A 56,756-nucleotide genomic window follows, 5' to 3' on the forward strand; every position below is an offset into this window, starting at 1 on the left:
GTTTCCTGCGCACCCTGCACCAGACCTTCTGCGCTCAGGCCAAACAGCCCGGTGACCATCACACCCACCAACGCGGAGATCGCGGTGGTGAACAGCAATACGCCAATGGTCAGCACGCTGATCTTGCCGAGTGAAGAGGCATTATGCAGGCGCGCGACAGCGCTCAGGATTGACGCAAACACCAGCGGCATCACAATCATCTGCAGCAACTGGACATAACCGTTGCCGACAATGTTGAACCAGCTAATTGAATCCTTCACCACCGGGCTGTTTTCGCCATAAATGGTTTGCAGCGCCAGACCGAACAGCACGCCAATCACTAAGCCAGTCAGCACGCGTTTCGACAGGCTCCAGCTTTGGTTGCCAATACGATTCAACAGAATCAGCAACGCAACGAAGGCGATGATATTAATAATGAGGGGAAAATCCATACTCGACTCCAGAGGTGTGCCGCGCAGCACGTTTGGCTGGCACGGAAAACAGTAAGTTCCCGTCAGGGAATGTCAGGAATGTTACCAGTTCAGGAAAGTGCAGGCTTATACTCAAAAGGAATGGTTTATAACTTTATTGATTGATTTGCCTGGTTATTGACCACTTTGGCCATTAACTAGCCGACCGACACCATTTTGCAGCGTATTAAACAGTTGCTCGGGCCAACCGTTGGCACCAAAAGAGGGCATACCTGCGGGAAACCACAATGCATATCCGACCAATGCGAGACAAAGTGCGCGCTCTAGTTGATTGCCTTTCTGGCTATTGAGCAGCGGCAAACGGAAACGCCAGCGGCACGGCCACAGCAAGGGGACGCCTGCGGGGGTCAACATGTCGGCGACGATGTGACTGAGATAACCCAGCGTCATCCCCTGTAAAACATCAGCAGGCAGGAACCAGTCCGCCGGAACGTTAATCTGGAATAGCCACAGGCTTATCGCCACCGCCAGCAAACTGTGGGTAAATCCACGATGACCAAAGGCGCGCGCAATGGGTTGTGAGATCCATTTCAGGCGCTGGCCTAACACAGATTTAGGATGGTCAATATCAGGCAGCAGACAGGTCAGCAGTGCAGCAGGCACGAGATGCCACCAGTCGGCGCTGGCCATGACTGGCGTCAGCTCCGCACGCTTAGCAAAAATCGCGCTGGCAATGGCAAAAATGATATGGCCTTCGGCCGTCATGATGAAACCTGGCTGCAAAAACTGTCGATGCATCCAGTATAGGGATTTATCCAGTGAAATAGAACGGTGACGCTGTAACGAAGCGTTAATATTTTTCGCTTTCCCGCGTCATAATGACGCGGGAAAAGAACAGGTTAGCGTGCTAACCATCCACCATCGACGGCCAGTGTGTAGCCGTGCACATAATCTGCAGCGTCAGAAGCCAGAAACACGATCGGACCCATCATGTCATCCGGAACACCCCAGCGTCCGGCAGGGATGCGCCCAAGGATCTCTTCGTTGCGCGACTCATCATTACGCAGTTGTTCGGTATTATTGGTCGCCATATAGCCAGGAGCGATGGCATTCACGTTAATGCCGTGTTTCGCCCACTCATTTGCCATTAGCCGCGTTAAACCCATCACCGCGCTTTTCGACGCAGTGTAAGAGGGCACGCGAATGCCGCCCTGAAAGGAGAGCATTGAGGCGATATTAATAATTTTGCCGCCGTTGCCCTGAGCGATAAACTGACGCGCCACCTGCTGAGACAGGAAGAACAGGCTTTTGCTGTTGATGTTCATCACATCGTCCCAGTCCTGCTCGCTGAAGTTGAGTGCATCTTCACGGCGGATGATGCCCGCGTTATTCACCAGAATATCGATACGTCCGGCCTGAGCCACGGCTTGTTCAACAATCTGCGGCACCCCTTTCGGCTGAGTCAAATCGGCCTGAATCGACCAAAAGCGGCGCCCCAGGGCTTCAACTTTAGACTGTGTATCGGCAGGACCGGCACGATTAACGCCAATGATGTCACAGCCGGCTTGCGCCAACCCTAAGGCCATCCCCTGACCTAAACCGGTATTACAGCCGGTGACCAGCGCAATTTTGCCTTCAAGATTAAATGCGTTAAGGATCATCTTTCGCTCCTGTTAGCGCAGCGCGCTGATGCTGACGTGGTCCATGTCATCGAACACCTGATTTTCGCCCACCATGCCCCAGATAAAGGTATAGCGCTGTGTGCCCACTCCGGCATGAATTGACCAGCTTGGTGAAATCACCGCCTGCTCGTTGTGCACCAGCAAATGGCGCGTTTCCTGCGGCTGGCCCATCATGTGGAAAACGGCGCTGTCATCTGCCATATCAAAGTAAAAGTACACTTCCATACGACGTTCATGGGTGTGGCACGGCATGGTGTTCCAGAGATTGCCGTCATCAAGACGCGTGAGTCCCATGGTGAGCTGGCAGGTGGGTAACACATCCGGCACAATAAATTTATTAATGGTGCGACGGTTTGAGGTCGCGGCATCCCCTAACGTGGCTTTGACTGCATCCTGCAGGGTGATCTTTTTATCCGGATAACGGGTATGTGCGGGTGCGCTGTTGTAGTAAAACTTCGCTGGAAGGTTGGCGTTGCTGCTGCGGAAAACCACGCTTTTGGCTCCCTGGCCAACATACAGCGCCTCCTGATGGCCCACCTCCCAGGTTTTGCCATCGACGTCAATCAAGCCCGGCCCGCCAATATTGATCACGCCCAGTTCGCGGCGTTCGAGAAAATAGCTCACGCCCAGTTGTTTGCCGACTTCTTCACCGATCGTCACCGACTGCTGGATTGGCATGACACCACCAATGATGATGCGATCAATGTGGCTGTAAGTGAGGGTGTAATGGTCTGCCTCAAAAATTTTCTCGATCAAAAATTCGCGACGTAAGCCGGCGGTGTCCAGATTTTTTGCATGCTCAGTATGAATGCTTTGACGAACGTCCATCTCAGACCTCTCAAAGTTGAAGGAAGTGTCCCGAAGCGGGTCTTTGGGCATCTTAGGCAGGATGAGATGTGAATTCAATAAAAATGAAACGTTGTTTTATTTAATTGTGTGGGTGATCAAATACGCGCAGTTATTGGCGTAGTGGGTGTCAGGAACAATGCAAAGCGTTGCCCACAGATGGGCAACGAGAATGGAGGGGCTGAGTCCTGGCCCGGCACAGGTGTATCAGAATTAATTGAACAAATGCTCAGCTTTCAACTCGGCCAAACTCGCCAGCTTCACATTGGCCAGCGCCCAACGCGAATCATCCGCGTACTCGGCTGCTGGCACCACAATCGAACGCATGCGCGCGGCTTTGGTGGCGATCATGCCATTGAACGAATCTTCCAGAGTCACACAGTTAAGCGGATCCACCGCCAACTTCGTCGCCGCATCCAGATAGACCTGTGGATGAGGTTTGCTGTACGGCAGGCTTTCGGCTGAAGCAATGGCGTCGAAGTATTTGCGCAGGTCGAACATCTCCAGCACGCGCTCCAGCATAAACAGCGGTGAGGCAGAGGCGAGGGCGATTTTTAATCCCTGCTGCTGGCAAAGTTGCAATGCCGGTTCAACGCCGGGCAGTAATGGACGCGTCTCCTCAACCAATGCCAGTGCGCGAGCAATGATACGTTGCGTCACTTCCGCCTGATCCGGGCCGTTCCACGGCAAAGCTTCAAACCACATACGGACGGTTTGATCGATGCGCAAACCCAGCGTATCGGGCAGTTCATGGCGGCGGGTAATATCCACACCCAGACTCGCAAACACATCCAGTTCTGCCTGATCCCACAAGGGTTCAGAGTCGATCAGCAATCCGTCCATATCAAAAATAGCGGCCAACACCGGGCGACGATAAGACATACAACAGCTCCGTTTGAAATTTGCCCTACCTTATCATGCGCAGCCGGGAAATCCGACTCACGGCAGGTTACGCATTTTTCAGGAAAAAAAGCCGCAGTGCAGGTAGACTTAGGGCAAAACTATTGTATGTGAAGGGAGACACCATGACTTACCAACAGGCTGGCCGCATCGCCATCCTTAAGCGAGTGGCTGGCTGGGTAATTTTTATTCCGGCGCTGCTATCCACCATTATCTCAATTCTCGGCTTCATGTTTAAACACAGTGAAAAGCAGCCGGGCATTGATGCAGTGATGCTTGATTTTGTCCATGTCATGGTCGACATGATCAAGTTCAATACGCCGTTTTTGAACCTGTTTTGGCAAAACTCACCGGTACCGGAGTTTCATGGCGGTGCCAATATTGGCTTCTGGGTCATCTACATCCTGATTTTCGTCGGCATTGCGCTGCAGGCGTCAGGCGCGCGCATGTGGCGTCAGTCGCGTCACATCAAGGAAGGTATTGAAGATCAGTTGATTCTTGAACAAGCCAAAGGAGCTGAAGGGCGCACACGTGCTCAGCTGGAAGAGAAGATCCATGTCCCGCGACATACTATTTTGCTGCAAATTTTCCCGCTCTATATCCTGCCAATTGTGATTGCTATTGCGGGTTATTTTGTCCTGAAATTACTGGGCATGCTGTAAGGCGTCAGGCCGGCCTGGCCTGACGTTGTCCCAATGCATCTTCATTTAACAACTGGTCAATCGCGAATTGTGCGGCGTTTGTCCAGTTACCGGCAAACACGTTGGCGCGGTTGAGCAAATAGTAGAGCTGATACACGGGCTGTCGCTGCGAAAACCCTTCCGCCAGCGGCCACACCGAGTGATATCCCTCGTAAATCTGGCGTGGCAATTCGACGTAGTAATTCAACATCGCGAGATCGCACTCCCTGTCGCCCCAATAGCAGGCGGGGTCAAACAGCCATGGCCCACTGCTGCTATCCGCGCAGTTAGCAGGCCATAAATCGCCGTGAAGTAGAGAAGGCTGAGGATGATGATTGGCCAGCGCGCGTTGCACGCAATCGACGATCAATTCGGTATTGCCGTATTGCACCCCTTTTTCAGCGGCCAGTTGCAGTTGCCAGCCAATACGCTGTTCAGCAAAGAACACCGACCAGCGTCGTAGCCAACTGTTGGGCTGGGGGGAGGTGGTGATGTTGTTATCGTAATCGAGTCCAAACTGCGGTTGCTCGCTCCATTGATGGAGGTGAGCCAACTGCTGGCCAAGCTGGAAGGCGCTCTGTTCGTTCAGCGCCTCTGGCTGGATATATTCCAGCAGCAAAAAGCTGCTGTCGCGGTCATTCCCGACGCCATATACTTTTGGCACCCGGACCGTCTGTGTCCGCGCCAGCAAGCCCAGCTGGTCCGCTTCCCAGCTAAACAGAGTGAGCATATCGCGCGTATTACATTTAACGAAAACGTCGAGATCGCCGTAGCGGAGGCGCCAGGCAGGATGCACATCGCCACCAGGGAGTTCGTAACGTTCAGTGATTTCAGCTTCACCGGCGTGTTCGCTTAACAGACGACTAATGGCTGACCACATTGGGTAATCCTCTTTATTCGCTGCGTAAGTTTGATTGTAGCGCTCAAAACTTCAGCAAAACCAGTGGTGAGGCGATTATTTGTGGCGCGTCAGGGTTTTGACTGTAGAAATTCGGACAGCGTGGTGATCTTCACCTCCGCTTTACGATGCAGGGCAACATCCGCCAGCCCGGCGGCGTGTTCTGCGATCTCATGTTGTTCCAATGCACTGATGATGCCAAAACTGTTGGTTCCCAACTCATGCGAATGACCTTCATCATCATGCAAGGTCGTGGTGTAACCGCCGCTGACCATCACGCTGTTAAGGGATTGCAGATCGCCTAAGCTCTCATCGGAATAGCTTAGCGTGACAATGTAACGTTTAAGGTCGTGGTCACTCATCATTCACCTCATTGTAATGGAACAGATTTCAGCGTAGACCAGCGCTGCGGATAGAGCGAATTCTGCGCAATTCAGATGGGAAAAGGGAGCGTAAATCTGCGTCAACTGGCTTCAGAAAATTCTTGTATCAATTGGGCTGCTATTTGGTTAATTGCCTCTTATAATGCGCAGCGGAAATGGGAAAGCTCCTATTAACCATGCGGTTCCAGCGCGGAACCTGGCATTTCTGGCATCTTCATACTTTTTTACAAAACTTACCGTAAATTGCATTGATTGGCCGGGAAAACTCTTCAGACTCACTCTTTTTTAAACTGCCGTACGGGTCACATTTAATGAAAGCCTTTAATAAGCTGTCCGCTGTTGTATTGCTCTCTGCTGGAGCATTTTGTCACCAGGCATTTGCTGATAACACCGTTTTTACCTCTATGGATGACCCTTCAACGGCAAAAAAACCGTTTGAAGGCAGCGCGTCAGCCGGTTATTTGGCACAGACAGGGAATACCACCAGTTCATCATTGAGCGCCTCAACCAATATGACGTGGTATCAGACCAACACCGCTTACAGCTTATGGGGCAACGCCGCGAACAACTCATCCAACGATGAGCGTTCCTCAGAGACTTACAACATCGGTGGTCGTACTCGTTACAATATGAACAGTGCGGACTATCTGTTCGGTCAGGCGAGCTGGTTGAGCGACCGTTTCAACGGTTATGATTCGCGCGATGTTCTGACTGCCGGTTATGGTCGCCAGTTGCTGAACGGTCCTGTGCACTCGCTGCGAGCTGAATTCGGTCCCGGTGTCCGTTACGATGATTTCCATGAAGGTGGTCACGAAACCAAGGCGCTGGGATACGGTGCTGTGAGCTACCAGTGGCAACTGACTGACACGACCAAATTCATCCAGGGTGTTTCCGTGTTGAGCAGCTTCGGTGAAGATACAACGCTGAACTCCGAAACCGGCTTGCAGGTGGCCATCAACGAACACTTCGCGTTGAAGCTGGCTTACAACGTGACCTGGAATAATAATCCGCCAGAGTCTGCGCCGGATCGTACCGACACCAAAACCACCATCCAGCTTTCTTACGCGATGTAAGCGAGCCGTGATGAAAAAACCGTTGCCGGCTAGCGCCGCGCAGCGGTTTTTTTTTATCTGTCGATGGCTTAGCGCATTTTTCGCGGGTTTAGATCGCGGCAGAAAGCTGCTATTATCTCCGGCGCTTTACATTCCTGGCGTCATTCCGACAACGTGGGTCTGACATTACGCCGGGTTACTCAAACAGAACTCAATGTTGCATGTAGGCTTTCGTGTGGCTTACCACTGCAATTAAGGATATGAAATGCCAGTAATTACTCTTCCTGATGGCAGCCAGCGCGTATTTGACCGTCCGGTCAGCGTGATGGACATCGCTCTGGATATTGGACCGGGCCTGGCGAAAGCCTGTATTGCCGGTCGTGTTAATGGCGAGCTGGTGGACGCGGTTGATCCGATCACCGAAGATGCTCAGGTGGCAATTATCACCGCCAAAGATGAAGCCGGTCTGGAAATTATTCGTCACTCTTGTGCGCACCTGTTAGGGCATGCGATTAAACAACTGTGGCCGAATACCAAAATGGCGATTGGTCCGGTGATCGATAACGGCTTCTATTATGACGTCGATTTGGATCACACCCTGACGCAGGAAGATCTTGAGCTGCTGGAAAAGCGTATGCACCAGCTGGCTGAGACTAATTACGATGTGGTGAAGAAGAAGGTGAGCTGGCAGGAAGCACGTGATGTGTTTGCTGAGCGTGGCGAAAGCTACAAAACCACCATTCTTGACGAAAACATCAGCCACGATGATCAACCTGGTTTGTATCATCATGAAGAATACATCGACATGTGCCGCGGTCCGCACGTGCCGAACATGCGTTTCTGCCATCACTTCAAACTGCAGAAAATCTCCGGTGCTTACTGGCGCGGCAACAGCGACAACAAAATGCTGCAGCGTATTTACGGTACAGCGTGGGGCGACAAGAAGCAGCTGGCTGCCTATCTGCAGCGTTTGGAAGAAGCGGCGAAGCGCGATCACCGTAAAATCGGTAAGCAGCTCGACCTGTACCATATGCAGGAAGAAGCGCCAGGTATGGTGTTCTGGCACAACGACGGTTGGACCATCTTCCGTGAACTGGAAGTGTTCGTCCGTACCAAGCTGAAAGAGTACGATTACCAGGAAGTGAAAGGTCCGTTTATGATGGACCGTGTGCTGTGGGAAAAAACCGGCCACTGGGAAAACTACAAAGAAGCGATGTTCACCACCTCTTCAGAGAACCGTGAATATTGCATCAAGCCAATGAACTGCCCTGGCCACGTTCAGATCTTTAATCAGGGTCTGAAATCCTACCGTGACCTGCCGCTGCGTATGGCTGAATTTGGTAGCTGCCACCGTAATGAGCCATCAGGCGCATTGCACGGCCTGATGCGCGTCCGTGGTTTTACCCAGGATGATGCGCACGTCTTCTGTACCGAAGATCAGGTTCGTGATGAAGTGAACAGCTGTATTCGTATGGTGTACGACATGTACAGCACCTTCGGTTTTGAAAAAATCGTGGTGAAACTGTCGACCCGTCCGGAGAAACGTATCGGTACCGATGAAATGTGGGACCGTGCGGAAGTGGATTTAGCAGAAGCGCTGAAGGAGAACGAAATTCCGTTCGAATATCAGCCAGGAGAGGGTGCCTTCTACGGCCCGAAAATTGAGTTTACCCTGTACGATTGCCTCGACCGCGCATGGCAGTGCGGCACCGTTCAGCTAGACTTCTCCCTGCCAAAACGTTTGGACGCCACTTATGTGGGCGAAAACAACGATCGTCAGACGCCGGTAATGATTCACCGTGCGATTCTCGGTTCAATGGAGCGCTTTATCGGCATCCTGACCGAAGAGTTCGCGGGCTTCTTCCCGAGCTGGCTGGCCCCCGTGCAGGCTGTGGTGATGAATATTACCGACAGTCAGGCAGAATATGTCAGTGAATTGACAAAGAAATTGCAGAAAGCTGGCATTCGTGTCAAAGCAGACTTGAGAAACGAGAAGATAGGCTTTAAAATCCGCGAGCACACATTACGTCGCGTCCCTTATATGCTGGTTTGCGGTGAGAAAGAGGTGGAAGCAGGCAAAGTTGCCGTGCGCACCCGCCGTGGTAAAGACCTTGGGAGCATGGACGTAGATGTGTTTGTTGAGAAGCTGCAACAAGAGATTCGCAGCCGACATCTTCACCAATTAGAGGAATAAGGTTATTAAAGGCGGAAAACGAGTACAACCGACGCGTCCGAACCGTATCAACGGCGAAATCCGTGCTACCGAAGTGCGCTTAACTGGCGTAGACGGCGAGCAACTTGGCATTGTGACATTGCGCGAAGCAATTGAGAAAGCCGAAGAAGCTGGCGTAGATTTAGTTGAAATCAGCCCGAACGCCGAACCGCCGGTTTGCCGTATTATGGATTACGGCAAGTTCCTTTATGAAAAGAGTAAATCTTCTAAGGAACAGAAGAAGAAGCAGAAAGTTATCCAGGTTAAGGAAATTAAATTCCGTCCTGGTACCGATGATGGCGACTATCAGGTCAAACTACGCAACCTGATTCGCTTTCTGGAAGAGGGCGATAAAGCCAAAATCACGCTGCGTTTCCGTGGTCGTGAAATGGCGCACCAGCAGATCGGTATGGAAGTGCTTAACCGCGTCCGTAAAGACCTGTGTGAAGATCTGGATCTGGCCATTGTCGAGTCCTTCCCGACTAAGATCGAAGGCCGCCAGATGATCATGGTGCTCGCACCGAAGAAGAAACAGTAGGCCTTCAAGTAATAATTCCGCGCAGCGTTCGCGCTGTGCGGAATCTTATTCGCCTGTCTGATTCATTTTATTAACAATGCGAAGTGGATATTTGTAAAAATGCCAAAGATTAAAACTGTCCGTGGCGCGGCTAAGCGCTTCAAGAAGACCGCTTCTGGCGGCTTCAAGCGTAAGCACGCGAACCTGCGTCATATTCTGACTAAGAAGTCTACCAAGCGTAAACGTCACCTGCGTCCGAAAGGCATGGTGTCTAAAGGCGATCTGGGTCTGGTTGTTGCCTGCCTGCCGTACGCATAAGTAAACTTTTTATAAATCTGCCTGAACACTTTGCGTACTGCAGGGAATAGGGCATCACAGAATATGATATAGGAGAGCTCACATGGCTCGCGTAAAACGTGGTGTAATTGCTCGCGCACGTCACAAGAAAATCTTAAAACAAGCTAAAGGCTACTACGGTGCACGTTCACGTGTTTACCGCGTTGCTTTCCAGGCTGTTATCAAAGCTGGTCAGTATGCTTACCGTGACCGTCGTCAACGTAAGCGTCAGTTCCGTCAGCTGTGGATCGCGCGTATTAACGCTGCGGCCCGTCAGAACGGTATCTCTTACAGCCGTTTCATCAATGGCCTGAAAAAAGCCTCTATTGAAATCGACCGTAAGATTCTGGCTGACATCGCTGTATTCGACAAAGTGACCTTCACGGCACTGGTCGAAAAAGCAAAATCAGCTCTGGCGTAAGTCAGATGAAAAAGGGAGCTTGCTCCCTTTTTTATTGCCTGCAACTCACGCAAAAGATTGACATTTTAACCGCTGGGCTTTTCAATAGTGCGGTTTCTATCAAGACAAGGTAACGCAAGCATGCACGCTGCTATTTTCCGTTTCTTTTTTTACTTTAGCGCCTGACAATCGGGGGCTTTTGCGCATAAGAAAAGAAACGAAAAATCGCGCTGAAAGCCTCCCTCGTGGAGGCTTTTTTGTTTCTGGCGACACTTAATCGGATCTCACGGTCCTTACAAGAACTGACCAGCCCGGCTGGAAGAAGAGGAAATCATGTCCCAACTCGCAGACCTGGTGGCCCGTGCCACGGCCGCTATCGACGAGGCGTCGGATATCGCCGCCCTGGACGCCGTGCGCGTCGAATTCTTGGGTAAGAAAGGGCATCTGACGCTGCAAATGACCACCCTGCGTGAACTGCCAGCGGAAGACCGTCCGGCAGCAGGCGCGGTGATTAACGAAGCGAAGCAGCAGGTGCAGGATCGTCTTAACGCACGTAAAGACACCCTGGAAAGCGCTGAGCTGAATGCGCGCCTCGCCGCAGAGACCATTGATGTCTCGCTGCCTGGTCGTCGCGTTGAGAACGGCGGTTTGCACCCGGTGACCCGCACCATCGATCGTATCGAAAACTTCTTCGGCGAGTTGGGCTTTGCGGTGGTCACTGGTCCGGAAATCGAAGATGACTATCATAACTTCGACGCACTCAACATTCCTGGCCACCATCCGGCGCGTGCTGACCACGATACCTTCTGGTTCGATGCCACCCGTCTGCTGCGTACCCAGACGTCTGGCGTGCAGATCCGCACCATGAAAAACCAGCAGCCGCCGATCCGCATCATCGCGCCAGGTCGCGTGTATCGTAACGACTACGATCAAACCCACACCCCAATGTTCCATCAGATGGAAGGTTTGATCGTCGATAAAGACATCAGCTTCACCAACCTGAAAGGCACGCTGCATGATTTCCTGAACAACTTCTTTGAAGAAGACCTGCAGATTCGCTTCCGTCCTTCTTACTTCCCGTTCACCGAACCCTCCGCGGAAGTGGATGTGATGGGTAAAAACGGCAAGTGGCTGGAAGTGCTGGGCTGCGGCATGGTGCATCCGAACGTACTGCGCAATGTGGGCATTGACCCGGAAGTCTACTCTGGCTTCGCTTTCGGCATGGGAATGGAGCGTCTCACCATGCTGCGTTATGGCGTGAACGATCTGCGCGCCTTCTTCGAAAATGATTTACGTTTCCTCAAACAATTTAAATAAGGGCAGGTTATCCAATGAAATTCAGTGAACTCTGGTTACGCGAATGGGTAAATCCAGCCCTGGACAGCGCTGCGCTGTCTGAGCAAATCACCATGGCCGGCCTGGAAGTGGACGGCGTGGATCCTGTCGCCGGTGCGTTCAATGGCGTGGTCGTGGGTGAAGTGGTGGAGTGCGGCCAGCATCCGAACGCAGACAAACTGCGCGTGACCAAAATCAACGTGGGCGGCGAGCGCCTGCTGGATATCGTCTGTGGCGCGCCAAACTGCCGCCAGGGCTTGAAAGTCGCCGTGGCGACCGTAGGCGCGGTGCTGCCGGGCGATTTCAAAATCAAAGCGGCGAAATTGCGTGGTGAGCCTTCCGAAGGCATGCTGTGCTCGTTCTCTGAGCTGGGTATTTCCGACGATCACAGCGGCATTATTGAACTGCCTGCTGATGCGCCTATTGGCACTGACATCCGCAGCTATCTGCAGCTGGATGACAACACCATCGAAATCAGCGTAACGCCAAACCGTGCCGATTGCCTCGGTATTATTGGTATTGCGCGCGATGTGGCGGTAGTCAACGGTCTGCCGCTCACCGAGCCAACGATTGAGCCGGTTAAAGCGACCATTACTGATACCTTCCCGATTCGCGTAGATGCCACCGATGCTTGCCCACGTTATCTGGGCCGCGTAGTAAAAGGCATCAATGTGAAAGCGGCAACGCCACTGTGGATGCGTGAAAAACTGCGTCGCTGCGGCATCCGTTCTATCGACCCGGTGGTGGACATCACCAACTACGTTCTGCTGGAACTCGGTCAGCCGATGCACGCCTTTGACCTCGACCGCATTGACGGCGGCATCGTGGTGCGCATGGCGGAAGAGGGTGAAGTCCTGACCTTACTGGATGGCACCGAAGCGAAACTCGGCAGCGACACGCTGGTGATTGCTGACCATCAGAAAGCGCTGGCGATGGGCGGCATTTTTGGTGGTGAGCACTCTGGTGTGAACGAAGAAACCCAAAATGTGCTGTTCGAGTGTGCTTTCTTTGAACCGCTGGCGATCACCGGCCGTGCTCGTCGTCAGGGCCTGCATACCGACGCGTCGCATCGTTACGAGCGTGGCGTTGATCCGGCACTGCAATTCAAAGCCATTGAACGCGCAACCCAGTTGCTGCTGGACATTTGCGGCGGTGAAGCGGGTCCGGTTATCGATCAAACTGACGCCAGCAAACTGCATGAGCGCGCCACCATTACGCTGCGTCGCGAAAAACTCGACCGCCTGATTGGTCACGTGATCGCCGATGAGCAGGTCACCGATATCCTGACGCGTCTCGGTTGCGAAGTGACCGTGGGCAATGGCGAGTGGACAGCCGTTGCACCAAGCTGGCGTTTCGATATGGCGATTGAAGAAGATCTGGTTGAGGAAGTGGCTCGCGTATACGGCTACAACAACATTCCAGACGTGCCGGTGAAAGCCAGCCTGATTATGACGAAGCATCGCGAAGCGGATCTGTCGCTGAAGCGTGCGCGTAACCTGCTCGTCGATAAAGGCTATCAGGAAGCGATTACCTACAGCTTCGTTGATCCGAAAGTGCAGCAGCTGCTGCATCCGGGTGAAGAAGCGCTGATCCTGCCAAGCCCGATTTCCAGCGATATGTCGGCAATGCGCTTGTCACTGTGGACCGGTCTGCTTGGTGCGGTTGTTTATAACCAGAACCGTCAGCAAGGCCGTGTGCGCCTGTTTGAGAGCGGTTTGCGCTTTGTTCCTGATACGCAGGCCGATCTCGGTATCCGCCAGGATCTTATGCTGGCGGGCGTTCTGAGCGGTAATCGCTATGAAGAGCATTGGGATCTGGCGCGTCAGACAGTTGACTTCTATGATTTAAAAGGCGATTTAGAATCGTTACTGGATTTGACCGGTAAACTCGATGAGATTTCTTTCCGTGCAGAAGTCAATCCGGCGCTGCATCCGGGACAGAGCGCGGCAATTTGTTTACGCGGCGAACGAATCGGATTTATCGGAGTGGTTCATCCGGAGTTGGAACGTAAGCTGGATCTCAACGGCCGCACCTTAGTGTTTGAACTGCTTTGGAATAAGGTCGCAGACCGCGTCCTGCCTGACGCGCGCGAGATTTCACGCTTCCCGGCGAACCGTCGTGATATCGCTGTGGTAGTGGCTGAAAACGTGCCTGCAGCAGATATCATCGCGGAGTGTAAGAAAGTTGGCGTAAATCAGGTAGTTGGCGTAAACTTGTTTGACGTGTACCGTGGTAAGGGCGTGAACGAGGGCGAAAAGAGCCTCGCGATTAGCCTGATTTTGCAGGATACCAGCCGGACACTCGAAGAAGAGGAGATTGCCGCGACCGTTGCCAAATGCGTTGCGGCATTAAAAGAGCGATTCCAGGCAACCTTGAGGGATTGAACCTATGGCGCTTACAAAAGCTGAAATGTCAGAGTACCTGTTTGAAAAACTCGGGTTGAGCAAACGCGATGCCAAAGAGTTGGTTGAGCTCTTCTTTGAAGAAGTTCGCCGCGCGTTAGAAAACGGAGAACAGGTTAAACTGTCCGGATTTGGTAATTTTGATCTGCGTGACAAAAATCAACGTCCGGGCCGTAACCCGAAGACGGGGGAAGATATTCCTATCACTGCCCGCCGAGTGGTGACCTTCCGTCCGGGACAGAAGTTGAAAAGTCGCGTTGAGAACGCGACACCGAAGGACGCTGACTAATTTCAGTATGACAAAAAGGCCGCTTAGCGGCCTTTTTTATTGGCTGTAAAATGGCCGTTCTGCGCAATCTTTCCATAATGTCAGGATTTCGTAAGTATCCGGAAAATAGGATGAAAATCGGCACTGGCTGATAGTGACTGCGGCAATCCATTTGTTATAACAGCGCCATCACATAACAAGGGGTATTGCTGATGAAAAAGACAGCACTTTTACTGGGCATCCTGTTAGGCATGCCGCTGCTGGCTAACGCCAATGTTTCCGTTAACATCAACACACCGGGTGTTTCTATTCATATCGGTGATCAAGATAAACGTGGCTACTACTGGGATGGCTACGACTGGCGTGCGCCAACCTGGTGGAAACAGCACCACAATCAACGCATCGGCACCAAAGGCCCGCACGGTTACTGGAACGGTAACGGCTGGCAGCCACAGCACCCGGGCAATGCGCCGCACCACGATAACAAACCGCAGCCGCGAGACCAGCATCATGACTCGCGTGATAGCCACGACAAGCGTGATAATCACGGTCAACCGATCCCGCCTCATCAGTAAGCGTTGCTTAGCGGCACCCACTCGGTGCCGCTTTCTTTTTGCCACAATCCCACTACAATCAAATCTCTGTTTTCTCTGCCAATCTTATCTATGACTCTGTTGGACCAGCTTGCCCGTCAGGCCGATCGTCGTAGCCAGCGCTGGCTGATGCTGCTCGGTGCCATTCTGCTGCTGCTGTTTATTCTCAGCCTGTGCGCCGGAGACATCTGGATATCGCCAACCCAATGGTTTTCCTCTAACGGTGAACTCTTCGTCTGGCAGTTGCGCTTACCGCGGACGCTGGCGGTGCTGCTGGTGGGCGCTGCGCTGGCGGTGTGTGGTGTGGTGATGCAGGCGCTGTTCAACAATCCGCTGGCAGAACCCGGCCTGCTTGGCGTATCCAATGGCGCGGGCATTGGGTTAGTGTTGGGTGTCATGCTGGGCAATGGCTCATTATGGAGCCTGACGCTGGCGGCGATGGCGGGCGCATTATTGATCACGCTGATCCTGCTGCACTTTGCCCATCGTCAGCTTTCAGCCAGCCGCTTATTGCTCACGGGAGTTGCGCTCGGCATTATCTGTAGCGCAGTGATGACATGGGCCGTGTACTTTAGCACCAGCCTCGATCTACGGCAGTTAATGTACTGGATGATGGGCGGCTTTGGCGGTATTGACTGGCGCTATGGCTGGATGATGCTGGCGCTGTTGCCGGTCACTCTGCTGCTGACAGCCACCGCTTGGACGCTGAATTTACTTTCACTGGGGGAAACCTCGGCGCGTCAGCTAGGCCTGCCGTTATTGTTATGGCGTAACCTGTTAGTGTTGGCGATGGGCTGGCTGGTTGGCGCCAGCGTGGCGATGGCCGGTGCCATCGGGTTTGTCGGATTGGTCATCCCTCATCTGTTACGCTTAAGCGGTTTTAGCGATCACCGATACCTGCTGCCCGCCTCGGCGCTGGCAGGGGCTGCGGTGCTCCTCGGGGCAGATATTATCGCCCGACTGGTGCTGACGTCGGCAGAGTTGCCGATTGGCGTGGTCACCGCCACCCTCGGCGCACCGCTGTTTATCGTGCTATTAGTGAAATCTTCGCGCTAGCAATGGCTGGCATCTTGGTCTCAACAACAGGAATCGACAATGAGCATTTATCAGACAGAACTGGTTACCCTGGACGGCGAAAAAACGACGCTGGCACAGTATCAGGACAACGTACTGCTGGTGGTCAACGTGGCGTCAAAATGTGGGCTGACGGCGCAGTATGAGCAGCTTGAGTCACTGCAGAAAGCCTGGCAGGACAAAAACTTTAGCGTGCTGGGTTTCCCCTGCAATCAGTTTCTGGAGCAGGAGCCGGGCAGCAACGAAGAGATCAAAACCTTCTGCAGCACCACTTATGGTGTGACTTTCCCGATGTTCGATAAAACCGATGTGAACGGTGCCAATCGTCATCCGCTGTATGCGCAGTTAACGGCGGCACAGCCTGAAGCCGAACGTCCTGAAGGCAGCGGTTTCCTCGAGCGTATGGTGAGCAAAGGACGTACACCAAAAGCCGAGGGCGACATTTTGTGGAACTTCGAAAAATTCCTCATCAACAAAGGGGGTAAGGTGATTGCGCGTTTCTCTCCGGATATGACGCCTGATGATCCGATCATCCTGAAACGCGTTGAGCAGGCGCTGGCAGAGTAAATGCTGTTGCAGTGTCAGGGAGTCAGCGTCGCGGGACGTCTGGCTCCGGTTGATCTCAGCGTCAATGCAGGTGAATGGATACATTTGGTAGGCCCGAATGGCGCGGGAAAAAGTACTTTACTCTGTGCGCTGTCGGGATTATTGCCGGCTCAAGGCGTGATTCAGCTTGCAGGAACGTCGTTGAGCCGCTTAAGCGGGGCTGCACTGGCTCAATGGCGTGCCTGGTTACCGCAACAACAGGCCGCGTTAGGGACCATGCCCGTCTGGCACTATCTGCGTCTGCATTTCTCTTCGGCGTCGCCGCAGGTAGATGTCACACTCAATGATGTGCTGACGCAACTCAGTATACACGACAAATTAACCCGTCAACTGACGCAGCTCTCTGGTGGCGAATGGCAGCGTGTGCGGCTGGCGGCAGTAGTGATGCAAATCCATCCGGCGAGCAATCCTCACGGCAAGCTTTTAATTCTGGATGAGCCGATGACGGCATTGGATGTCGCGCAGCAGCGAGCCGTGGATAAATTGCTGCTCCAGCTGTGCCACGCCGGTATTGCGGTGATTGCCAGCGGCCATGATCTTAACCACAGTCTGCGCCATGCCGACCGCGTAGGATTGATGCATCAGGGGGAAGTGGTGATGCAGGGACGTGCGCGGGACGTCTTAACCGCCGCCAATCTCTCTCCGTTGTACCAAACCGAGTTTCAACAATTTGATACACCGCAAGGCCCTCTGCTGTTTATTCCCTGAATAACATTGCCTGTTAAGCAGATTTGCCGCTAAAGTGTCATCCGGGCGACGGATTTAGGGACATTCTGATGCGAATAACGGTATTTCTTCTGATGCTGCTGCTGGTTGGGTGTAGTAGCCATCACGCGCCGCCGCCGAATGGCCGCCTTTCTGATTCCATCACCGTGATTGCTCAACTCAACGATCAGTTAGGTCGCTGGCGTGGCACGCCTTATCGCTACGGCGGGTTAAGTCGAGGCGGTGTGGATTGCTCTGGTTTTGTTTATCTGACCTTCCGCGATAAATTCGATATGCAACTGCCGCGTTCTACCGTTGACCAGACGGATATTGGCACTCGCATTGATAAACGCGATTTGCTGCCCGGTGATCTGGTCTTCTTCAAAACGGGCAGCGGAGAGAATGGCCTGCATGTGGGTATTTATGATACCGATAACACCTTCATCCACGCTTCTACCAGCCAGGGCGTGATTCGCTCTTCACTGGATAATGTCTATTGGCGCAAGGTATTTTGGCAGGCACGTCGTATCTGAATGATTACCATACCAGTGCTGAATGACCTATTCTCTTCATGGTTTTTCAGCCGGTTTATTATTGAATTCCCCTCAAATTTAACTCTCATTTAAAATGGCACTTTACCTGTGCTCGCATAAATACTAAAAATAAGACTGAATTTATTTAATGAGTATGGACAACCACCTCGGCTATTTGGCTTAAGTTTTATTTATGGCTTAAAACGGTTTAATCAGGCACAAAATTGCGTCTCTTCTAACGTTTGGTCCTATTGCCTGACCGTTTTCATTGATATACGATGCGCCAATTGCCACTGCTTCTGGCTGCTAAAATGAAAGTCCATTTATCTGCCGACTATCAGTCGGAAACCTGGTTCTATCCAGTTTATACACTGGCGGGCCAGCTGACTGCGGTCGAGCTGGTGACGCAATTCGTCCACGACAGCGCACCTATTACGCTGCCGCAGGATTTGCTGTTGCCGCAATTAGACGATGCGCAGCAATTACGGTTAATGCAGAGCCAGCTTTCTTTACTGGAAAAGTACCGTGACTTTTTTGAGCTACATCAAATTACCGCTTTGGTTCGTATTGATGATTCGATGGCGTTAACGCTGCTTGAAAGTGAATTTCTGTTAAGGAAATTTAAACAACTTCCTTTTATTATTCTCGATATTAGCGAAACGTTTCCGCAATTAGCGCGCGGAAAAGCGCAGCCACTTCTGGCAACATTACAGCAGGAATTCCGTTTATCACTTTCCCAATTTGGTGCAGGTAAAGCACCTGCAACCGCAGTTTACGATAATCTCTTTAGTGTACTGAAACTGGATAAAACCTTTATACAAGGCCTGGCTAAACGTGCATCTTTTACACCATTTATCCAAACGGTCATCGATAATTTCTCAGATTATGCCGATCAGCTCATAATATGTGGTGTTGACGATAACCTCATGCTGGAGAAAGTCAGCACGCTGAGCGGAGCTCAACTGCAAGGCAATTTGTTCCCGGTTGTCAAAGCGGAACGGTTAGGTGATCTTATTTATCCTGATGTGACTTCGCACACCCCTTCACAGCAGTAGTCCTTTCAACTGTCATCCGCTGACGCCCAGCGTTACACTGAACCCTATTCTTTAAACTCACTGTTGGTGCTTTTTGTGTGCACCTTCTGGAGTGGTGATGCAATTTATTAATAGCTGGCAGCAAGAGCTGCCGGGATGCTATACGGCGCTGATGCCAACGCCGTTGGAAGGCGGGCGTCTGTTCTATCATAACGCGCCGCTGGCGGCAGAAATGGAACTGGATGCCGGGCTCTTCACTGGGCAGGGGCACGGCGTCTGGAGTGGTCGTGAGCTATTGCCAGGTATGGCCCCGCTGGCGCAGGTTTACAGCGGACATCAATTTGGTGTGTGGGCCGGCCAACTGGGCGATGGGCGGGGCATTCTGCTGGGTGAACAGCAACTGACGAACGGACGTAAACTCGACTGGCATTTGAAAGGGGCGGGATTGACACCCTATTCGCGTATGGGTGATGGCCGGGCGGTGATTCGTTCCAGCGTGCGTGAGTTCCTGGCTTCGGAAGCGCTGCACCATTTGGGGATTCCCACCACTCGCGCGCTGGCTCTGGCGATTGGCGATGAGCCAGTGCTGCGTGAAACGCAGGAACGCGGGGCAATGCTGATGCGCATCGCTGAGAGTCATCTGCGTTTTGGTCACTTTGAACATTTTTACTATGGCGGCGAGCAGGATAAGGTCCGGCAACTGGCAGATTACGCCATTCATCATCACTGGCCAGAATTAAGCGATGACGCTGACCGCTATGTGCTGTGGTTTACCGATATCGTGAAACGCACTGCCAGCCTGATCGCCCACTGGCAGAGCGTGGGCTTTGCGCATGGCGTGATGAACACCGACAACATGTCGATCCTCGGACTGACGCTGGATTATGGTCCCTATGGCTTCCTTGATGATTACCAACCCGGATTCATCTGCAATCACAGCGATTATCAGGGGCGTTATTCCTTTGAGAATCAGCCGATGATTGGTTTGTGGAACCTCAATCGTCTGGCGCATGCATTGTCAGGGTTGATGAGCACGGATCAGTTAAAACAGGCGCTCAGCCATTATGAAACGGAACTTATGCGGGTCTGGGGTGAGAAGATGCGCGCTAAACTGGGCCTTCTGACCGCTGATGCCAATGACAACGCGATTCTGACGCAACTGCTGTCGCTGATGACACAAGAGCGAAGCGATTACACGTTGACCTTTCGCTTACTGAGTGAGACGCAGCAGCATCAACAGCGTTCGCCGCTGCGTGATGAATTTATCGACCGCGAGGCGTTTGACCACTGGTACGACGGCTATCGTCAACGTCTGCTGCAGGATGAGGCATCAGATGAACAACGCCAGCAGGTCATGAAGGCGGCCAACCCAGCGCTGGTGTTGCGCAATTATCTGGCACAGCAGGTGATTGAAGAAGTCGAGCAGGGTGAGAAGGCGGCGCTGGAGCGGCTCCATCTGGCTTTACAACAGCCATTTGATGATGCGGCCGTCAGCGCAGAGTTACGCCAACGGCCGCCAGAGTGGGGCAAAACGCTGGAGGTGAGTTGCTCCAGCTAAGGTGATTAAAAACGGCTGTCGACCGCGGCAGCCAGTTTCTCCAGCACTTCGGCGCTATCTTCCCAGCTCAGGCAGGGATCGGTAATGGACTGACCGTAGTTTAACGGCTCGCCGCTCACCACTTTCTGATTACCTTCCTGCAGGAAACTCTCAATCATCACACCCGCCACCGCACGTGATCCCGCACGAATTTGTGCTGCCACATCATCCGCAACATCGCGCTGGCGACGATGCTGTTTCAGGCAGTTACCATGACTGAAGTCGATGATCAGCTGTTCCGGCAAATTGAAATCACGCAGATTTGCGGCCGCGGCCGCGACATCTTCGGCGTGGTAGTTAGGTTGACGACCACCGCGCAGAATCACATGACCATGCGGATTGCCGCTGGTCTGGTAAATCGTCATTTGACCGTGTTTATCCGGAGACAGGAACATATGACTGACGCGTGACGCGCGAATCGCATCCACTGCGATTTGCACATTGCCGTCTGTACCGTTTTTGAATCCGACCGGGCACGACAGCGCCGATGCCATTTCACGGTGGATCTGACTCTCAGTGGTGCGTGCACCAATGGCGCCCCAGCTGATCAGGTCAGCAATAAACTGGCCGATCACCATATCAAGAAACTCGGTGGCGGTCGGCATACCAGTGGCGTTGATATTCAGCAACAGTTTACGAGCAATGGCGATGCCGCGATTAACGTCGAAACTGCCATCCAGATCCGGATCTGAGATCAATCCTTTCCAGCCGACCACCGTGCGCGGTTTTTCGAAGTAAGCGCGCATCACGATTTCCAGACGATCCTGGTAACGTTCGCGTAACACGTTGAGGCGTTCGGCATAGTCCAGCGCGGCTTTAGGGTCGTGTAGCGAGCACGGGCCGATAATCACCAACAGGCGTGGATCTTCACCGGTCAAAATGCGTGCAATACGCTGGCGCGCAGCGGTGACGGTGGCCGCCACCTCCGGTGAAATGGGGTGTTCTTGCGCAAGCACAGCGGGCGTTAGCAGGCTGCCGATGCGCGCGGTACGCAGTTCATCAGTCTTGTTCATTGAGATTCTCAAAATCTGTTCTTCGCAACGGTGAAATACCGGGAAGTGATGGTGGTCACAATAAACCAATAGGCCGCGAATTCAACCCGCTAAAAAGAAAGGTGAGTGAAACATGACGGAAGCCAGGCTTTACGGCCTGGCGTACAGATCAATACATGCTGCGGCGCAGACCCATAATGTCGAGGATTTTGGTGGCAATCTCCTCTACCGAATAGTTGGTACTGTTAAGGTAACGAATCTGATGCGTGCGGAAGAGCGCTTCCACTTCCCCCACTTCCAGGCGGCACTGGCGCATCGAGGCATAACGGGTATTCTCTGCACGCTCCTGCCGAATCGCCGCCAGACGTTCAGGATCGATGGTTAATCCAAACAGCTTATGTTGATGGGCGCGTAACGCCGGCGGCAATTTCAGGTTATCCATGTCATCGGCGATAAAGGGATAGTTTGCCGCACGCACACCAAACTGCATCGCCAGATAGAGGCTGGTGGGTGTTTTGCCACAGCGAGAGACGCCGAGCAAAATGACCTGTGCATCCTCCAGACCACGCAGTGAGATACCATCATCGTGCGCAAGCGTGTAATCAATCGCGGCAATACGCGCATCATATTTGCCGAGATTGCTCGCCGTCAGACCATGGGTTCGGTGCGCCACTGGCATTGAAGATACGCCAAGCTCACTTTGCAGCGGACCCACCAATGCCTGCACGATGTCCTGGCAAAAGCCTTCGCTTTCCAGAATGATTTCACGCACATCCGGGGTGACGATAGAAAAGAACACAATCGGACGTACGCCGCTTTGCTGATACAGCGCGTTAATCTGCGCCTTCACCGCCTGAGCTCGCTGAACATTCTCAACAAAGGGCAGGGTCACGCTGTTGATATTCACGGGGAATTGCGACAGCACGGCATGCCCCAATACCTCCGCGGTAATGGCGGTACCGTCTGAAATGTAGAACACACTGCGCTCAGTGCTCATAGGCGAAATCCCCTCTTATTTACTTTTGCGTAACAATGTCATTGCCGATGTTTCATTTTAATTAAAAATAAAATGAAATATCCATATCGTGAGTGCTTTCTGCTGGAATTTTATTTTTGTGATGAACAATATTAGATGAAATGCTGTTTTGAAAACGGCTATTTCCCCGCAATTTTTATCACAAGGTAAAAATAAAGTCTGAATCTGTTGCGCAACAAAAAGCAATGGCTAACCCTCTGAAAAGGGGAAAAATATCGTTGCGGCAAAGTGTCGGCGTTAAATAAGCCTGTTGCGCAACTTTGATGCCAGCGGGAACTAGTCCGAATTTGCGTTTCTTTTTCTGCTTTAACGATTCAACACTTAGTCTTTATTTATTGATTGTGCCAGGCTGTTTTGGCGAATAGCAAAATGTTCCATGTGCTCCAATCATTTAAATGAAGGATAATCTCAATGTCCAATCAAGACCAACAGTCGCTAGTGCTCTGGTACAACCAGCTTGGCATGCATGATGTTGATCGGGTGGGGGGCAAGAATGCTTCCCTGGGAGAAATGATTACTAACTTGTCGTCACTGGGCGTCTCCGTGCCTAACGGCTATGCCACGACATCTTACGCCTTTAATCTGTTTCTCGATCAAAGCGGACTGAACCAGCGCATTTATGATTTGCTGGACAAAACGGATATTGATGATGTTGAAGAACTGGCTAAGGCCGGTAAACAAATTCGTCAATGGGTTGTGGACACGCCATTCCTGCCTGAGCTGGAAGAGGCGATGCGTACTGCCTATGAGCAACTCTCCTCTGATGATGCCGACGCTTCCTTTGCGGTGCGCTCATCCGCCACCGCTGAGGACATGCCCGATGCCTCGTTCGCGGGGCAACAGGAGACCTTCCTTAACGTGCAGGGCTTTGATGCGGTGCTGGTGGCCGTGAAGCACGTGTACGCTTCTTTATTTAACGATCGTGCGATCTCTTACCGCGTGCACCAGGGCTACGACCATCGTGGCGTTGCCCTGTCAGCGGGTATTCAGCGCATGGTGCGATCCGATCTCGCGTCTTCTGGCGTGATGTTTACCATTGATACCGAATCCGGTTTCGACCAGGTGGTCTTTATCACCTCGGCGTTCGGTCTTGGTGAGATGGTGGTGCAAGGTGCGGTGAACCCGGATGAATTCTACGTGCACAAACCCACACTGGCAGCCAATCGCCCGGCTATCGTGCGTCGCACTATGGGTTCCAAAAAGATCCGCATGGTGTATGCCGATTCTCAGGAGCACGGTGAGCAGGTGCGCATTGAAGATGTCGATCAGGAGCAGCGTGACCGTTTTAGCCTGACCGATGACGAAGTGCAGGATCTGGCGCGCCAGGCGGTGTTGATTGAGCAGCACTACAAGCGCCCAATGGATATCGAGTGGGCGAAAGATGGTCACACCGGCAAATTGTTCATTGTGCAGGCGCGTCCGGAAACCGTGCGCTCTAACGGTCAGGTGATGGAGCGCTATAACCTGCAAGGGAAAGGCAAGGTGCTGGTCGAAGGCCGTGCCATCGGCCATCGCATTGGCGCGGGTGAAGTGAAAGTGATTCATGACATTAGCGAAATGCATCGCATCGAGAAAGGTGACGTGCTGGTCACCGACATGACCGACCCGGATTGGGAACCGATCATGAAGAAGGCCTCCGCGATTGTGACCAACCGTGGTGGCCGTACCTGCCATGCGGCGATCATCGCACGTGAGCTGGGCATTCCTGCCGTCGTTGGCTGTGGCGATGCCACCGATTACCTGAAAGATGGGCATAAGGTGACCGTTTCCTGTGCTGAAGGCGACACCGGTTATGTGTATCAGGATCTGCTGGACTTTGAAGTGACCAGTTCGCAAGTGGATACCATGCCGGACCTGCCACTGAAAATCATGATGAACGTCGGTAACCCGGATCGCGCCTTTGACTTCGCCTGTCTGCCAAATGAAGGTGTTGGTCTGGCGCGTCTGGAGTTCATCATCAACCGTATGATCGGAGTGCACCCGAAAGCGCTGCTGGAGTTTGACCAGCAGACGCCAGAATTGCAGCAGCAGATTCGTCAAATGATGAAGGGCTTCGATGATCCGGTTGAGTTTTACATTGCGCGTCTGACCGAAGGCATCGCCACCCTGGGCGCGGCCTTTGCGCCGAAGCGCGTGATTGTGCGTCTCTCTGATTTTAAATCGAACGAATACGCCAATCTGGTGGGCGGCGAGCGTTACGAGCCAGAAGAAGAGAACCCGATGCTGGGCTTCCGTGGCGCGGGGCGCTATGTGGCAGACAGCTTCCGCGACTGCTTCGCGCTGGAGTGTGAAGCCGTGAAACGTGTGCGTAATGAAATGGGTCTGACTAACGTCGAGATTATGATTCCATTTGTGCGCACTGTTGACCAGGCGGCTGCCGTGGTGGAAGAACTGGGCAAGCAAGGTCTGAAGCGCGGTGAGAACGGCTTGAAGGTGATCATGATGTGTGAGATCCCGTCAAACGCCTTGCTGGCTGAACAGTTCCTGCAGTATTTCGACGGCTTCTCTATCGGTTCGAACGACATGACACAGCTGGCGTTGGGTCTGGACCGCGATTCTGGCGTGGTGTCTGCACTGTTTGATGAGCGCAACGAAGCGGTGAAGGCGCTGCTGTCGATGTCGATTCAGGCCGCCAAGAAACAAGGCAAATATGTTGGAATTTGTGGCCAGGGTCCTTCAGATCATGAAGACTTCGCTGCGTGGTTGATGGAGCAGGGTATTGATAGCCTGTCATTGAACCCAGATACCGTGGTGCAAACCTGGTTAAATCTGGCGGAATTGGATGCGGCTAAGCAGTAATCAGACATCAATTAGGGCGCGTTCGGGGTAAATCTGAAGCGTCCCTGATGAAATCATTAAGGCCAGCGTTGCTGGCCTTTTTTTTATCCATAAAAAATACAAAAAAAAAGCCCATCACAGGGGATGGGCAAAGACTACACACAGCAATTCTTCACTTTACTCAGGGGAAAAAGGTTGTTTAAAAATCAGTGGTTTGATCTCAAACATAGGATTCATGTTATTCATCAGGCTTGCTGGCGTCTTTAAGAATCCTCTTATTAGTTTAAAGCTGATAATCTTTTCTGAGCTTTTTTAACGGTTGCGCCTGATGATTCAGTTCGAAAAATAATCATTCCGTTAGCGAAATCCACCTAAAGCGCCTAAATCTGCGTTTTTTCTTAAAAATCGCTTATGAAAAATAAAGGGTGGTGTAGGCAATTATGTGACAGCGATTAAGTTGCTTTCAGCGCAGTAGGTAAGGCAAATCAGACGTGGGAGAAGAAGGCGGTGCATTTATCTGCACCGCTCGCGGAAAAGGTCAGCTTTAAGGTTGCTCTTCCTCATGTTCGGCAAGAGCTTCGATGGCCGTTTGCGGGTCATCATCCGGGGCAGGTGCTTCATGCATCCACACGGAAACCAAACGATAAGATACCGCTAGCACCACCGGGCCAATAAACAGTCCGATCATGCCAAAGGCGATCAATCCCCCGATAACTCCGGAAAGGATCAGAATCATCGGCAGATCCGCACCCATGCGAATCAGCATCGGACGCAACACGCTATCGAGCGTACCGACTACACAACTCCACACCAGTAATATCGTGCCCCAGGTGGTATCGCCACTCCAGTAGAGCCAGATGATAGCCGGTACTAGCACCACCAAGGGCCCCAACTGCACCAGGCACGTCAGAATCATTAGCACGGTGAGCAAGGTGGCATAAGGGATGCCGGAAATCGCCAGGCCAATGCCGCCCAGCACACCCTGCACCAGCGCCGTCACCACCACACCCAGCGCCACGGCACGAATCGCTTGCCCAGCCAGCAGCACCGCCGCATCGCCGCGACGTCCGCCCATGCGATAAGCAAAGTGGCGAATGCCGTGGCCGACCTGCTCACCGCGCCAATAGAGCAATACGCTAAATAGCAGCATGACGGCGAGGTGGATCATAAAGCGGCCGAAGTGGCCGGCCTGCGCCACAAAGAAGCCGGTGGTGCGGCCAATGTAAGGTTGTAGCTGATTTAAAATCGCCGTCCCGCCGCCATCGACCATTTTGTGATAGCTGGAGTAGGTTTTGTTGCCGACATACGGAATTTCGCGCAGCCAGACAAAATCCGGGAAAACCAGATGACGCTGCGTGGCCCAGGCAATCACCGGCGCGCTGTTGTCGATCAGGCTACTCACCAGCAGGGCAATGGGAATAATGAACAGCAGCAGTAATAGAATGGTCATGGCGATCACCGCCAGCGATCGTCGTCCCCACAGCAAATGCTGCAAACGGATCATCAATGGCCAGGTCGCAATCACCACCATGCTGGCCCAGGCAAAGCCCAGAATAAAGGGTTGTACCACCCACAGGCAGGCGATGATCATGATGAGAATGAACATCAACGAGAACAGCAGTTGCGGTAGATCCATACCGCGTTGCAGGCTTTTCATCACAACGTTTTGACCTCATTTAATCCTTCGTGGTGGACCGCGTGGGCCCTGATCAATGATGAGCTATTTCCTGAAAATTAAACAGAAAAAAGCAGGTGTCGCGGAGGTCTTTCCTGAAAAAACAGCAGCCATTAAAAAAGTATGATAAAACCAGTGGTTGAAAAAAATAACCACGCAAACGTTTACAACATCTCGGTCACGCAATAATGATCCCACAGATTTCCCAGGCGCCAGGCCTCGTTCAACTGGTGCTGACATTCCTGCAGTCATTAAAAGAACAAGGCTTTACCGGCGATGTCGCCACCAGTTATGCCGATCGTCTCTCGCTTTCTACCGATAACAGCATTTATCAGCTGTTACCCGATGCCGCGCTGTTTCCGCGTTCGACGGCGGACGTGACGTTAATCGCTCGTCTGGCGGGCGAAACGCGGTTTAACAGCCTGGTGTTTACCCCACGCGGCGGCGGAACGGGTACCAACGGTCAGTCACTCAATCAGGGCATTGTGGTCGACATGTCGCGCTACATGAATCGCATCCTTGAAATCAATCCTGAACAGGGCTGGGTGCGTGTGGAAGCGGGCGTGGTGAAAGATCAGCTCAATGCCTGGTTGAAGCCTTATGGATTCTTCTTCTCGCCGGAGCTCTCCACCAGTAATCGCGCTACCTTAGGCGGCATGATCAATACCGATGCATCCGGGCAGGGTTCGCTGGTGTATGGTAAAACCTCGGATCACGTGGAGGGATTGCGGGCGGTTCTGCTCGGCGGCGATATCCTGGATACCCGCGCGATGCCCACCGAACTGGCTGAGCAATTAGCAACAACACCGACAGCAGAAGGGCGTATCTATCATCAGGTGCTGAATCGCTGTCGTGATCAGCGTGATCTGATTCTGGATAAATTCCCTAAGCTTAACCGCTTCCTGACCGGTTATGACTTGCGTCATGTGTTCAGCGATGACATGCAAACCTTCGATCTGACGCGTTTGTTATGCGGTGCAGAAGGGACGCTGGCCTTTATTACTGAAGCGCGTCTGGACATCACGCCGATCCCGAAAGTGCGTCGTCTGGTGAACATCAAGTACGACTCCTTTGACTCTGCACTGCGTAATGCCCCTTTCATGGTGGAAGCCAAAGCGCTGTCAGTGGAAACCGTGGACTCTAAGGTGTTGAATCTGGCACGTGAGGATATTGTCTGGCATTCGGTAAAAGAGCTGATTACCGATGTGCCGGACAAGGAAATGCTCGGCCTGAATATTGTTGAATTTGCCGGTGACAACGGCGAATTGATTGAACAGCAGGTCAACAGCCTGTGCGGTCGACTGGATGAGCTGATGGCGCAGCAGCAGGGCGGTGTGATCGGCTATCAACTGTGTAATGATTTAGGCGGTATCGAGCGCATCTATAATATGCGCAAAAAAGCGGTGGGCTTGCTGGGTAACGCCAAAGGGCGCGCCAAGCCGATTCCGTTTGTGGAAGACACGGCAGTTCCGCCAGAACAACTGGCGGATTATATCGTCGATTTCCGCGCCTTGCTCGATAGCCATGGCCTGAGTTACGGCATGTTTGGCCATGTGGACGCCGGTGTTCTGCACGTCCGTCCTGCGCTCGACATGTGCGATCCGCAGCAAGAGATGCTGATGAAGCAAATCTCCGACGAAGTGGTGGCGCTGACCGCACGCTACGGCGGATTACTGTGGGGTGAACACGGTAAAGGATTCCGCGCGCAGTACAGCCCGGAATTTTTTGGCGAGACGCTGTTCAACGAACTGCGCGCAATTAAAGCCGCCTTCGATCCTGATAATCGCCTGAACCCCGGCAAGATTTGCACCCCGCTGGGCAGCAACGAGCCGATGATGCAGGTGGATGCGGTGAAACGCGGCACTTACGATCGTCAGATTCCGGTCACGGTGCGAACTGACTGGCGCGGTGCCATGGAGTGCAACGGCAACGGCTTATGCTTCAACTTTGATGCGCGCAGCCCGATGTGCCCGTCGATGAAGATTACCCGCAACCGTATCCATTCGCCGAAAGGCCGCGCCACGCTAACGCGTGAATGGTTGCGTTTGCTGTCAGAGCAGGGCGTTGATCCCTCGCAGTTGGAACAGGCGCTGCCTAAACAGGGTGCCAGCCTGCGCACACTGATCCAACGCACGCGTAACTCCTGGCACGCGAAGCAGGGCGAGTATGACTTTTCTCATGAAGTGAAAGAGGCGATGTCAGGCTGTTTAGCCTGCAAAGCCTGTTCGACGCAGTGCCCGATTAAGATTGATGTACCGGGCTTCCGCTCGCGCTTCCTGCAGCTTTATCACACGCGCTATTTGCGTCCGATGAGCGATCATCTGGTGGCAACGGTAGAGAGTTATGCGCCTTTGATGGCCAAAGCGCCAAAGGTGTTCAACTTCTTCCTCAAGCAGCCGTGGGTGCGCGATCTGAGTAAAACCCACATTGGTATGGTCGATCTGCCATTGCTCTCCTCTCCAAGCCTGAAACAGCAGCTCGGCGGCCATCCGGCGATGAGTTTGACGCTGGAACAGCTTGAAGCGATGGATAGTGCGCAACGTGAAAACTGTGTACTGGTGGTGCAGGATCCGTTCACCAGCTATTACGAAGCGCAGCTGGTGACCGATTTCGTCAAATTGATTGAGAAGCTGGGTTACCGCCCGGTGTTATTACCCTTCTCACCTAATGGCAAAGCACAACATGTGAAAGGCTTCCTGCAGCGCTTTGCGCGCACTGCCGGCAAAACCGCCGAGTTTCTTAATCGTGTCGCCCAATTGGGAATGCCGATGGTTGGGGTCGATCCCGCAACGGTACTGTGTTATCGCGATGAATATCAGGAAGTGCTGGGTGAGCAGCGCGGTGAGTTCAAGGTGCAACTGGTCCACGAATGGTTGCAGCAGGCCCTTGATGCGCGCGCGGTGCAGACTGCCAGCGGCGAGGCCTGGTATCTGTTTGCACACTGCACTGAAGTCACTGCGCTGCCCTCAACGCCGAATCAGTGGCAGGACATCTTCGCGCGTTTCGGTGCGAAGCTGGAGAACGTCAATGTCGGGTGTTGCGGGATGGCGGGGACGTACGGACATGAGAGCAAGAACCTCGAAAATTCGCTCGGCATCTACGAACTCTCATGGCATCCGCAGCTACAGAAACTGCCACGTCAGCGTTGTCTGGCGACAGGTTTCTCCTGTCGCAGCCAGGTTAAACGCGCCGAGGGCAATGGCATGCGCCATCCGCTGCAGGCATTACTGGAAATGATGTAAACAAATTGTAGGAGTCGTCACAAAGCTGGATTAGAATATCCAGCCTGCGTGACGGACGAAATCACTCTGCAGGCTGGTGGCTTTATCCCACTCGCCGCTGAGCGCCAGTTGATGACACAAGCGTGTCAACGACAGGCGCGCCAGTTGATAGGCCTGAATACGGAATAAACGGTCGCGATCGGCATTGCCCATCTCCTGCACTAAGCGGTGATGGAGCTTGCCCATGGCATGCAGATAGCTTTGGTCGTCGCCGTTAAGCTCGCAGATTTCTGCCATGTCGAGACAGGTGTCGTTAAAGCGACGCAGTTGGTCAATAGTACAATCGGTGCGGTTGAGCTTAGCCTGAGCCATGTAGAAGTCGACGGTGATATCACGCACTGAAAACTTATATTCATCGATTTTGTGTTGTAACCAGGCTGAGACGGTAAGCGTCATGTCGCTACCTTAAATGGGTTAATGATAATCATTATCATATTCAACCGCGTCAGGAATGCAATTCCCGCAATGAAATTTTATTGATTTCCTTTGCCTGTTACTAAAATCGGCAATAACAATCCCTTTACATTGAAGAAAGGCGTAACCTATCAATCATGACGATGTCGTAAAGTTGAATTTCTAAATTTTACGTCATTTTAACGGGTTACGCGGGCGTGGCGCGCACGGGAATGCCGCTCACAAGCTCGATTGAAGAGACTATGCTTAATAAAGCAACAGTAAAAAATAGCACGAGATGATTATCCCTGCAAAACAAGAGGTTGAAGTGGTATCTGATATCACTACCATAGGGGGATAGCCTGAAAAGGCCCAGACTTACGAGGTAGCACTATGTCATCAGTAAATGCAGCTTCCTTTTCACCCGACGATTTCGTCTGGAAAGGGCTTACGCTGACCGAATCGGCAGCGAAACAGATTCTTAACCTGGTTGAGGCGGATCCTGAAGTTAAGGGCCTTAGATTGGGTGTGAAGCAGTCCGGCTGTGCCGGTTTTGGGTACGTTATGGATCTGACAAAAGAGCCAGCCGATGACGACCTGACGTTTGAGCAATTCGGCGCAAAATTATTTGTGCCTCTTCAGGCTATGCCGTTTGTTGACGGTACCGAACTGGATTATGTCCGTGAAGGCCTGAACCAGATTTTTAAATTCAACAACCCTAAAGCTCAGCACGCCTGCGGGTGCGGTGAGAGCTTTGGCGTCGAGTAAGTAAAATGTCACGACACAGCGAAGCATCTGACGATGTACAAACGTGGGAAGGTAGCCTGAATTATAAAGAAGGCTTCTTTACCCAGTTGCAAACCGACGAATTGGCACACGGCATCAATGAAGATGTGGTGCGTGCTATTTCGGCCAAACGTAACGAACCTGAGTGGATGCTGGAATTCCGCCTCAAGGCCTTCCGTGCCTGGTTAGAGATGGAAGAGCCACACTGGTTGAAAGCTAACTACGCCTCACTCGATTATCAGGACTACAGCTACTATTCCGCGCCGTCTTGCGGCAATTGCGATGATAGCTGCGCGTCTGAACCGGGTGCGAAGCAAACCTCTGGCAGCGTCGCGTCAAGCGATTACCTGACCAAAGAAGTGGAAGACGCTTTCAATCAGTTGGGTGTTCCGGTACGTGAAGGACGTGAAGTCGCGGTTGATGCGATTTTTGACTCCGTATCCGTTTCCACCACCTACCGTGACAAACTGGCTGAGCAAGGCATTATCTTCTGCTCATTCGGCGAAGCGATTCACGATCATCCAGAGCTGGTGCAGAAGTATCTCGGTACTGTGGTTCCCCACAACGATAACTTCTTCGCGGCATTGAACTCTGCTGTGGCCTCAGACGGGACTTTTGTCTACATCCCTAAAGGCGTGCGTTGCCCGATGGAGCTGTCGACTTATTTCCGTATCAACGCGGCAAAAACCGGTCAGTTCGAACGTACCATTCTGATCGCCGATGAAGACAGCTATGTCAGCTATATCGAAGGCTGCTCAGCCCCGGTGCGTGACACCTACCAGCTGCACGCCGCAGTGGTTGAGGTGATCATCCACAAAAATGCCGAAGTGAAATACTCCACCGTACAGAACTGGTTCCCGGGCGGTGAAGGCGAGGGCGGTATCCTCAACTTCGTGACCAAGCGTGCGCTGTGTGAAGGCGACCACAGCAAGATGTCCTGGACGCAGTCTGAGACCGGTTCAGCCATCACCTGGAAATACCCAAGCTGCATTTTGCGCGGTGACTATTCCGTGGGTGAGTTCTACTCCGTGGCGCTGACCAGCGGCCGTCAGCAGGCGGATACCGGCACCAAGATGATCCACATTGGTAAGAACACCAAGTCGACCATCATCTCGAAAGGGATCTCTGCCGGTAAGAGTGAGAACACCTATCGTGGTCTGGTGAAAATCATGCCAACCGCGACCAACGCGCGTAACTTCACCCAGTGTGACTCGATGCTGATTGGTGCCGAATGTGGTGCGCACACCTTCCCATATGTGGAAACGCGCAACAACACGGCACAGCTGGAACATGAAGCCACGACCTCGCGTATTGGTGAAGACCAGATGTTCTACTGCCTGCAGCGCGGCATTAGCGAAGAAGATGCGATCTCAATGATCGTCAACGGCTTCTGCAAAGACGTTTTCTCCGAGCTGCCACTGGAATTCGCCGTGGAAGCGCAAAAACTGTTGGCTATCAGCCTTGAGCACAGTGTGGGCTGATGCCACACGCGTTGCCGGAAGCAATGTGAAGGAAAGAGTATGTTAAGCATTAAAGATTTACAGGTTAGCGTTGAAGACAAAGAGATTTTGCGCGGTCTGAACCTTGAAGTGAAACCAGGCGAAGTCCACGCCATCATGGGCCCTAACGGCTCAGGTAAAAGTACCCTGTCTGCAACGCTGGCAGGTCGTGAAGATTACGAAGTGACCGGTGGTTCTGTCAGCTTCCATGGCAAAGACCTGCTTGAGCTGGAGCCAGAAGAGCGCGCGGGCGAAGGCATCTTCATGGCGTTCCAGTATCCGGTTGAAATCCCGGGCGTCAGCAACCAATTCTTCCTGCAGACCTCTGTGAATGCAGTGCGCAAATACCGTGAGCAGGAAGAGCTGGATCGTTTTGATTTCCAGGACTTCATCGAAGACAAAATTAAACTGCTGAAGATGCCTGAAGATCTGCTGACCCGTTCAGTGAACGTCGGCTTCTCCGGTGGTGAGAAGAAGCGTAACGACATTCTGCAGATGGCTGCTCTTGAGCCAGAACTGTGCATCCTGGATGAAACCGACTCCGGTCTGGATATCGATGCGCTGAAAATCGTCGCTGAAGGCGTTAACAGCCTGCGTGACGGTAAGCGTTCATTCATTATCGTGACCCACTACCAGCGTATCCTGGATTACATCAAGCCAGATCACGTGCACGTGCTGTATCAGGGCAAAATCGTTAAGTCTGGCGATTTCTCGCTGGTTAAACAGCTGGAGGAGCAAGGCTATGGCTGGCTTACCGACGAAGAGTGATAACGCCCTGCAACAGTGGCATCACCTGTTTGAATCGCGCGGTGAGGTGCGTTCTCTGCAGGCACAGCAGCACTGGCAGCAATTAATGCGTGTCGGCTTGCCGACCCGTAAGCATGAAAACTGGAAATACACCGCGCTGGATGGCCTGTTCGCCAACCAGTTCGTGTTGCCAGAAGCGCAGACCGTGACGGCGGAACAGGTTGCTGAGCTGGCGCTACCGGTGGATGCGGTGCGTCTGGTGTTTGTTGATGGCCGCTTCCAGCCTGAGCTGAGCGCGCGCGACACCGATCTGTTTGACGTGCAGCACAGCCGTGCGGCTGAACGCCGCCCGTTGCCGGCTGCGGTGCAGCCAGAAGTGTTCCTGCATCTCACCGAAAGCCTGGCGGAAGAAGTGACTTCCATTCGTCTGGCGCGCGGCAAATCGGCGGCACGTCCGCTGTATTTACTGCACATCACCAGCGGCAAAGCCGATGCGCTGAACACCGTTCATCACCGCCATCATCTTGAGCTGGAGCAGAGCGCCGAAGCTGAAGTGATTGAGCATTACGTGACGCTGAACGGTGCGGCCCACTTTACCGGTGCACGCTTTACCTTTGCTGTCGCCGACAATGCCCAGCTGAAACACATCAAGCTGGCGTTCGAAGAGAGCAGTAGCTATCACTTTGCACACAATGACATCGTCATTGGTCGTGATGCACAGGTCAGCAGCACCAGCTTCCTGCTGGGTGCTGGCTTGTCTCGTCACAACACCAGCGTGCAGCTCAACGGTGAAAACACCCAGCTGTCACTGAACAGTCTGGTGCTGCCGATCAACGCAGAAGTGGCGGATACCCGCAGCTATCTTGAACACAACAAAGGCTACTGCCTGAGTCGTCAACTGCACAAAACCATCTCGCGCGATAAAGGCCGTTCGATTTTCAACGGTCACATTAAAGTGGCGAAGCATGCACTGAAAACCGACGGACAGATGACCAACAACAACCTGTTGCTCGGTCGCCTGGCGGAAGTGGATACCAAGCCGCAGCTGGAAATCTATGCGGATGACGTGAAGTGTAGCCATGGTGCGACCATCGGCCGTATCGACGATGAGCAGATGTTCTATCTGCGCTCGCGTGGTATCCCTGAAGATGCCGCACAGCAGATGATTATCCATGCGTTCGCGGCTGAATTGACCGAACTGCTGGAAGAAGAACCGCTGCGCCAGCTGGTGCTGGAACGCATTAGTGCGCGTTTCCCTGGAGTTGAGTTATGACTTTCGATCTCGAACGAATCAGAGCGGAATTTCCGATTCTGAAACGTGAGGTCAACGGACATCCGCTGGCCTACCTTGATAGCGCGGCCAGCGCTCAGCGCCCGCTCGCGGTCATCAATGCGGAAAGTTATTTTTACCAGCACGGCTATGCAGCCGTGCACCGTGGCATTCACTCGCTCAGTGCGCAAGCCACCACCGATATGGAAAACGTGCGCACCCAAGCCTCGCGTTTTCTCAATGCGGCATCGCCAGAAGAGATTATCTTCGTTAAAGGCACCACTGAAGGCATCAATCTGGTAGCCAACAGCTGGGGCGGCAGTCAGCTGCAATCGGGCGATAACATCATCATCACGGAGATGGAGCACCACGCTAATATCGTGCCGTGGCAGATGGTGGCGCAGCGCACCGGGGCTGAAATTCGCGTTCTGCCGCTTAACGAGCAGGGCGAACTGGCTGTTGAGCAGCTGAGCGGGCTGATTGATAGCCGCACGCGCCTGCTGGCAGTGACGCACGTTTCTAACGTCCTCGGTACAGTCAATCCGGTGAAAGCCATCGTGGCGCAGGCGAAAGCCGCGGGTGTTGTCACGCTGGTGGACGGTGCGCAGGCGGTGATGCATCACAAAGTGGATGTGCAGGATATCGATTGCGATTTCTACGTCTTCTCTGGCCATAAAATTTATGGCCCGACCGGTATCGGCGTGTTGTATGCGCGTAAAGCGCTACAGGAGATCATGCCTCCCTGGGAAGGCGGCGGTTCAATGATCGATCAGGTGATGCTGCCAACCGGCACCACCTGGAACACTGCCCCGTGGCGTTTTGAAGCCGGCACACCGAATACCGGTGGCATCATCGGCTTAGGCGCGGCGCTGAACTGGATCAGTGAGCTGGGATTGGATGTCATCAACGAACGTGAGACCTCTCTGATGCGTTACGCATTAGATAAGCTCGCGTCGGTACCCGACCTGATTATCTACGGTCCGGCACAACGCAGTGGCGTGGTGGCATTCAACCTTGGTAAGCATCATGCCTTTGACGTCGGGAGTTTCCTCGATCAATACGGCATTGCCATCCGCACCGGACATCATTGCGCTATGCCTCTGATGCGCCACTATGCGGTGCCCGCAATGTGTCGTGCCTCATTTGCGCTGTATAACAGTGAAGAAGAAGCCGATCGCCTGGCAGCAGGTTTGACGCGTATTCATAGTCTGCTGGGCGGTTGAGCAGATATCAGGAGTTATCCATGGCGAATTTGCCAGAAAAAGAGAAGCTGGTGCGCAACTTTAACCGTTGCGCAAACTGGGAAGAGAAGTATCTCTACATCATTGAACTCGGTGCGAAATTACCAGAATCCTCTGAAAGCTTACAGCAGCCAGAGTATGTGATTTCGGGTTGTCAGAGTCAGGTGTGGATCCGCATGACCCCACAAGCTGATGGCACCATCGCCTTTGAAGGCGACAGTGATGCCGCCATTGTTAAAGGTTTGATTGCGGTAGTATTTAGCCTCTATCAGGGCTTGCAAGCGCAGGAGATTCTCGCGCTGGATGTCGGTCATTGGTTCGCAGAATTAGAGTTGACTCAACACCTCACTCCTACACGTTCTCAAGGATTGGAAGCGATGATTCGCGCGATCCGTCATAACGCTCAAAGCCTCAGCTAAGTTACACTCTCCAGACCCCGGCATGACCGGGGTCTGTTCCATCCGACAAAGAGAAAATTGCATGAAACCAGCGTTACGTTTAGCCGGTGCATTGCTGTTGTCCTGCTTCGGACTTTCTGCACCTGCATTTGCAACGGAATATCCCCTGCCAGCCGATAACAGCCGTTTAATTGGCGAGAATACCCTGACCACTGTCCCTGACGACAAACGGCCCTTAGAGAGCATCGCAGCGCATTATAAGATTGGGATGCTCGGCATGCTGGAGGCCAATCCTGGCGTCGATCCCTGGCTGCCCAAAGCGGGGACGCAACTGACGGTTCCATTACAAATGCTGCTGCCTGATGCACCCCGTGAAGGTATCGTCATCAACCTTGCTGAACTGCGTCTGTATTACTATCCGAAAGGGGAGAATCGCGTGGTGGTGTATCCAATCGGTATTGGCCAGTTGGGCGCTGCAACACCGAGCATGGTCACCAGCATCAGCCAGAAAATCCCCAATCCCACCTGGACGCCTACCGTCAATATCCGCAAACGCTACGCGAAAGAGGGCATCACCTTACCGGGTGTCGTTCCGGCCGGGCCAGATAACCCGATGGGCCTGTTTGCGATGCGTCTGGCGCGTGGTACCGGCCAGTATCTGATCCATGGCACCAACGCCGATTTCGGTATTGGGATGCGCGTGAGCTCAGGCTGTATTCGTTTGCGTCCGGATGATATCGAAGCGCTGTTCAACAGCGTGCCAAAGGGAACGAGGGTGCAGATCGTTAACGAGCCGATCAAGTATGCGGTGGAACCGGATGGCAAGCGTTACGTTGAGGTGCATCAGCCGTTGTCGCGCAATGAGAAGGACGATCCGCAAACCATGCCAATTGCGTTGACTGCGAAATCTAAGGCGTTTATCAATAGTCAGAAGAGTGATACCGCACTGATCAAAGAGGCGATGGTGCGTCGTTCAGGAATGCCAGTGCTGGTGAGCAGCGGTGAGCCCATCACGCAGGAAACAGCATTACCCGCGGTGCTTCAAACGCAGCAGGATGGCGCAGGACAAGCGACCATCAGTCAGGCGATGGGTGAGAGCGGCGCAAAACCCTGATTCAGGGAGGGGCAAAATCAGGACAAAAAAAATGGTGCCACATGGGCACCATTTTTCAAACCAGAACTCTTACTTACGGTAAGAGTGAGCCTGGTTGTCCAGACGCTGGTTAGCGCGAGCTGCGTCATCTTTAGCAGCCTGAACGTCAGAACGGATTGCGTTCACGTCGTTGCTCAGCTGGTCAACTTTAGCGTTCAGAGTCTGAACGTCTGAAGACAGCTGGTCGATTTTAGCGTTGCTTGAGCAACCAGCCAGCAGAGTTGAACCCAGAATTACCGCGCCCAGTACCAGTTTAGTACGATTCATTATTAATACCCTCTAGAATTGAGTTAATCTCCATGTAGCGTTACAAGTATTACACAAAGCTTTTTGAGTTGAGAATAAATTTTTGATGAGAACATGCTTAAATTTGATCGTTCGCTCAAAGAAGCAGCGTTTCGCAGAAGATGATGAAAATATTTAGCTAAAACAGAGAGATTTAATCGGACTAACCTTAATTGTGCGGGATATTGAATAGTTATTATCGATTGGAAAAATCTGGATTTTGTATTAGCGCAAGAATAAAAAAAGCGCCCCGTAAAGGCGCTTTTAAATAAAACTTCAGGCAAAAATCAGAGTACGTGGACTGAAGCGGTGTTGGTCGTGCCACTTGGAACCAGTGCACCTGATACCATCACCACAACGTCGCCTTTCTGTGCATAGCCACTTTCCAGCGCCATTTCCTTGCCAATACGGTAGAAATCATCCGTTGAGGCAATTTCAGTCACCAGACGCGTCTCAACGCCTTTGCTCAGAATCAGCTGGCGTGCGGTAGTCGCATTGGTGGTCAGCGCCAGAATGGTGGCATCCGGGAAGTATTTACGAATCGCTTTGGCAGACTTACCGCCTTCGGTCGCCACCACAATTACTGGGGCTTCCAGCTTTTCTGCTGTTTCCACTGCGCCACGGCACACCGCTTCGGTGATGCGCAGTTTGCGTGAATCCTGCAGCTCGCCAATGCGAGATTTCATCACGCGGTCGGTACGCTCGCAGATAGTGGCCATGATGGTCACAGATTCCAGCGGGTAACGACCCTTAGCACTTTCACCCGACAGCATAACCGCATCAGTACCATCAAGGATGGCGTTCGCCACGTCGCCTGCTTCCGCGCGGGTAGGGCGTGGGTTCTTGATCATCGAATCCAGCATCTGCGTCGCGGTGATGACCACTTTGCGTGCTTTATTACATTTCTTGATCATCATCTTCTGCGCGAAGATCACTTCTTCAACCGGGATCTCAACGCCCAGGTCACCACGTGCAACCATGATGCCGTCAGACGCTTCCAGAATCTCGTCGAAGTTGTTCAGGCCTTCCTGGTTTTCGATTTTAGAGATGATCTGGATATGCTCGCCACCGTGGGCTTTCAGATGCTCACGGATTTCCAGCACATCTGAACGTTTACGGATAAAGGAAGCCGCGACGAAATCAACGCCTTGCTCGCAACCGAAGATCAGGTCACGTTTGTCTTTTTCAGCCAGCGCTGGCAGCTGGATGGAAACGCCAGGCAGGTTAACGCCTTTGTTTTCGCCCAGGTCGCCGTTGTTCAGCACGTTACAAACGACCGTGTTTTCTGTGACTTCAGTAACCTGCATGCCAATCAGGCCATCATCGACCAACACAGTGTTGCCGATTTTCAGGTCTTCGGTGAAGCCTGCATAGGTCACAGCAACACGTTCGCTGTTACCAATCACTGACTGATCGGTGGTGAAAGTGAAAGTCTGGCCGGCTTTTAATGAAACATCGTTGCCGCCTTCCAGTTTCATGGTACGAATTTCAGGACCTTTGGTGTCCAGCAGAATTGCGGCCTGACGACCGGTTTTTTCCATGACGGCACGCATGTTAGTGATGCGCTGACCATGTTCGGCATAATCCCCGTGTGAGAAGTTCAGGCGCATGACGTTCATGCCCGCTTCCAGCAGTTGAGTCAGCATCTCTTCAGATTCGGTTTTCGGACCGATAGTACAAACAATCTTGGTCTTTTTCATGTCAGGTTTTCTGTAAGTTGTGATGGATGATAGAGGTCGGGATTCGCGGCGTTTGGCAGCGAAGTGAAAATGTGTATGGTGTTGGTTTGGATCGTACAGGAGTAAGAATAGGTGACAGAGGCTAAGCGTGCAGAGAAGTTATGCAGTACGCGAGGGAACTGGCAGAGCAGTGTTGCGCAAATCATTTGAGTTGTTGGCATAGGCACGTTAGCGCTGAAACCTTTCAGGTGGACAACGCGGCATAGTATAGACGCTAAGTATGCGAAAACCAATATAAAAGCTGAGAGAGAAAACGATGCAGATCAAGGAAAGGGGTGTTGCGCAAAGAGAGAGAAAACAAAGAGTGGTGCGCTCTAATGGACTCGAACCATCGACCCCCACCATGTCAAGGTGGTGCTCTAACCAACTGAGCTACGGACGCACTTGGTGCGCTCTAATGGACTCGAACCATCGACCCCCACCATGTCAAGGTGGTGCTCTAACCAACTGAGCTAAGAGCGCATTTTAGAAATTTGGTGCGTCCGAGTGGACTCGAACCACCGACCCCCACCATGTCAAGGTGGTGCTCTAACCAACTGAGCTACGGACGCACTTGGTGCGCTCTAATGGACTCGAACCATCGACCCCCACCATGTCAAGGTGGTGCTCTAACCAACTGAGCTAAGAGCGCAACATGCTGTCAGGGCGACAGCGGGGACGAATATTAACGGCAGGCCGCGATGCTGGCAAGGGAAAAAATGATTTTCCATGACGACTGACCAGCATCTGTGCGACCCGCTGTTTTTTTAGGCATTGCGGGGGCAAATAACGGCCTGTTCAGCGACTTAGCGGGCCGCGCGCGCCAAAATTATCTGCGCCGGCAAACGTTGCAACCGAAGAATACGCCAAATCATCATCACGGCAGCAGACGTCAGGCCGACAATAAATCCGCACCAGAATCCCGCCGGACCGAGTTGCGGTACCACCCAGTCGGTCAGCGCCAGAATATAACCCACCGGTAAACCCAGTACCCAATAGGCAATCAGGGTGATAAAGAAGATGGAACGCGTATCTTTGTAGCCGCGCAGAATCCCGCTACCAATGACCTGAATGGAATCTGAGAACTGATAGATGGCAGCGAGCAGCATCAGCTGGGCGGCCAGCGTAATCACTTCTGGATTGGCGGTATACAGTGCGGCGATATGTTCACGGAAGGTGATGGTGAAGATCGCTGTGATAGCGGCCATGCTGATACCGACACCTTGTCCCGTCCATGCCGCCACGCGCGCCTGTTCAGTTGACCCCTGCCCAAGACGATAGCCCACGCGGATGGTGGTCGCGACACCGAGTGACAGTGGCAGAACGAACATCAGCGAACTGAAGTTCAGCGCAATCTGATGACCCGCGACTTTGACGATCCCCAGCGGAGAGACCAGCAGTGCCACCACCGCAAACAAGGTGACCTCAAAGAACAGTGCCAGCGCCACCGGTAACCCGAGGGTAAACAGCCGAGACAAGATGACGCGTGAGGGTGGTGACCAGCGGCTGTTCATGCGAATATCGCGCATGATTGCCATGCGTTTCAGCCAGAAACGCATCACCATAAACATCACCCAGTAAACCGAAGCGGTGGCAACACCACAGCCTACGCCCCCGAGTGCGGGCATACCGAAATGACCGTAAATAAAGACGTAGTTCAGGGGAATGTTAACCAGCAAACCTAAAAAGCCCAGCAGCATGGCTGGCTTGGTTTTTGATAAACCATCGCACTGATTACGCGCCACCTGGAAGAACAGGTAGCCGGGTGCACCCCACAGTAATGCATGGAGATAGCCTTCGGCTTTAGCCGCCAGTTGCGGATCGATATCGTGCATGGCATGAATCAAATAGCCGGCATTCCACAACACCACCATGATCAGCAATGCGACTGCCAGTGCCAGCCAGTAACCCTGACGCACTTGTTCCGCGATGCGTTCGCGGCGTCCTGAACCGTTGAATTGCGCAACGGTGGGCGTCAACGCCAGCAGAAGACCATGACCAAACAGAATGGCGGGAAGCCAGATAGAGGTGCCGACAGCAACGGCGGCCATATCCGTGGCGCTCACCGCACCGGCCATAATGGTATCCACAAAACCCATCGCCGTCTGAGCCACCTGAGCAAGGATGACCGGGATCGCGAGGGCCAGCAATTGACGCGCTTCTGTTAAATACTTCTGCACGTAACACCTGCTTAAATTAAGAAGAGAAGAGGGGAGATATCCCCAAAGAATGCGCGGCTAGTGTAGCGGTAGCGCTGCGTTCCACCAAACTTTGATCGCATTTTGTTAAGTTAATTGTGTAAAGTTTGAACTCCGGCAAATTAAACCGCGCTGCTCAAGCTGTGATAAACTGGCGCAAACTTCGCAGAGGCTGAGAGTATGTTTACTGGAATTGTGCAGGGCACGGCCGAAATTATCGCCGTAGAAGAAAAAGAGTTGTTTCGTACCCATATCGTACGTCTGCCGGAAGAACTTTTACCGGGATTAGCGTTGGGCGCCTCGGTGGCGCACAACGGCTGCTGCCTGACGGTGACGGCGATTGAGGGCGATCGCGTGAGCTTCGACCTTATCAAAGAAACCCTGCGCATTACCAACCTGGGTGAATTAGCGGTGGGCGATGTGGTGAATATTGAGCGCGCGGCGAAGTTCAGTGACGAAATTGGCGGACATTTAATGTCTGGCCATATTATGACCACAGCAGAAATCTGCAAAATCATCCAGTCTGAAAATAACCGTGAAGTGTGGTTTAAATTACAGGATGCTTCTCAGATCAAATATATCCTGCATAAAGGTTTCGTCGGTATCGATGGCATCAGCCTGACCGTGGGTGACGTCACTAAAAGCAAATTCTGTGTGCACCTGATTCCGGAAACGCTGGAGCGCACCACGCTGGGTGCGAAAAAACTGGGGCACAAAGTGAACATTGAGATCGATCCCCATACTCAGGCGATTGTCGAGACGGTGGAACGCGTTTTGGCCCAACGTGAAGCCGCGGCTATCGCGCTGGCGCAAGCCGCAGACGCTGAGTAATCCAATAAAAAAAGGCGCCGCGGCGCCTTTTTAAATTCTCATCTTTGATTACCGTGCAACGCGTAAACCACCTTCTTTACCGCGACTGAATACCACCTGCCACAATTGGATGTCACGCGCGCGGAAAGCGCCGGCGCAAGCATTGAGATAATAACTAAACATCCGTTTAAAGCGATCGCCGTATTTTTCTTCCAGTTGCGGCCAGGTCTTCTGGAATCGTTCATGCCATGCCATCAGGGTGGTGTCATAATCCGCACCAAAATTATGCCAGTCTTCCATAATAAAATGCTTCTCGCTGGCATCAGCAATTTGACGCACAGACGGTAAACACCCGTTGGGGAAGATATATTTATCAATCCAGGGATCCACATTCATATCGGTGGTGATGGCACCAATGGTGTGCAGTAAAAATATGCCGTCTGGTTTGAGATTGCGATCGGCAACGTCAAAATAAGTGGCATAGTTTTTCGGCCCCACGTGTTCGAACATGCCGACGGATACAATGCGATCGAACTGCAAATTCAAATCACGGTAATCCTGCAGCAAAATGGTCACGTCCAGCCCTTCACAGCGCTGCTGAGCTAACTTCTGCTGCTCAGCCGAGATGGTGACGCCATGCACTTTGACGCCATAATTGCGCGCGGCAAATTCAGCCAGTCCGCCCCAGCCGCAGCCGATATCCAGCAACGTCATGCCGGGTTCAAGCTGCAATTTGCGGCAGATCATATCCAGCTTGGCATACTGAGCCTGTTCCAGTGTTTCAGCGTCTTTCCAGTAACCGCAGGAGTACTGCATAAAGGGATCGAGCATCAGTGAAAAAAGATCGTTACCGAGATCGTAATGTTCTTTCCCGACAATCCAGGCGCGTTTCTTAGACTGTAAATTGGTTAAACGCGCGGCCGCAATACGCAAGGTATCTTTAAAATGACGTGGGAGTTGTTTATCCAGATGTTGTTGCAGAACGCGATGGAAAAAGACATCCAATTGTTCGCAATCCCACCAGCCATCCATATAACTTTCACCCAGACCTAGCGATCCTTCCTGCAAAACACGTTTAAAAAAATCCGGATGCTTGACCTGAATATCCCAGGGGCGTGTGCCATTGACTGCAACATCAGCGCGTTCCAGTAATTCGTTGACGATGCGAAACCAGTGGTTTTCTTCAAGGCTCACTTCTTCTATACACGATGAACTCATAGCTTCTCCATCACCCTTCCGATTTGAACCTGTGGAAATAATAGTCAATTTCCTAAGGCCTGTGAGAGAACTCACGGAAAATCCGTGCGCCAGATATCCGACGTTTTACAGAGGCATGAATCTGAATAGAAATGTCTGGCACCAATCAGGAGAGGAGATCGTGCAGACGCCATCCCAGCGACAGGGTCGCTTAAAATTAATGCAATTATGTTATTGATTTATTGCAGAAATGCTGACCCACTGAGTATATGCTCACGTGGGTCAATATTCAACGGGTTATCGTTAGTTTGCTAACGATAATCGTTGCATCAGTGATTATCTTCGCAGGGACGGGAGGTGTGAGCAATATCACTTTGTGCGTTTAAGCTGCGTTGCCAGATGAAGCCAGCCCAGGCCAGCACGACAGTGGCGACCATCACCAGTGTGGTGTTATAGAGCGCCTGTTGTAATCCGGCAGAGACCAACAGGCTGGCGATAAAGCACAAACCCAGTTGCAGCAGATTTTGCAAACCTGCGGCTTTGCCCGTGGCGTGCGGAAAAGGCGCTAATGCGCTGGAAACCACAATCGGGTAAATGGCGCCATTGGCCAGTGCCATGCCACAGAAAGGCAGCAGCAGAGCAATCAACGAAGGCGCAGGCAGCATCGCGACGACAAACAGACTTAATATGCTCAGGCTGTAAAGCACCAACAGCCACGGCAGCAGTTGCGATCCTTGATATCGGCTCAGCATCGCGCGGCAACCAAAGCCACCAATCAAAAAGGCGATGGTTTGCGGAATATAGCTCAGACCAATATCGGCGGGAGTTAAACCCGCAGACGCCAGGATAAACGGCGAACCGGTTAGCCAGGCAAAGAAACTGGCAGAACAGGCAGAGTAGATCAGCACGTTGCCGCTGTAGACACGTGTGGAGAGCAGATTCAGCCAGCCGGGTTGCGGAGCATTATCTGCTTTGGCTTTTTTAGGCGCAGCAAGCTGCAGCGTGCCGATGACCAGCAGCACGGCAATGATCGTCAGCACGACAAAGATACTGCGCCAGTGGAAATGGCCCATCAGCCATGCACCTAACAAAGGTGCCAGCGCAGGAGAAAGGGCAACCAGTGGCATTATGGTAGCAAAAACTTTATTGGCCTGGGCTTTGGGGTAGCGATCGACCACCAGTGCCTGCCAGCTGACCGCGGCGGCGCACACGCCAACCGCCTGCACAAAGCGCAGTGCCAGCATCATATTGACGTCCGTCACCCATAACATCCCCAGGCAACCCAGGGCAAAAATCGTCAAACCTGCCAATAGAATGGGTTTACGTCCAAAGCGATCTGACAACGGTCCCCAGAATACCTGGGCGCAGGCAAAACCACCGAGAAATAGACTGAGGCTGGCGCTGATGGTGCCCGGCGCGGTGGCGAAGTCACGCTGCATATCGCCAAAAGCAGGCAGATACATATCCGTAGCGAGGAAGCCGAGCATGCTGAGCACGGCAAGATAGGGCATAAATCCTTTTGACGACAACATAGTAATTCTCATTGGCAGATTGAACGTCGGGGAGTGTAAAAGAGTGCGTCATTCTTTGTGAAACGCTAATATTTGCGCAGTGCTGTTAAAATTTTTGAAGGCAAAAGTATGTGGTCTGAGTATGCGCTGGAAGTAGTGGACGCCGTCGCGCGCAATGGCAGTTTCAGCGCAGCGGCGCAGGAATTACATCGCGTGCCCTCTGCCGTCAGCTATACGGTGCGTCAGCTGGAAACCTGGCTGGCCGTGCCGTTATTTGAGCGTCAGCACCGTGAGGTGGTGTTAACCCCTGCGGGCGAGCATTTTGTGCGTGAAGGGCGATCTGTTATCAAAAAAATGCTGGCAACCCGCAGGCAATGCCAGCAACTGGCGAATGGCTGGCGCGGACAGCTAAGTATTGCCGTGGATTGCATTGTAAAACCCCAGCGTACCCGACAACTGGTAAAGGATTTTTACCGTCATTTCCCGGATATGGAATTGATCATCAGCTACGAGGTATTTAACGGTGTATGGGATGCCTTAGCGGACGGGCGGGTCGATGTGGCGATTGGCGCCACCCAGGCGATCCCGGTGGGTGGACGTTTTGCCTTTCAGGATATGGGTGCCCTCAACTGGCGTTGTGTGGTCAGTCCCGACCATCCTCTGGCCGCGAGTACCGACTTCAATGAAGAAGTGTTGCGTGCCTGGCCATCGCTGGTGCTGGAAGATACGTCCCGCGCATTACCGAGACGCATGACCTGGACGCTGGATAATCAGCGACGTCTGGTGGTGCCAGAGTGGGAAACAGGGATGGATTGTTTGCAGGCGGGATTGTGCGTGGGCATGGTGCCAGGCCACCTGGCGCGGCCATTATTGGATAAGGGTGCGTTGGTCGAGCTATCACTGCCGCAGCCGTTTCCGGAAAGTCCCTGCTGCGTCAGTTGGTCAGAACAGCGTGCGTCACCCGCGCTGGAGTGGTTACTCGTCTATCTTGGCGATGCTGAAACGCTGAACCACGAGTGGCTCAGCGAAAATCAGCTTTAACGGCGGTAATCACGGAACGGGCCGTCCGCCACGGAGCGCCGCTCAATCAGTGTAGGCTGGACCTCAATGGTTTGCGGCTCTTCGCGTTTGCTGGTGATGCGATCCAGCAGCATTTCCAGCGCTTTTTTGCCCAACTCCGCTTTCGGCTGGTGAACTGTGGTGAGCGCAGGGGTGAAGTAGCGCGCGTTGCGCACGTTATCATAGCCAATCACGGAGATGTCCTGCGGCACGCGCAGTCCCATCTCATCGGCGGCACAGATCGCGCCCATCGCCATGATATCGCCCCCGCAGAACACGGCGGTCGGACGCTGTTTCTGATTAAGGATCTGCTGCATCGCCTGATAACCCGATTCTGGCTCGAAGTCGCCCTGAACAACCCATTCAGGCCGCACGGTCACACCGCCTTCGCTCATCGCCTGCAGGAAGCCCGCATGGCGCCCGCCGCCGGTGTTGCGCTCCATTTGACCCGGAATCGCACCGATATCTCGGTGACCGCGCTCGATAAGGTAGCGTCCAGCCAGGTAACCCCCCTGGAAGGCGTTATCCTGTACGGTATCGGTGAAGTCGCCGCGAGATGCGCCCCAGTCCATCACGACCATCGGAATGTTGCGGTTGTCTTCCAGCATCTGCAGCAAATCGTTAGGATACTCGGAGCACATGACTAACAGACCATCCACACGCTTTTGCGCCATCATCGACAGGTAAGCGCGCTGCTTTTGCAAATCGTTATGTGCGTTGCCCAGAATCAAGGTATAGCCGCGTTCGAAACAGTGGTTCTCAACCGCTTCGATAATTTCGGCAAAGTAGGGCGCTTCGCTGGAAGTGGCTAACAGTCCCAGCGTTTTGGTGTGATTCACCTTCAAACTACGCGCAACGGCGCTCGGCGAATAGTGCAGCTCTTTAATCGCTTCCCATACGGCGTTACGCGTTTCCTCTGCAACAAAACGCGTTTTGTTGATGACATGCGAAACGGTGGTGGTAGATACACCCGCGCGTTTCGCTACATCTTTAATTGTTGCCATGAAAAAGGTACTCCCCGGCTTATCGCAACTTACTGATAAGTATATTGTTAAACGTTTGCGTCTGCGAAGGGTTTTATGCCCTAAAAGGGGGGCAAATCTGCCGTTTCAGGCAGGGAAAATCACTTCAGCAGGCTGTAAATACAGCATGCGCAAAATCAGTTGCGCAACGAAAGGCGGCGATTCTAGCAAGCCAGCGCGGATAAGACGAGATTTTTGCCCACCGCTGTGCGAAAATTGTTTTAACCCTAATAAATGTGTGACTAAGGAGTAGTGATGAGTACAGATTTAAAGCTGGCGCTAATGACCACGGTTGGCGCACTGTTGATGATTATTGCGTTTAGCTTCACCGCCATTCTTCATTAATTCAAAGCGCATCAATAAAAAAAGCCGGCACTGATTAAGCGTCCGGCTTTTTTTGTGGCGAGAGCCACAGGATGTTGCGCAACAATTAGCGAATAGTTTTTGGAGTCATCATACGGCGCGCACCGACATAGTGTTTCTGCCAGTAGTCTTCGCCCAATGCGCTAATCTGAATGTCTTTACCGGTGCGGGGTGACTGAATGAATTTACCTTTGCCGAGGTAAACACCCACATGATCGGCAGTCCCGCGATTATTGATGCGGAAGAATACCAAATCCCCTTTCTCCAGCATCTCACGCTTAATGGGCGCGGCATCGTGCAGGTGATACATCTCATTCGCCGTGCGTGGGAATTTGTATTTGACGAGATCTTTATAGGCATACCAGACCAAACCACTGCAATCGAAACCGGTATGGGGTGAGGTGCCACCCCACTGGTAAGGCTTGCCCAGTTGTCCCATCAACTTCGTCATCGCGGTTTCGCGTGCCTTTTGGTAGCGCAGGCGGTGGGATTTGCTCATCTTGATGCCAGTGAGTCCCTGAACTTCATCGTCCACATCTGGGGACTTTTTCGCGAGGCGTTGATGGCCATACTTTTTCAATGGCGACTTCAGCAGGGATTTTTTGCGGCTGGATTTGTTTAAGGCGGTTTCGGTTTTACTCTGCTTTTTCAGCTTGAGCTTCTGCACGGTGGTCAGGCGAGACTTTTTAGCCGTTGTTTTAACCGGGCGTCGCTTGCGGCGCTCATCTTCACGCGCACTTTTTTTCTCAGCATTATGCAAACTGGCATTAATCGGGGCATGCTGAGAAGCAGAAGCCACGTTAAAGAACAGTTGGGCAAAAGCCAGTATGAAAAGCGTAATCAGTAAACGCATAGTCCGGTTACAGGTTAAGCAGTCTGGCAAAAAGCAGGCTGCGGCAGAGTAAGAGAAATCTGATCAACGATCAGCGCCGAAGCAATTCTAATCCACTTTTTTTCGAAAAGGTAAGGCCTTTTTCTATTAATCTGTTACCAGGCAAATAATGTCGCTAAATTGAGCGATTTCAGCTGTTTAACGCAGCGAAATTATTGCTAATTATTAATTTGTTCATGCTTACTAATGATAGGAAAATGTTATCTGTACACTCAGCACTTAACAAACATGGCGATCAGCCGGTCGGTAACGCAAAATCCCGTTTTCAGTGCGGGGCTGAAGTCGCTACAATAAACAAACACGAAGTGAAGGATTAAGGAAGGCAATAATGAGTACTGTTGAAAAAATTCAGCGCCAGATCGCAGAAAACCCGATTCTGTTATACATGAAAGGTTCCCCGAAACTGCCAAGCTGCGGTTTCTCTGCACAGGCTGTGCAGGCGCTTTCTGCCTGTGGTGAGCGCTTCGCGTATGTGGATATTCTGCAAAACCCGGATATCCGTGCAGAATTGCCAAAATACGCTAACTGGCCGACTTTCCCGCAATTGTGGGTGGATGGCGAGCTGGTCGGCGGTTGCGACATTATCGTTGAGATGTTCCAGCGTGGCGAATTGCAGCCGCTGGTGAAAGAAACCGCTGAGAAGTATAAAGAAGCGGAATAATTGCGAAGGCCGACACATGTCGGCCTTTTCTTTGCGTACTCCTCCGGAAATCAGCCAATCAGCCAATCAGCCAATCAGCCAATCAACCCATCAGGCAGAGGCATCGTCTTCAGTCTGTTCTTCACTGAAAGCCAGTGGCCAGCCCCCCAAACGTTTCCAGCGGTTCACCAACTCACAGAACAGCGTGGCCGTTTGCTCGGTGTCGTACAGCGCGGAGTGCGCCTGCGTGCTATCAAACTCCATCCCCGCCGCTTTGCAGGCTTTTGCCAATACCGTCTGTCCCAACACCAAACCGCTCAGTGCCGCGGTATCAAAGGTCGCAAACGGATGGAAGGGATTACGCTTCAGGCTGGCACGTTCGGCGGCGGCCATCACAAAGTTCAAATCGAAAGTCGCATTGTGCGCCACGATAATTGCGCGATTACAGCCATGATCTTTGGTGCCTTTGCGCACCATCTTGAAGATAGCATGCAGCGCTTCGTATTCGCTCACCGCGCCGCGTAAAGGGTTGGAGGGATCGATACCGGTAAACGCCAGCGCCGCAGGATTCAGGATCGCGCCTTCGAACGGCTCAATGTGAAAGTGCAGGGTTTCATCACGGTGTAACCAACCGTCCTCATCCATCTTGAGCGTGGTGGCCGCAATTTCCAGCAGTGCATCGGTTTGCGCGTTAAAGCCGGCGGTTTCGACGTCAATAACCACAGGATAAAAACCACGGAAGCGTTGATGAAGAGCGTTTAAGGCGTTCGATTCAGACATCAGGATCTCATAGCAAGAAATGGGGCAGCGCGCATTATGGCAAAAATTACAGGAGGGTGCAGCAGGCGAGGGAAGTCAGCCTGCAAATTAGCAGACTGACTAACGGCATCAGTGACCGAGGCCGTGACCAGCGTGTTTGTTTTCGATCAGCTCGATTTTGTAGCCATCGGGATCTTCAACAAAGGCAATAATGGTGGTGCCGCCTTTTACCGGACCGGCTTCACGCGTCACGTTGCCACCGACACTGCGGATGCGCTCGCAGGTCTCAGCGACGTTATCGACGCCCAGCGCGATATGACCATAAGCATTACCGAGGTCGTACTTGTCCACGCCCCAGTTGTAGGTCAGTTCGATCACCGCGCCTTCACTCTCTTCGGTGTAACCAACGAAAGCCAGGGTGTATTTGTATTCGGTGTTTTCGCTCTGACGCAGTACGCGCATGCCCAGCACACGGGTATAAAAATCGATAGAACGTTGCAGATCGCCAACGCGTAACATGGTGTGAAGTAAACGCATAACATCCTCTTTTGAAAAGTCATCAGGGAATGACAAAGACTAGCAAGTATAGCCAGTTAATGCCCTGAAGAAACAGCACTGCCGCACATCCGGTGCGGCAGCTTGATTCTTACAGGCTTGGATAATCCGTATACCCTTCAGCGCCGCCGCCGTAGAAGCTTTCCGGACGCTGTGGATTCAGCGGTGCGTCTTGCTGCAGACGCTCAACCAGATCCGGGTTAGCAATAAAGTCGCGACCAAAGGCCACGGCATCAATCAAGCCACGTGCAATCAGGTCGTCAGCTTTCTCAACGCTGTAAGCACCCGCACCGATGATTACGCCTGGGAACAGCGCACGAACTTTTGCACGGAAAGCATCGCTGTAAGGCTGGCCACCGGCCCAGTCTGGTTCAGACAGGTGCAGATACGCGAGACCACGCTGGCCCAGCTCGGAGATGTACCACAACGCGGCAGCTTCTTCATCGGCACCATTTTCCAGATTCTGGAAGGCTCCGATTGGCGAGATGCGAATGCCGATACGATCGGCAGACCAGTTAGCAATCGCCGCATCCACCACTTCCAGCGCGAATCGACCGCGTTTCTCAATCGAACCACCGTATTCATCGGTACGCTGGTTGGAACCCGGTGCCAGGAACTGGTGCATCAGGTAGCCGTGGGCAGAATGCAGCTCCAGCAGGTCGAAATCGGCTTCACGCGCGTTTGCCGCCGCCTGACCGAAATCTTTTACGATCTGCTGAATTTCCGCCACGCTCAATTCACGCGGCAGGGAGGTATCTTCACGGTAAACAGTGCCATCTTCAGCACGCAATGAGGTACGCGTGCCCGCAGCCAGAGCTGAGGGTGCAACAGGCGCTTTGCCTTCCGGCTGAACGCTGTTATGCGAGATACGGCCGGTGTGCCACAGTTGCACCGCGCTGTGACCTTTCGCCGCATGAATGCTTTCGTTGATCACTTTCCACGCGGCAATTTGCTGCTGAGTATGCAAACCCGGTGCACCAGCATAACCTTTCGCCTGGAAAGAGATTTGCGTTGCTTCAGTAATGATCAGACCGGCGCTGGCGCGCTGCTGATAATATTCCGCCATCAGCGGGGTTGGGATGTCGCCCGGCTCAATGCTGCGCAGACGCGTCAGCGGTGCCATAAATACACGGTTAGGTACGGTAATCGCGCCCACTTTGAGTGGGGAAAACAGCTGTTTACTCGCCATGATGACTCCTATAAGTAGACCGGTCGTCTAGAAACTGCGGTTTTTAAAAATCAGCGGCCATTCAGCCACTGTTCAATGGTTTCAAGTGCCAGGGTAATCGGGCCTGACTCTCGCGAAATTTTGCTTTGCAAACTGGCGCCTAACCACAACAGGTAACAGCGCTGTGCCAGTTGCTCGGGCGTTTGTCCATACGGCAGCGGCTGTTCAGCGGCGACTTCGCTCAAACAGCGGGCATAAGTCGCGATCATAGCGCTGGCACCATGCTGCAAGGCATCACGCATCGGTTCTGATAAATCGCAGACTTCCGCCGATAACTTCACACCCAAACAGCCCACGATATGGCCTTGCTCGATAAATAGCGTGGCGCCATAGCGGAAGTGGGCCAGCAAACGTTCCCGTGCTGACAAGCCCGGCTGATTTAACTGTTGATCGACCTGCTGCAGGTAGTTAACGAAATAGCGTTCCAGCAACGCCACGCCAAAAGCTTCTTTGGAGCGGAAGTAGTGGTAAAACGATCCTTTGGGCACTTCCGCCAGCGCCAGCATTTCGCTCAGGCCCATGCCGGTAAAACCGCGTTGCAGACAAACCTGCTCGCCAGTAGCGAGCAGATGTTCACGGGTTTCGTTGCGTTGCACAGTCTTGTTCATGAGCCACACAGTATTAGACCAGTCGGTCTAATGCAAACCTTATCCGGCATTTTGGCACGATCTGATCATGTCCAGTTGCGGTTGGTACTCTTGCGTTTGGATGTTGAACATGCCCAAAACCGTATGGAAAAGATTGTCTTGCGACACTTTCTCACTCGCGGCCTGCTGGCGTAAACAGGTCTCGTTAATGTGGAACGCCGACGCATAGCCTGGTGACATCCACATCAACAGTGGGATATGTGTCTGCTGTGAGGGCGCAAACATATAAGGCGCACCGTGTAGATACATACCGTGTTCACCCAGTGATTCACCGTGGTCTGAGAGATAGACCAGCGCTACGTTGAAGCGATCGCTCAAAGCTTTAAGTTTATCAATGGTGCGGCTCACCATATCGTCGGTGTACAACAGAGAGTTATCATAGGTATTCACCAACGCCTGATGATCGCAATCCTGAATCTGGTTGCTATCGCAGGTTGGCGTGAAGCGACGGAATTCCGCCGGATAACGCTGATAATAGGCCGGACCGTGGCTGCCCATTTGATGTAACACGATAATCCCGTCATTGTGCAGACTGTCCACATAGTTATCAAAACGATGCAGCAGAACATCATCGAGACAGAAACCATCGTGGCAATATTGCGATAAATTCCACTGCGTCATATCGGTGTGTGGCACGCGATCGCAGGCGCCTTTACAGCCGCCATCGTTTTCGCGCCACAACACACTGACCCCGGCGTGGGCGAGAATATCTAGCACGCCTTCCTGATGATGCGCCAGGTTGGCGTCGTAATGCTCTCGCGGCATGTTGGAGAACATGCAGGGCACTGAAATGGCGGTCTCCGTGCCACAGGAACTGGCGTCGGGATAGTAGATAACCTGCTGTTTTTTCAGTTCAGGATTGGTTTCACGCGCATAGCCGCCAAGAGAGAAGTTCTCAGCACGTCCGGTTTCGCCGACCACTAATACCACCAGCGTTTTCTTCGGTTCCGCGGTGATCAGCGGGCCTTTTTTGGCATCCAGGCCAATTTTGACCAGCGCCTGGCTGCCTTGCAGATAACGCTGATCAACGTAATGACCGGTGCCGCTGACAATATTGGCCGGGGTGATCATCTTCACCAGCCCTTTATTGTTGCGAATCAGCGAAGCGTAATCTTTGTAGAACAGCACCGCCATCAGCAGAATCAGCAAAATCGCACCCAGCGCCCCGGCCAGACGTTGCAGCAGGCTCCACCACCAGCGTTGGCCCGTTTTAATGCGCACCATGCAAATGGCGGCGACGGGCACCAACCCCATCAAGATCATCCACACCACATAACCACTGCTGATCAATGCTCCAGCTTCCTGAGCATCCGACTCAAACACGTTTTCGATCATGTTGGTGTCGATCACCGTACCGAAGCTGTGCATAAAGTAGTTAGCGGCGGCGCTGGCCATCACCAACAGAATAAGCAGCGGCTTGCGAACATAGGGCCATGCCAGCAACGAGAAAATCAGATAGAACGCAGAGGCCAGCACCACCGGAATGCTGGCAGCAAACAGGTAATCGTGAAGGCGATCGTAAGGGATAATTTCCCACGCCCGCAGTAGAAACAGGGCGTTGAGCACGAGGGTAAAAAACAGGGCGGCAATCAGATTAAAACTGCTGGCATGGCACTGTAACTTGTTCGTGAATTTCATGAAAACTCAGTAGCAGGATGGAATGTGACAATCGTATGAATTCAATATGAGGAAAACCTTAACGCTTATTAAACAGTACCCAACCAAAGGTTCTTGCGCTGAGAACAATGGTAAATATCCATTTCCGTGGTGATGGCTGGATGAAATCTGGGCGAACTACGTATACGCTTTGCACAATGTCACTAAGCTGTTATCAATATAAAGCTTATTGTTAAACCGGAGTGGATGTGGCCGAGCAATTAGAGTTCTTTCCTGTTCCCAGCCCGTGTCGCGGCATCTGTCAGAGTGATGCGCGCGGCTATTGTCGCGGCTGTCTGCGTAGCCGTGAGGAACGCTTTAACTGGATGAAGTTTACCGATGCGCAAAAACGTGATGTGTTGCGGTTATGTCGCCAACGCTGGCTGCGCCTGCATCGACAACAAAAAGTCGATGAGAATCATGATCCGGAACAACCCTCACTGTTTTAAGAAAACGATGATTTGCCTTTCCGTTATACTCCCAGCTTCGCTTTCCGCTTTCGCGTTCAAGGGAGTTTACCGATGTTACAACCGCAAACTATCGCCCCGCAGGGACCTCAATTCTCACCGCTGATCGTTGGCTACTGGCGCCTGCTGGAGTGGGGCATGACGCCGCAGCAGTTAGTGGCTTTTATCGAGCATCATCTGTCATTGGGCATCACCACTGTCGATCACGCCGATATTTATGGTAACTACGGTTGTGAAGCCGCTTTTGGCGAGGCGCTGCGTCTTGCACCGGGGCTGCGTGAAAAACTGCAGATTGTCACCAAATGCGGCATTGCAACACGAGCCAAACCGGAACATAAAATTGGCCATTACATTACCGAGGCCAGCCACATCCTGCACAGTGCGGAAAATTCCCTGCGTTACTTCAACACCGATTATCTCGATCTGCTGCTGATTCATCGCCCGGATCCTTTAATGGATGCAGATGAAATGGCCGAAGCCTTTATGGCACTGCATCAGAGCGGCAAAGTGCATCACTTCGGCGTGTCAAACTTTACCGCTTCCCAGTTCACGCTGCTGCAATCTCGCCTGCCGTTTAGCCTGGTGACCAACCAACTGGAAATCTCACCGCTGGAACAGTCAACGCTGCTCGATGGCACGCTTGATCAGTGTCAGCAGGTGCGCATCCGGCCGATGGCATGGTCCTGTTTAGGCGGTGGACGTCTGTTTAACGATGCGCATTATCAGCCGCTGCGTGATGAGCTTGAGCAGGTAAAACAGGAAATCGGCGCGAGCAGCATTGAACAGGTGGTGTATGCGTGGGTGATGAAATTGCCAAGCCGCCCACTGCCAATCATCGGATCCGGTAAAGCCACGCGCGTCAGCGAAGCGGCAGGCGCTTGCCAACTGACGCTCGATCGTCAGCAGTGGTTCCGCATTCGCAAAGCGGCACTCGGTTTTGATGTGCCCTGAAGCGTAAAACTACGTCAAATTACGGCAGCCTGGCCTATTCCGGTCCAGGCTTACAGGGCATTTCAACCGTAAGGAGACGTTATGAAAAAAATTCTCATCGCCACACTGGCGCTGGTCTGTGCTGCTGGCGCTCAGGCCGCCTCTGAAGAGGTGACATTGCATGAGGTCACCGCACAGGGTATCGGCGCCGCCATTGGCAAAGTCACCATCAGTGAAACGCCATATGGTTTGCAGTTCGCCCCCGCGCTAACCGGCCTGAAACCGGGTGTTCACGGCTTCCACGTGCATGCCAAAGGCAGTTGTGAGCCTGGTCAATCGGATGGCAAAACTGTTGCGGCCGGCGCAGCGGGTGGACATCTGGATCCACAAAACACCGGCAAACATCTCGGGCCTTACGCAGAGGGTCACTTGGGCGATCTGCCTGCTCTGTATGTCACTGACGATGGCAAGGCCGATTACCCGGTGGTGGCGCCGCGTATAAAATCGCTGAGCGAAGTGAAAGGGAAGGCGTTAATGGTTCATGTGGGTGGCGATAATCATGCAGATCATCCGCAGCCGTTAGGGGGAGGCGGTGCGCGATTTGCCTGCGGTGTGATTTAAACTCTTAGGCGGCAGGCAATCTGCCGTCTGCATCTTTTCACTGCCGGAAAAATTCTGACCCACTTTCCCGCTACACTCCGCACGCTATCCGTCCTATGATGTTGATTCAGGAATAAAACCTCTCAGGGGCAGGAATGAAAACGCGTGGGATTTTGCTGTTATGTGTATTACTCGCGGGATGTGATCAACCTAACGAAACGCAGTTGAGGTTAGACACCAGCCGCCAGTTACAGCGCACCATTGATACCAACCCGCTGCGTGCAAGTTGTGAAGATATCGCTCGCGGACGGGAGTGGCTTACCCCGCACACGCTCGAACAGTTACAGGCACAGGGCTGTCAGAATGTGCTGCGCAGCGCCACCGAAACCAATTTCCTGCACACCGAGTTTTTTCACCGCACGTTAACCACGGTTTGCGGCTCAATCCGGGGGAAAAGTTTCACCGGCACGTTTCTCGATCGTCGCTTTATCTATTCGTATGAGGAGC

57 protein-coding genes, 4 tRNA genes, 1 other RNA gene and 1 other annotated feature (2 of these 63 cut by a window edge) are annotated in these 56,756 nt (G+C 52.7%); of the genes, 34 read left to right on the forward strand and 28 right to left on the reverse strand.

The features are described from left to right. The 5 genes from CRO33_RS19245 to hxpB form a co-directional block, all read right to left on the reverse strand. Positions 1-431 carry the 5' portion of an L-cystine transporter gene (locus CRO33_RS19245; protein ID WP_097119256.1) on the reverse strand. The gene continues 961 nt to the left of window position 1, outside the view, so the window shows 431 of its 1,392 coding nt (coding positions 1-431); its start codon is at positions 429-431; its stop codon lies beyond the left edge, outside the window. Between the two features lie 153 nt (positions 432-584). Beyond that, positions 585-1,175 (reverse strand): metal-dependent hydrolase, encoded by a 591-nt coding sequence (locus CRO33_RS19250; protein WP_058959772.1) that lies wholly within the window; start codon positions 1,173-1,175, stop codon positions 585-587. A 134-nt stretch (positions 1,176-1,309) separates the two neighbouring features. Next, complete coding sequence (gene kduD / locus CRO33_RS19255) at positions 1,310-2,071, reverse strand: 2-dehydro-3-deoxy-D-gluconate 5-dehydrogenase KduD (protein WP_097119257.1); 762 nt, start codon at positions 2,069-2,071, stop codon at positions 1,310-1,312. Between the two features lie 12 nt (positions 2,072-2,083). Further along, the gene (kduI, locus tag CRO33_RS19260; RefSeq protein WP_034821747.1) at positions 2,084-2,920 is read right to left on the reverse strand and encodes a 5-dehydro-4-deoxy-D-glucuronate isomerase; all 837 of its coding nucleotides are present in this window, start codon (positions 2,918-2,920) and stop codon (positions 2,084-2,086) included. A 231-nt stretch (positions 2,921-3,151) separates the two neighbouring features. Continuing rightward, complete coding sequence (gene hxpB / locus CRO33_RS19265; RefSeq protein WP_097119258.1) at positions 3,152-3,820, reverse strand: hexitol phosphatase HxpB; 669 nt, start codon at positions 3,818-3,820, stop codon at positions 3,152-3,154. Between the two features lie 143 nt (positions 3,821-3,963). Between hxpB and CRO33_RS19270 the strand changes: the two genes are divergently transcribed. Beyond that, positions 3,964-4,500, forward strand: a complete 537-nt coding sequence (locus CRO33_RS19270) for a YniB family protein (protein ID WP_034821741.1) — start codon at positions 3,964-3,966, stop codon at positions 4,498-4,500. A gap of 4 nt (positions 4,501-4,504) precedes the next feature. On the opposite strand, the gene CRO33_RS19275 is transcribed toward CRO33_RS19270, so the two are convergent. Together CRO33_RS19275 and ghoS are read right to left on the reverse strand one after the other, a co-directional pair. Further along, positions 4,505-5,398, reverse strand: coding sequence for a fructosamine kinase family protein (locus CRO33_RS19275; RefSeq protein ID WP_097119259.1), 894 nt, complete (start codon positions 5,396-5,398; stop codon positions 4,505-4,507). Positions 5,399-5,487: 89 nt separating this feature from the next. Further along, complete coding sequence (gene ghoS / locus CRO33_RS19280) at positions 5,488-5,781, reverse strand: type V toxin-antitoxin system endoribonuclease antitoxin GhoS (protein WP_255253299.1); 294 nt, start codon at positions 5,779-5,781, stop codon at positions 5,488-5,490. Positions 5,782-6,110: 329 nt separating this feature from the next. On the opposite strand from ghoS, the gene CRO33_RS19285 reads away from it, so the two are divergent. The 16 genes from CRO33_RS19285 to CRO33_RS19355 all read left to right on the forward strand — a co-directional run bounded on the left by CRO33_RS19285 (position 6,111) and on the right by CRO33_RS19355 (position 20,424). Beyond that, on the forward strand, positions 6,111-6,872 hold the full coding sequence (locus tag CRO33_RS19285; RefSeq protein ID WP_097119261.1) for a DUF481 domain-containing protein: 762 nt from the start codon (positions 6,111-6,113) through the stop codon (positions 6,870-6,872). A gap of 244 nt (positions 6,873-7,116) precedes the next feature. Then, complete coding sequence (gene thrS / locus CRO33_RS19290; protein ID WP_038647340.1) at positions 7,117-9,045, forward strand: threonine--tRNA ligase; 1,929 nt, start codon at positions 7,117-7,119, stop codon at positions 9,043-9,045. Between the two features lie 4 nt (positions 9,046-9,049). Further along, positions 9,050-9,601: a translation initiation factor IF-3 gene (gene infC / locus CRO33_RS19295; RefSeq protein ID WP_034821726.1), complete on the forward strand. Its 552-nt coding sequence runs from the start codon at positions 9,050-9,052 to the stop codon at positions 9,599-9,601. Between the two features lie 99 nt (positions 9,602-9,700). Next, positions 9,701-9,898: a 50S ribosomal protein L35 gene (gene rpmI, locus CRO33_RS19300; protein ID WP_006118955.1), complete on the forward strand. Its 198-nt coding sequence runs from the start codon at positions 9,701-9,703 to the stop codon at positions 9,896-9,898. An 82-nt stretch (positions 9,899-9,980) separates the two neighbouring features. Then, positions 9,981-10,337, forward strand: a complete 357-nt coding sequence (gene rplT, locus CRO33_RS19305) for a 50S ribosomal protein L20 (RefSeq protein ID WP_007892678.1) — start codon at positions 9,981-9,983, stop codon at positions 10,335-10,337. A gap of 115 nt (positions 10,338-10,452) precedes the next feature. After that, positions 10,453-10,578, forward strand: a sequence feature (Phe leader region). Then, on the forward strand, positions 10,458-10,502 hold the full coding sequence (pheM, locus tag CRO33_RS24460; RefSeq protein WP_121626058.1) for a pheST operon leader peptide PheM: 45 nt from the start codon (positions 10,458-10,460) through the stop codon (positions 10,500-10,502). (Overlaps the previous feature by 45 nt.) Positions 10,579-10,649: 71 nt before the next feature. After that, complete coding sequence (gene pheS, locus CRO33_RS19310; protein WP_034821723.1) at positions 10,650-11,633, forward strand: phenylalanine--tRNA ligase subunit alpha; 984 nt, start codon at positions 10,650-10,652, stop codon at positions 11,631-11,633. A 14-nt stretch (positions 11,634-11,647) separates the two neighbouring features. Then, entirely contained in the window at positions 11,648-14,035 is a 2,388-nt protein-coding gene (gene pheT / locus CRO33_RS19315) for a phenylalanine--tRNA ligase subunit beta (RefSeq protein ID WP_097119262.1), read from the forward strand. 4 nt (positions 14,036-14,039) lie between these two features. Then, positions 14,040-14,342 (forward strand): integration host factor subunit alpha, encoded by a 303-nt coding sequence (gene ihfA / locus CRO33_RS19320; protein ID WP_007892687.1) that lies wholly within the window; start codon positions 14,040-14,042, stop codon positions 14,340-14,342. Between the two features lie 191 nt (positions 14,343-14,533). After that, the gene (locus CRO33_RS19325) at positions 14,534-14,896 is read left to right on the forward strand and encodes a DUF2502 domain-containing protein (protein WP_097119263.1); all 363 of its coding nucleotides are present in this window, start codon (positions 14,534-14,536) and stop codon (positions 14,894-14,896) included. A 90-nt stretch (positions 14,897-14,986) separates the two neighbouring features. Further along, positions 14,987-15,970, forward strand: a complete 984-nt coding sequence (gene btuC, locus CRO33_RS19330) for a vitamin B12 ABC transporter permease BtuC (RefSeq protein WP_097119264.1) — start codon at positions 14,987-14,989, stop codon at positions 15,968-15,970. A gap of 39 nt (positions 15,971-16,009) precedes the next feature. Then, a complete protein-coding gene (locus tag CRO33_RS19335; protein WP_097119265.1) occupies positions 16,010-16,555 on the forward strand; it encodes a glutathione peroxidase in 546 nt (181 codons plus the stop codon). Then, entirely contained in the window at positions 16,556-17,302 is a 747-nt protein-coding gene (gene btuD / locus CRO33_RS19340; protein WP_097119266.1) for a vitamin B12 ABC transporter ATP-binding protein BtuD, read from the forward strand. It begins immediately after the preceding gene. 68 nt (positions 17,303-17,370) lie between these two features. Next, positions 17,371-17,832, forward strand: a complete 462-nt coding sequence (locus CRO33_RS19345; RefSeq protein ID WP_097119267.1) for an NlpC/P60 family protein — start codon at positions 17,371-17,373, stop codon at positions 17,830-17,832. Between the two features lie 311 nt (positions 17,833-18,143). Next, positions 18,144-18,887, forward strand: a complete 744-nt coding sequence (locus CRO33_RS19350) for an EAL domain-containing protein (protein WP_097119291.1) — start codon at positions 18,144-18,146, stop codon at positions 18,885-18,887. 97 nt (positions 18,888-18,984) lie between these two features. Continuing rightward, positions 18,985-20,424 (forward strand): protein adenylyltransferase SelO, encoded by a 1,440-nt coding sequence (locus tag CRO33_RS19355; protein ID WP_097119268.1) that lies wholly within the window; start codon positions 18,985-18,987, stop codon positions 20,422-20,424. 5 nt (positions 20,425-20,429) lie between these two features. On the opposite strand, the gene CRO33_RS19360 is transcribed toward CRO33_RS19355, so the two are convergent. Continuing rightward, entirely contained in the window at positions 20,430-21,476 is a 1,047-nt protein-coding gene (locus CRO33_RS19360) for a 3-deoxy-7-phosphoheptulonate synthase (RefSeq protein ID WP_097119269.1), read from the reverse strand. A 148-nt stretch (positions 21,477-21,624) separates the two neighbouring features. Next, entirely contained in the window at positions 21,625-22,452 is an 828-nt protein-coding gene (ppsR, locus tag CRO33_RS19365) for a posphoenolpyruvate synthetase regulatory kinase/phosphorylase PpsR (protein WP_058959746.1), read from the reverse strand. Between the two features lie 450 nt (positions 22,453-22,902). Between ppsR and ppsA the strand changes: the two genes are divergently transcribed. Then, on the forward strand, positions 22,903-25,290 hold the full coding sequence (gene ppsA / locus CRO33_RS19370) for a phosphoenolpyruvate synthase (protein WP_097119270.1): 2,388 nt from the start codon (positions 22,903-22,905) through the stop codon (positions 25,288-25,290). Between the two features lie 99 nt (positions 25,291-25,389). Here the strand turns inward: ppsA and rprA are convergent. Together rprA and ydiK are read right to left on the reverse strand one after the other, a co-directional pair. Further along, positions 25,390-25,497, reverse strand: an RNA gene (gene rprA / locus CRO33_RS19375) — antisense sRNA RprA. Positions 25,498-25,813: 316 nt separating this feature from the next. Next, a complete protein-coding gene (gene ydiK, locus CRO33_RS19380; RefSeq protein WP_034821692.1) occupies positions 25,814-26,926 on the reverse strand; it encodes an AI-2E family transporter YdiK in 1,113 nt (370 codons plus the stop codon). A gap of 206 nt (positions 26,927-27,132) precedes the next feature. Between ydiK and ydiJ the strand changes: the two genes are divergently transcribed. Beyond that, a complete protein-coding gene (gene ydiJ, locus CRO33_RS19385; RefSeq protein ID WP_097119271.1) occupies positions 27,133-30,186 on the forward strand; it encodes a D-2-hydroxyglutarate dehydrogenase YdiJ in 3,054 nt (1,017 codons plus the stop codon). A gap of 30 nt (positions 30,187-30,216) precedes the next feature. On the opposite strand, the gene CRO33_RS19390 is transcribed toward ydiJ, so the two are convergent. Beyond that, entirely contained in the window at positions 30,217-30,621 is a 405-nt protein-coding gene (locus CRO33_RS19390; protein WP_045813973.1) for a hypothetical protein, read from the reverse strand. A 390-nt stretch (positions 30,622-31,011) separates the two neighbouring features. On the opposite strand from CRO33_RS19390, the gene sufA reads away from it, so the two are divergent. The 7 genes from sufA (at position 31,012) to CRO33_RS19425 (ending at position 37,673) form a co-directional block, all read left to right on the forward strand. Then, positions 31,012-31,386, forward strand: coding sequence for a Fe-S cluster assembly scaffold SufA (sufA, locus tag CRO33_RS19395; protein WP_038647312.1), 375 nt, complete (start codon positions 31,012-31,014; stop codon positions 31,384-31,386). A gap of 5 nt (positions 31,387-31,391) precedes the next feature. Beyond that, on the forward strand, positions 31,392-32,885 hold the full coding sequence (gene sufB, locus CRO33_RS19400; RefSeq protein ID WP_038647310.1) for a Fe-S cluster assembly protein SufB: 1,494 nt from the start codon (positions 31,392-31,394) through the stop codon (positions 32,883-32,885). 39 nt (positions 32,886-32,924) lie between these two features. Then, a complete protein-coding gene (sufC, locus tag CRO33_RS19405) occupies positions 32,925-33,671 on the forward strand; it encodes a Fe-S cluster assembly ATPase SufC (protein WP_034821684.1) in 747 nt (248 codons plus the stop codon). Continuing rightward, positions 33,646-34,923, forward strand: a complete 1,278-nt coding sequence (sufD, locus tag CRO33_RS19410) for a Fe-S cluster assembly protein SufD (RefSeq protein ID WP_038647308.1) — start codon at positions 33,646-33,648, stop codon at positions 34,921-34,923. Before sufC ends, sufD begins: the two co-directional genes overlap by 26 nt. Next, on the forward strand, positions 34,920-36,143 hold the full coding sequence (gene sufS / locus CRO33_RS19415) for a cysteine desulfurase SufS (protein WP_097119272.1): 1,224 nt from the start codon (positions 34,920-34,922) through the stop codon (positions 36,141-36,143). Before sufD ends, sufS begins: the two co-directional genes overlap by 4 nt. 20 nt (positions 36,144-36,163) lie before the next feature. After that, on the forward strand, positions 36,164-36,580 hold the full coding sequence (gene sufE / locus CRO33_RS19420; RefSeq protein WP_038647304.1) for a cysteine desulfuration protein SufE: 417 nt from the start codon (positions 36,164-36,166) through the stop codon (positions 36,578-36,580). Positions 36,581-36,641: 61 nt separating this feature from the next. Further along, positions 36,642-37,673 (forward strand): L,D-transpeptidase family protein, encoded by a 1,032-nt coding sequence (locus CRO33_RS19425; protein ID WP_097119273.1) that lies wholly within the window; start codon positions 36,642-36,644, stop codon positions 37,671-37,673. Between the two features lie 69 nt (positions 37,674-37,742). Here the strand turns inward: CRO33_RS19425 and CRO33_RS19430 are convergent, their stop codons facing one another. The 7 genes from CRO33_RS19430 to CRO33_RS19460 form a co-directional block, all read right to left on the reverse strand. Next, entirely contained in the window at positions 37,743-37,979 is a 237-nt protein-coding gene (locus CRO33_RS19430; RefSeq protein WP_007374746.1) for a major outer membrane lipoprotein, read from the reverse strand. A 305-nt stretch (positions 37,980-38,284) separates the two neighbouring features. Then, entirely contained in the window at positions 38,285-39,697 is a 1,413-nt protein-coding gene (gene pykF, locus CRO33_RS19435) for a pyruvate kinase PykF (RefSeq protein WP_034821670.1), read from the reverse strand. A 344-nt stretch (positions 39,698-40,041) separates the two neighbouring features. Continuing rightward, positions 40,042-40,118 (reverse strand) — tRNA-Val (locus CRO33_RS19440). Positions 40,119-40,121: 3 nt separating this feature from the next. Then, positions 40,122-40,198: transfer RNA gene (locus CRO33_RS19445), tRNA-Val, on the reverse strand. A 12-nt stretch (positions 40,199-40,210) separates the two neighbouring features. Further along, positions 40,211-40,287: transfer RNA gene (locus tag CRO33_RS19450), tRNA-Val, on the reverse strand. Positions 40,288-40,290: 3 nt separating this feature from the next. Beyond that, a tRNA-Val gene (locus tag CRO33_RS19455) sits at positions 40,291-40,367 on the reverse strand. Positions 40,368-40,521: 154 nt separating this feature from the next. Next, the gene (locus CRO33_RS19460) at positions 40,522-41,895 is read right to left on the reverse strand and encodes an MATE family efflux transporter (RefSeq protein WP_097119274.1); all 1,374 of its coding nucleotides are present in this window, start codon (positions 41,893-41,895) and stop codon (positions 40,522-40,524) included. Positions 41,896-42,093: 198 nt separating this feature from the next. On the opposite strand from CRO33_RS19460, the gene CRO33_RS19465 reads away from it, so the two are divergent. Continuing rightward, positions 42,094-42,744, forward strand: a complete 651-nt coding sequence (locus CRO33_RS19465) for a riboflavin synthase (protein WP_034821656.1) — start codon at positions 42,094-42,096, stop codon at positions 42,742-42,744. Positions 42,745-42,792: 48 nt separating this feature from the next. Here the strand turns inward: CRO33_RS19465 and cfa are convergent, their stop codons facing one another. Continuing rightward, entirely contained in the window at positions 42,793-43,941 is a 1,149-nt protein-coding gene (gene cfa / locus CRO33_RS19470; RefSeq protein WP_034821653.1) for a cyclopropane fatty acyl phospholipid synthase, read from the reverse strand. 308 nt (positions 43,942-44,249) lie between these two features. Then, on the reverse strand, positions 44,250-45,452 hold the full coding sequence (gene punC, locus CRO33_RS19475; RefSeq protein WP_097119275.1) for a purine nucleoside transporter PunC: 1,203 nt from the start codon (positions 45,450-45,452) through the stop codon (positions 44,250-44,252). A 108-nt stretch (positions 45,453-45,560) separates the two neighbouring features. On the opposite strand from punC, the gene punR reads away from it, so the two are divergent. Then, a complete protein-coding gene (punR, locus tag CRO33_RS19480; RefSeq protein WP_097119276.1) occupies positions 45,561-46,472 on the forward strand; it encodes a DNA-binding transcriptional activator PunR in 912 nt (303 codons plus the stop codon). On the opposite strand, the gene purR is transcribed toward punR, so the two are convergent. Beyond that, positions 46,469-47,494: an HTH-type transcriptional repressor PurR gene (purR, locus tag CRO33_RS19485; protein WP_097119277.1), complete on the reverse strand. Its 1,026-nt coding sequence runs from the start codon at positions 47,492-47,494 to the stop codon at positions 46,469-46,471. The genes punR and purR overlap by 4 nt on opposite strands. Before the next feature lie 273 nt (positions 47,495-47,767). Between purR and cydH the strand changes: the two genes are divergently transcribed. After that, entirely contained in the window at positions 47,768-47,857 is a 90-nt protein-coding gene (gene cydH / locus CRO33_RS19490) for a cytochrome bd-I oxidase subunit CydH (protein WP_097119278.1), read from the forward strand. A gap of 85 nt (positions 47,858-47,942) precedes the next feature. Here the strand turns inward: cydH and CRO33_RS19495 are convergent, their stop codons facing one another. Next, complete coding sequence (locus CRO33_RS19495) at positions 47,943-48,728, reverse strand: C40 family peptidase (RefSeq protein ID WP_097119279.1); 786 nt, start codon at positions 48,726-48,728, stop codon at positions 47,943-47,945. Positions 48,729-49,092: 364 nt separating this feature from the next. On the opposite strand from CRO33_RS19495, the gene CRO33_RS19500 reads away from it, so the two are divergent. Beyond that, entirely contained in the window at positions 49,093-49,428 is a 336-nt protein-coding gene (locus CRO33_RS19500) for a Grx4 family monothiol glutaredoxin (protein ID WP_176505800.1), read from the forward strand. 90 nt (positions 49,429-49,518) lie between these two features. Here the strand turns inward: CRO33_RS19500 and rnt are convergent, their stop codons facing one another. From rnt to eptA, 5 genes are all read right to left on the reverse strand, one after another. After that, positions 49,519-50,187 carry a ribonuclease T gene (gene rnt / locus CRO33_RS19505; RefSeq protein WP_097119280.1) on the reverse strand — a complete coding sequence of 223 codons (669 nt, stop codon included), beginning with the start codon at positions 50,185-50,187 and terminating at the stop codon, positions 49,519-49,521. A gap of 108 nt (positions 50,188-50,295) precedes the next feature. Beyond that, complete coding sequence (gene gloA, locus CRO33_RS19510) at positions 50,296-50,703, reverse strand: lactoylglutathione lyase (protein WP_034821634.1); 408 nt, start codon at positions 50,701-50,703, stop codon at positions 50,296-50,298. A gap of 109 nt (positions 50,704-50,812) precedes the next feature. Next, positions 50,813-51,910, reverse strand: coding sequence for an alkene reductase (locus CRO33_RS19515; RefSeq protein WP_058959756.1), 1,098 nt, complete (start codon positions 51,908-51,910; stop codon positions 50,813-50,815). A gap of 50 nt (positions 51,911-51,960) precedes the next feature. Continuing rightward, complete coding sequence (locus CRO33_RS19520; protein ID WP_058959757.1) at positions 51,961-52,557, reverse strand: TetR/AcrR family transcriptional regulator; 597 nt, start codon at positions 52,555-52,557, stop codon at positions 51,961-51,963. 39 nt (positions 52,558-52,596) lie between these two features. Continuing rightward, positions 52,597-54,234 (reverse strand): phosphoethanolamine transferase EptA, encoded by a 1,638-nt coding sequence (gene eptA / locus CRO33_RS19525; protein WP_097119281.1) that lies wholly within the window; start codon positions 54,232-54,234, stop codon positions 52,597-52,599. A gap of 227 nt (positions 54,235-54,461) precedes the next feature. On the opposite strand from eptA, the gene CRO33_RS19530 reads away from it, so the two are divergent. The 4 genes from CRO33_RS19530 to CRO33_RS19545 all read left to right on the forward strand — a co-directional run. Next, positions 54,462-54,701, forward strand: coding sequence for a DUF1289 domain-containing protein (locus tag CRO33_RS19530; protein ID WP_034821614.1), 240 nt, complete (start codon positions 54,462-54,464; stop codon positions 54,699-54,701). A 72-nt stretch (positions 54,702-54,773) separates the two neighbouring features. Then, positions 54,774-55,670, forward strand: coding sequence for an aldo/keto reductase (locus tag CRO33_RS19535; RefSeq protein ID WP_097119282.1), 897 nt, complete (start codon positions 54,774-54,776; stop codon positions 55,668-55,670). An 81-nt stretch (positions 55,671-55,751) separates the two neighbouring features. Next, on the forward strand, positions 55,752-56,270 hold the full coding sequence (sodC, locus tag CRO33_RS19540) for a superoxide dismutase family protein (RefSeq protein WP_058959760.1): 519 nt from the start codon (positions 55,752-55,754) through the stop codon (positions 56,268-56,270). A 134-nt stretch (positions 56,271-56,404) separates the two neighbouring features. Then, on the forward strand, positions 56,405-56,756 hold the 5' portion of the coding sequence (locus tag CRO33_RS19545; protein ID WP_034821596.1) for a hypothetical protein. The gene runs 116 nt beyond the window's last position; 352 of the gene's 468 nt are visible here — the first part of the coding sequence; its start codon is at positions 56,405-56,407; its stop codon lies off the right edge, out of view.

Source organism: Pantoea sp. GL120224-02 (assembly GCF_900215395.1).
Classification (GTDB): domain Bacteria; phylum Pseudomonadota; class Gammaproteobacteria; order Enterobacterales; family Enterobacteriaceae; genus Pantoea; species Pantoea communis.

Excerpts from the sequence above, each read along its gene's own strand:
- CRO33_RS19250 (WP_058959772.1), bottom strand. The coding sequence starts at position 1,175 with ATGACGGCCGAAGGCCATATCATTTTTGCCATTGCCAGCGCGATTTTT.
- kduD (WP_097119257.1), bottom strand. The coding sequence starts at position 2,071 with ATGATCCTTAACGCATTTAATCTTGAAGGCAAAATTGCGCTGGTCACC.
- kduI (WP_034821747.1), bottom strand. The coding sequence starts at position 2,920 with ATGGACGTTCGTCAAAGCATTCATACTGAGCATGCAAAAAATCTGGAC.
- hxpB (WP_097119258.1), bottom strand. The coding sequence starts at position 3,820 with ATGTCTTATCGTCGCCCGGTGTTGGCCGCTATTTTTGATATGGACGGA.
- CRO33_RS19270 (WP_034821741.1), top strand. The coding sequence starts at position 3,964 with ATGACTTACCAACAGGCTGGCCGCATCGCCATCCTTAAGCGAGTGGCT.
- CRO33_RS19275 (WP_097119259.1), bottom strand. The coding sequence starts at position 5,398 with ATGTGGTCAGCCATTAGTCGTCTGTTAAGCGAACACGCCGGTGAAGCT.
- ghoS (WP_255253299.1), bottom strand. The coding sequence starts at position 5,781 with ATGATGAGTGACCACGACCTTAAACGTTACATTGTCACGCTAAGCTAT.
- CRO33_RS19285 (WP_097119261.1), top strand. The coding sequence starts at position 6,111 with ATGAAAGCCTTTAATAAGCTGTCCGCTGTTGTATTGCTCTCTGCTGGA.
- thrS (WP_038647340.1), top strand. The coding sequence starts at position 7,117 with ATGCCAGTAATTACTCTTCCTGATGGCAGCCAGCGCGTATTTGACCGT.
- rpmI (WP_006118955.1), top strand. The coding sequence starts at position 9,701 with ATGCCAAAGATTAAAACTGTCCGTGGCGCGGCTAAGCGCTTCAAGAAG.
- rplT (WP_007892678.1), top strand. The coding sequence starts at position 9,981 with ATGGCTCGCGTAAAACGTGGTGTAATTGCTCGCGCACGTCACAAGAAA.
- pheS (WP_034821723.1), top strand. The coding sequence starts at position 10,650 with ATGTCCCAACTCGCAGACCTGGTGGCCCGTGCCACGGCCGCTATCGAC.
- pheT (WP_097119262.1), top strand. The coding sequence starts at position 11,648 with ATGAAATTCAGTGAACTCTGGTTACGCGAATGGGTAAATCCAGCCCTG.
- ihfA (WP_007892687.1), top strand. The coding sequence starts at position 14,040 with ATGGCGCTTACAAAAGCTGAAATGTCAGAGTACCTGTTTGAAAAACTC.
- CRO33_RS19325 (WP_097119263.1), top strand. The coding sequence starts at position 14,534 with ATGAAAAAGACAGCACTTTTACTGGGCATCCTGTTAGGCATGCCGCTG.
- btuC (WP_097119264.1), top strand. The coding sequence starts at position 14,987 with ATGACTCTGTTGGACCAGCTTGCCCGTCAGGCCGATCGTCGTAGCCAG.
- CRO33_RS19335 (WP_097119265.1), top strand. The coding sequence starts at position 16,010 with ATGAGCATTTATCAGACAGAACTGGTTACCCTGGACGGCGAAAAAACG.
- btuD (WP_097119266.1), top strand. The coding sequence starts at position 16,556 with ATGCTGTTGCAGTGTCAGGGAGTCAGCGTCGCGGGACGTCTGGCTCCG.
- CRO33_RS19345 (WP_097119267.1), top strand. The coding sequence starts at position 17,371 with ATGCGAATAACGGTATTTCTTCTGATGCTGCTGCTGGTTGGGTGTAGT.
- CRO33_RS19350 (WP_097119291.1), top strand. The coding sequence starts at position 18,144 with ATGAAAGTCCATTTATCTGCCGACTATCAGTCGGAAACCTGGTTCTAT.
- CRO33_RS19355 (WP_097119268.1), top strand. The coding sequence starts at position 18,985 with ATGCAATTTATTAATAGCTGGCAGCAAGAGCTGCCGGGATGCTATACG.
- CRO33_RS19360 (WP_097119269.1), bottom strand. The coding sequence starts at position 21,476 with ATGAACAAGACTGATGAACTGCGTACCGCGCGCATCGGCAGCCTGCTA.
- ppsR (WP_058959746.1), bottom strand. The coding sequence starts at position 22,452 with ATGAGCACTGAGCGCAGTGTGTTCTACATTTCAGACGGTACCGCCATT.
- ppsA (WP_097119270.1), top strand. The coding sequence starts at position 22,903 with ATGTCCAATCAAGACCAACAGTCGCTAGTGCTCTGGTACAACCAGCTT.
- ydiK (WP_034821692.1), bottom strand. The coding sequence starts at position 26,926 with ATGAAAAGCCTGCAACGCGGTATGGATCTACCGCAACTGCTGTTCTCG.
- ydiJ (WP_097119271.1), top strand. The coding sequence starts at position 27,133 with ATGATCCCACAGATTTCCCAGGCGCCAGGCCTCGTTCAACTGGTGCTG.
- CRO33_RS19390 (WP_045813973.1), bottom strand. The coding sequence starts at position 30,621 with ATGACGCTTACCGTCTCAGCCTGGTTACAACACAAAATCGATGAATAT.
- sufA (WP_038647312.1), top strand. The coding sequence starts at position 31,012 with ATGTCATCAGTAAATGCAGCTTCCTTTTCACCCGACGATTTCGTCTGG.
- sufB (WP_038647310.1), top strand. The coding sequence starts at position 31,392 with ATGTCACGACACAGCGAAGCATCTGACGATGTACAAACGTGGGAAGGT.
- sufC (WP_034821684.1), top strand. The coding sequence starts at position 32,925 with ATGTTAAGCATTAAAGATTTACAGGTTAGCGTTGAAGACAAAGAGATT.
- sufD (WP_038647308.1), top strand. The coding sequence starts at position 33,646 with ATGGCTGGCTTACCGACGAAGAGTGATAACGCCCTGCAACAGTGGCAT.
- sufS (WP_097119272.1), top strand. The coding sequence starts at position 34,920 with ATGACTTTCGATCTCGAACGAATCAGAGCGGAATTTCCGATTCTGAAA.
- sufE (WP_038647304.1), top strand. The coding sequence starts at position 36,164 with ATGGCGAATTTGCCAGAAAAAGAGAAGCTGGTGCGCAACTTTAACCGT.
- CRO33_RS19425 (WP_097119273.1), top strand. The coding sequence starts at position 36,642 with ATGAAACCAGCGTTACGTTTAGCCGGTGCATTGCTGTTGTCCTGCTTC.
- CRO33_RS19430 (WP_007374746.1), bottom strand. The coding sequence starts at position 37,979 with ATGAATCGTACTAAACTGGTACTGGGCGCGGTAATTCTGGGTTCAACT.
- pykF (WP_034821670.1), bottom strand. The coding sequence starts at position 39,697 with ATGAAAAAGACCAAGATTGTTTGTACTATCGGTCCGAAAACCGAATCT.
- CRO33_RS19465 (WP_034821656.1), top strand. The coding sequence starts at position 42,094 with ATGTTTACTGGAATTGTGCAGGGCACGGCCGAAATTATCGCCGTAGAA.
- cfa (WP_034821653.1), bottom strand. The coding sequence starts at position 43,941 with ATGAGTTCATCGTGTATAGAAGAAGTGAGCCTTGAAGAAAACCACTGG.
- punC (WP_097119275.1), bottom strand. The coding sequence starts at position 45,452 with ATGTTGTCGTCAAAAGGATTTATGCCCTATCTTGCCGTGCTCAGCATG.
- punR (WP_097119276.1), top strand. The coding sequence starts at position 45,561 with ATGTGGTCTGAGTATGCGCTGGAAGTAGTGGACGCCGTCGCGCGCAAT.
- purR (WP_097119277.1), bottom strand. The coding sequence starts at position 47,494 with ATGGCAACAATTAAAGATGTAGCGAAACGCGCGGGTGTATCTACCACC.
- cydH (WP_097119278.1), top strand. The coding sequence starts at position 47,768 with ATGAGTACAGATTTAAAGCTGGCGCTAATGACCACGGTTGGCGCACTG.
- CRO33_RS19495 (WP_097119279.1), bottom strand. The coding sequence starts at position 48,728 with ATGCGTTTACTGATTACGCTTTTCATACTGGCTTTTGCCCAACTGTTC.
- rnt (WP_097119280.1), bottom strand. The coding sequence starts at position 50,187 with ATGTCTGAATCGAACGCCTTAAACGCTCTTCATCAACGCTTCCGTGGT.
- gloA (WP_034821634.1), bottom strand. The coding sequence starts at position 50,703 with ATGCGTTTACTTCACACCATGTTACGCGTTGGCGATCTGCAACGTTCT.
- CRO33_RS19515 (WP_058959756.1), bottom strand. The coding sequence starts at position 51,910 with ATGGCGAGTAAACAGCTGTTTTCCCCACTCAAAGTGGGCGCGATTACC.
- CRO33_RS19520 (WP_058959757.1), bottom strand. The coding sequence starts at position 52,557 with ATGAACAAGACTGTGCAACGCAACGAAACCCGTGAACATCTGCTCGCT.
- eptA (WP_097119281.1), bottom strand. The coding sequence starts at position 54,234 with ATGAAATTCACGAACAAGTTACAGTGCCATGCCAGCAGTTTTAATCTG.
- CRO33_RS19535 (WP_097119282.1), top strand. The coding sequence starts at position 54,774 with ATGTTACAACCGCAAACTATCGCCCCGCAGGGACCTCAATTCTCACCG.
- sodC (WP_058959760.1), top strand. The coding sequence starts at position 55,752 with ATGAAAAAAATTCTCATCGCCACACTGGCGCTGGTCTGTGCTGCTGGC.